Origin of the sequence: Cyanobium sp. ATX 6E8 (assembly GCF_024346335.1) — a bacterium.
In the GTDB taxonomy this organism is placed as follows: domain Bacteria; phylum Cyanobacteriota; class Cyanobacteriia; order PCC-6307; family Cyanobiaceae; genus Cyanobium_A.
Window position 1 is genome coordinate 1 of sequence record NZ_JAGQCT010000005.1, and the last position, 55502, is coordinate 55502.

Annotated in this window: 55 protein-coding genes and 2 pseudogenes (1 of these 57 running past the window's edge); 15 read left to right on the plus strand and 42 right to left on the minus strand. The window is 63.2% G+C overall.

The features are described 5' to 3' along the window. Nucleotides 1–138: 138 nt before the first annotated feature. A complete protein-coding gene (locus KBY70_RS05865; protein ID WP_254987759.1) occupies nt 139–534 on the minus strand; it encodes a DUF3368 domain-containing protein in 396 nt (131 codons plus the stop codon). 59 nt (nt 535–593) lie between these two features. Then, the gene (locus KBY70_RS05870) at nt 594–956 is read right to left on the minus strand and encodes a UPF0175 family protein (RefSeq protein ID WP_254987760.1); all 363 of its coding nucleotides are present in this window, start codon (nt 954–956) and stop codon (nt 594–596) included. A 103-nt stretch (nt 957–1059) separates the two neighbouring features. Between KBY70_RS05870 and KBY70_RS05875 the strand changes: the two genes are divergently transcribed. From KBY70_RS05875 to KBY70_RS05885, 3 genes and pseudogenes are all read left to right on the plus strand, one after another. Then, complete coding sequence (locus KBY70_RS05875) at nt 1060–2280, plus strand: HlyD family secretion protein (protein WP_254987761.1); 1221 nt, start codon at nt 1060–1062, stop codon at nt 2278–2280. Nucleotides 2281–2486: 206 nt separating this feature from the next. Continuing rightward, the gene (locus KBY70_RS05880; protein WP_254987762.1) at nt 2487–3245 is read left to right on the plus strand and encodes a hypothetical protein; all 759 of its coding nucleotides are present in this window, start codon (nt 2487–2489) and stop codon (nt 3243–3245) included. A gap of 68 nt (nt 3246–3313) precedes the next feature. After that, nucleotides 3314–3955 (plus strand): annotated as a pseudogene (locus KBY70_RS05885) (IS5 family transposase); the annotation flags it as partial. Nucleotides 3956–4208: 253 nt separating this feature from the next. Here the strand turns inward: KBY70_RS05885 and KBY70_RS05890 are convergent. The 14 genes from KBY70_RS05890 to KBY70_RS05955 all read right to left on the minus strand — a co-directional run bounded on the left by KBY70_RS05890 (nt 4209) and on the right by KBY70_RS05955 (nt 19115). Beyond that, on the minus strand, nt 4209–5267 hold the full coding sequence (locus KBY70_RS05890; RefSeq protein ID WP_254987763.1) for a nucleotidyltransferase family protein: 1059 nt from the start codon (nt 5265–5267) through the stop codon (nt 4209–4211). Then, nucleotides 5267–6718: an imidazole glycerol phosphate synthase subunit HisH gene (hisH, locus tag KBY70_RS05895; protein WP_254987764.1), complete on the minus strand. Its 1452-nt coding sequence runs from the start codon at nt 6716–6718 to the stop codon at nt 5267–5269. The genes KBY70_RS05890 and hisH overlap by 1 nt, the downstream gene beginning before the upstream one ends. A 1-nt stretch (nt 6719) precedes the next feature. Then, nucleotides 6720–8084: an N-acetyl sugar amidotransferase gene (locus KBY70_RS05900; RefSeq protein ID WP_254987765.1), complete on the minus strand. Its 1365-nt coding sequence runs from the start codon at nt 8082–8084 to the stop codon at nt 6720–6722. A 26-nt stretch (nt 8085–8110) separates the two neighbouring features. Next, nucleotides 8111–9235, minus strand: a complete 1125-nt coding sequence (gene neuC / locus KBY70_RS05905; protein WP_254987766.1) for a UDP-N-acetylglucosamine 2-epimerase — start codon at nt 9233–9235, stop codon at nt 8111–8113. Then, entirely contained in the window at nt 9228–10238 is a 1011-nt protein-coding gene (neuB, locus tag KBY70_RS05910; RefSeq protein ID WP_254987767.1) for an N-acetylneuraminate synthase, read from the minus strand. The genes neuC and neuB overlap by 8 nt, the downstream gene beginning before the upstream one ends. Further along, on the minus strand, nt 10223–10816 hold the full coding sequence (locus KBY70_RS05915; protein ID WP_254987768.1) for an acetyltransferase: 594 nt from the start codon (nt 10814–10816) through the stop codon (nt 10223–10225). The genes neuB and KBY70_RS05915 overlap by 16 nt, the downstream gene beginning before the upstream one ends. Nucleotides 10817–11285: 469 nt before the next feature. Continuing rightward, entirely contained in the window at nt 11286–12476 is a 1191-nt protein-coding gene (locus KBY70_RS05920; RefSeq protein WP_254987769.1) for a LegC family aminotransferase, read from the minus strand. Beyond that, nucleotides 12473–13471 carry an NAD-dependent 4,6-dehydratase LegB gene (locus KBY70_RS05925; protein WP_254987770.1) on the minus strand — a complete coding sequence of 333 codons (999 nt, stop codon included), beginning with the start codon at nt 13469–13471 and terminating at the stop codon, nt 12473–12475. Before KBY70_RS05925 ends, KBY70_RS05920 begins: the two co-directional genes overlap by 4 nt. Beyond that, entirely contained in the window at nt 13468–14151 is a 684-nt protein-coding gene (locus KBY70_RS05930) for a cytidylyltransferase domain-containing protein (protein ID WP_254987771.1), read from the minus strand. Before KBY70_RS05930 ends, KBY70_RS05925 begins: the two co-directional genes overlap by 4 nt. Continuing rightward, nucleotides 14148–15104, minus strand: a complete 957-nt coding sequence (locus KBY70_RS05935; RefSeq protein WP_254987772.1) for a Gfo/Idh/MocA family protein — start codon at nt 15102–15104, stop codon at nt 14148–14150. Before KBY70_RS05935 ends, KBY70_RS05930 begins: the two co-directional genes overlap by 4 nt. After that, the gene (locus KBY70_RS05940; protein WP_254987773.1) at nt 15104–15793 is read right to left on the minus strand and encodes a hypothetical protein; all 690 of its coding nucleotides are present in this window, start codon (nt 15791–15793) and stop codon (nt 15104–15106) included. Before KBY70_RS05940 ends, KBY70_RS05935 begins: the two co-directional genes overlap by 1 nt. 5 nt (nt 15794–15798) lie before the next feature. Then, nucleotides 15799–16860 carry a Gfo/Idh/MocA family protein gene (locus KBY70_RS05945; RefSeq protein ID WP_254987774.1) on the minus strand — a complete coding sequence of 354 codons (1062 nt, stop codon included), beginning with the start codon at nt 16858–16860 and terminating at the stop codon, nt 15799–15801. A 17-nt stretch (nt 16861–16877) separates the two neighbouring features. Then, on the minus strand, nt 16878–17594 hold the full coding sequence (locus KBY70_RS05950) for a TylF/MycF/NovP-related O-methyltransferase (RefSeq protein ID WP_254987775.1): 717 nt from the start codon (nt 17592–17594) through the stop codon (nt 16878–16880). Nucleotides 17595–17753: 159 nt separating this feature from the next. After that, the gene (locus KBY70_RS05955; RefSeq protein WP_254987776.1) at nt 17754–19115 is read right to left on the minus strand and encodes a hypothetical protein; all 1362 of its coding nucleotides are present in this window, start codon (nt 19113–19115) and stop codon (nt 17754–17756) included. A 515-nt stretch (nt 19116–19630) separates the two neighbouring features. Here KBY70_RS05955 and KBY70_RS05960 point away from each other — a divergent pair. Then, the gene (locus KBY70_RS05960; RefSeq protein WP_254987777.1) at nt 19631–21253 is read left to right on the plus strand and encodes a hypothetical protein; all 1623 of its coding nucleotides are present in this window, start codon (nt 19631–19633) and stop codon (nt 21251–21253) included. A 77-nt stretch (nt 21254–21330) separates the two neighbouring features. On the opposite strand, the gene pseI is transcribed toward KBY70_RS05960, so the two are convergent. The 16 genes and pseudogenes from pseI to KBY70_RS06035 all read right to left on the minus strand — a co-directional run bounded on the left by pseI (nt 21331) and on the right by KBY70_RS06035 (nt 34489). Continuing rightward, nucleotides 21331–22380 (minus strand): pseudaminic acid synthase, encoded by a 1050-nt coding sequence (pseI, locus tag KBY70_RS05965; protein ID WP_254987778.1) that lies wholly within the window; start codon nt 22378–22380, stop codon nt 21331–21333. A 16-nt stretch (nt 22381–22396) separates the two neighbouring features. Beyond that, entirely contained in the window at nt 22397–22840 is a 444-nt protein-coding gene (locus KBY70_RS05970; RefSeq protein ID WP_254987779.1) for a GNAT family N-acetyltransferase, read from the minus strand. Next, complete coding sequence (locus tag KBY70_RS05975; protein WP_254987780.1) at nt 22840–23658, minus strand: formyltransferase family protein; 819 nt, start codon at nt 23656–23658, stop codon at nt 22840–22842. Before KBY70_RS05975 ends, KBY70_RS05970 begins: the two co-directional genes overlap by 1 nt. 166 nt (nt 23659–23824) lie before the next feature. Next, on the minus strand, nt 23825–24151 hold the full coding sequence (locus KBY70_RS05980) for a hypothetical protein (RefSeq protein WP_254987781.1): 327 nt from the start codon (nt 24149–24151) through the stop codon (nt 23825–23827). Beyond that, entirely contained in the window at nt 24148–24840 is a 693-nt protein-coding gene (locus KBY70_RS05985; protein WP_254987782.1) for a formyltransferase family protein, read from the minus strand. Before KBY70_RS05985 ends, KBY70_RS05980 begins: the two co-directional genes overlap by 4 nt. Then, a complete protein-coding gene (gene pseG / locus KBY70_RS05990; RefSeq protein ID WP_254987783.1) occupies nt 24786–26435 on the minus strand; it encodes a UDP-2,4-diacetamido-2,4,6-trideoxy-beta-L-altropyranose hydrolase in 1650 nt (549 codons plus the stop codon). Before pseG ends, KBY70_RS05985 begins: the two co-directional genes overlap by 55 nt. After that, the gene (locus KBY70_RS05995; RefSeq protein ID WP_254987784.1) at nt 26432–27010 is read right to left on the minus strand and encodes an RES domain-containing protein; all 579 of its coding nucleotides are present in this window, start codon (nt 27008–27010) and stop codon (nt 26432–26434) included. Before KBY70_RS05995 ends, pseG begins: the two co-directional genes overlap by 4 nt. Nucleotides 27011–27022: 12 nt before the next feature. Further along, entirely contained in the window at nt 27023–27538 is a 516-nt protein-coding gene (locus KBY70_RS06000; RefSeq protein ID WP_254987785.1) for a hypothetical protein, read from the minus strand. Between the two features lie 117 nt (nt 27539–27655). Beyond that, nucleotides 27656–28345, minus strand: coding sequence for a PIG-L deacetylase family protein (locus tag KBY70_RS06005; RefSeq protein WP_254987786.1), 690 nt, complete (start codon nt 28343–28345; stop codon nt 27656–27658). Beyond that, on the minus strand, nt 28345–29817 hold the full coding sequence (locus tag KBY70_RS06010; RefSeq protein ID WP_254987787.1) for an aminotransferase class III-fold pyridoxal phosphate-dependent enzyme: 1473 nt from the start codon (nt 29815–29817) through the stop codon (nt 28345–28347). The genes KBY70_RS06005 and KBY70_RS06010 overlap by 1 nt, the downstream gene beginning before the upstream one ends. A 48-nt stretch (nt 29818–29865) precedes the next feature. Further along, a pseudogene (locus KBY70_RS14545) lies at nt 29866–30378 on the minus strand (cytidylyltransferase domain-containing protein); the annotation flags it as partial. A 3-nt stretch (nt 30379–30381) separates the two neighbouring features. Then, a complete protein-coding gene (locus tag KBY70_RS06015) occupies nt 30382–31041 on the minus strand; it encodes a class I SAM-dependent methyltransferase (protein ID WP_254987788.1) in 660 nt (219 codons plus the stop codon). After that, nucleotides 31038–31931 (minus strand): aldo/keto reductase, encoded by an 894-nt coding sequence (locus KBY70_RS06020; protein ID WP_254987789.1) that lies wholly within the window; start codon nt 31929–31931, stop codon nt 31038–31040. Before KBY70_RS06020 ends, KBY70_RS06015 begins: the two co-directional genes overlap by 4 nt. Then, entirely contained in the window at nt 31928–33106 is a 1179-nt protein-coding gene (pseC, locus tag KBY70_RS06025; RefSeq protein ID WP_254987790.1) for a UDP-4-amino-4,6-dideoxy-N-acetyl-beta-L-altrosamine transaminase, read from the minus strand. Before pseC ends, KBY70_RS06020 begins: the two co-directional genes overlap by 4 nt. Further along, nucleotides 33103–34122, minus strand: a complete 1020-nt coding sequence (gene pseB / locus KBY70_RS06030; protein ID WP_254987791.1) for a UDP-N-acetylglucosamine 4,6-dehydratase (inverting) — start codon at nt 34120–34122, stop codon at nt 33103–33105. The genes pseC and pseB overlap by 4 nt, the downstream gene beginning before the upstream one ends. A 64-nt stretch (nt 34123–34186) precedes the next feature. Beyond that, entirely contained in the window at nt 34187–34489 is a 303-nt protein-coding gene (locus tag KBY70_RS06035; RefSeq protein WP_254987792.1) for a hypothetical protein, read from the minus strand. A gap of 943 nt (nt 34490–35432) precedes the next feature. On the opposite strand from KBY70_RS06035, the gene KBY70_RS06040 reads away from it, so the two are divergent. After that, nucleotides 35433–35753, plus strand: a complete 321-nt coding sequence (locus KBY70_RS06040) for a DUF1778 domain-containing protein (RefSeq protein ID WP_254987793.1) — start codon at nt 35433–35435, stop codon at nt 35751–35753. Beyond that, a complete protein-coding gene (locus KBY70_RS06045; protein WP_254987794.1) occupies nt 35750–36229 on the plus strand; it encodes a GNAT family N-acetyltransferase in 480 nt (159 codons plus the stop codon). Before KBY70_RS06040 ends, KBY70_RS06045 begins: the two co-directional genes overlap by 4 nt. Before the next feature lie 73 nt (nt 36230–36302). On the opposite strand, the gene KBY70_RS06050 is transcribed toward KBY70_RS06045, so the two are convergent. From KBY70_RS06050 to KBY70_RS06070, 5 genes are all read right to left on the minus strand, one after another. Continuing rightward, complete coding sequence (locus KBY70_RS06050) at nt 36303–36644, minus strand: type II toxin-antitoxin system PemK/MazF family toxin (RefSeq protein WP_315859696.1); 342 nt, start codon at nt 36642–36644, stop codon at nt 36303–36305. Between the two features lie 209 nt (nt 36645–36853). Next, nucleotides 36854–37276 carry a type II toxin-antitoxin system VapC family toxin gene (locus KBY70_RS06055; RefSeq protein WP_254987796.1) on the minus strand — a complete coding sequence of 141 codons (423 nt, stop codon included), beginning with the start codon at nt 37274–37276 and terminating at the stop codon, nt 36854–36856. Between the two features lie 3 nt (nt 37277–37279). Next, on the minus strand, nt 37280–37543 hold the full coding sequence (locus KBY70_RS06060; protein ID WP_254987797.1) for a type II toxin-antitoxin system Phd/YefM family antitoxin: 264 nt from the start codon (nt 37541–37543) through the stop codon (nt 37280–37282). A 195-nt stretch (nt 37544–37738) separates the two neighbouring features. Next, complete coding sequence (locus tag KBY70_RS06065) at nt 37739–37990, minus strand: hypothetical protein (RefSeq protein WP_254987798.1); 252 nt, start codon at nt 37988–37990, stop codon at nt 37739–37741. Then, a complete protein-coding gene (locus KBY70_RS06070; RefSeq protein ID WP_254987799.1) occupies nt 37987–38124 on the minus strand; it encodes a hypothetical protein in 138 nt (45 codons plus the stop codon). The genes KBY70_RS06065 and KBY70_RS06070 overlap by 4 nt, the downstream gene beginning before the upstream one ends. Before the next feature lie 159 nt (nt 38125–38283). On the opposite strand from KBY70_RS06070, the gene KBY70_RS06075 reads away from it, so the two are divergent. Both KBY70_RS06075 and KBY70_RS06080 read left to right on the plus strand, forming a co-directional pair. Then, nucleotides 38284–38505 carry a hypothetical protein gene (locus KBY70_RS06075; RefSeq protein ID WP_254987800.1) on the plus strand — a complete coding sequence of 74 codons (222 nt, stop codon included), beginning with the start codon at nt 38284–38286 and terminating at the stop codon, nt 38503–38505. Further along, nucleotides 38505–38888 carry a type II toxin-antitoxin system VapC family toxin gene (locus KBY70_RS06080; RefSeq protein WP_254987801.1) on the plus strand — a complete coding sequence of 128 codons (384 nt, stop codon included), beginning with the start codon at nt 38505–38507 and terminating at the stop codon, nt 38886–38888. Before KBY70_RS06075 ends, KBY70_RS06080 begins: the two co-directional genes overlap by 1 nt. A gap of 323 nt (nt 38889–39211) precedes the next feature. Here KBY70_RS06080 and KBY70_RS06085 read toward each other — a convergent pair whose 3' ends face one another. Next, a complete protein-coding gene (locus KBY70_RS06085; protein WP_254987802.1) occupies nt 39212–40477 on the minus strand; it encodes a glycosyltransferase in 1266 nt (421 codons plus the stop codon). 4 nt (nt 40478–40481) lie between these two features. Next, nucleotides 40482–41174: a methyltransferase domain-containing protein gene (locus KBY70_RS06090; protein ID WP_254987803.1), complete on the minus strand. Its 693-nt coding sequence runs from the start codon at nt 41172–41174 to the stop codon at nt 40482–40484. 63 nt (nt 41175–41237) lie between these two features. On the opposite strand from KBY70_RS06090, the gene KBY70_RS06095 reads away from it, so the two are divergent. Together KBY70_RS06095 and KBY70_RS06105 are read left to right on the plus strand one after the other, a co-directional pair. After that, on the plus strand, nt 41238–42032 hold the full coding sequence (locus tag KBY70_RS06095) for a peptidylprolyl isomerase (RefSeq protein WP_254987804.1): 795 nt from the start codon (nt 41238–41240) through the stop codon (nt 42030–42032). Then, on the plus strand, nt 42029–45007 hold the full coding sequence (locus KBY70_RS06105) for a peptidase domain-containing ABC transporter (protein ID WP_261355985.1): 2979 nt from the start codon (nt 42029–42031) through the stop codon (nt 45005–45007). The genes KBY70_RS06095 and KBY70_RS06105 overlap by 4 nt, the downstream gene beginning before the upstream one ends. A gap of 539 nt (nt 45008–45546) precedes the next feature. Here the strand turns inward: KBY70_RS06105 and KBY70_RS06110 are convergent. Further along, entirely contained in the window at nt 45547–46986 is a 1440-nt protein-coding gene (locus KBY70_RS06110; RefSeq protein ID WP_254987805.1) for a beta strand repeat-containing protein, read from the minus strand. A gap of 74 nt (nt 46987–47060) precedes the next feature. Beyond that, nucleotides 47061–48248 carry a glycosyltransferase gene (locus KBY70_RS06115; protein ID WP_254987806.1) on the minus strand — a complete coding sequence of 396 codons (1188 nt, stop codon included), beginning with the start codon at nt 48246–48248 and terminating at the stop codon, nt 47061–47063. 35 nt (nt 48249–48283) lie between these two features. Here KBY70_RS06115 and KBY70_RS06120 point away from each other — a divergent pair, with 35 nt between their 5' ends. Beyond that, on the plus strand, nt 48284–50062 hold the full coding sequence (locus KBY70_RS06120) for a hypothetical protein (protein ID WP_254987807.1): 1779 nt from the start codon (nt 48284–48286) through the stop codon (nt 50060–50062). Nucleotides 50063–50090: 28 nt separating this feature from the next. Then, nucleotides 50091–51206, plus strand: a complete 1116-nt coding sequence (locus tag KBY70_RS06125) for a tetratricopeptide repeat protein (RefSeq protein WP_254987808.1) — start codon at nt 50091–50093, stop codon at nt 51204–51206. Here the strand turns inward: KBY70_RS06125 and KBY70_RS06130 are convergent. Next, nucleotides 51195–52619: a sulfatase-like hydrolase/transferase gene (locus KBY70_RS06130; RefSeq protein WP_254987809.1), complete on the minus strand. Its 1425-nt coding sequence runs from the start codon at nt 52617–52619 to the stop codon at nt 51195–51197. The genes KBY70_RS06125 and KBY70_RS06130 overlap by 12 nt on opposite strands. Before the next feature lie 63 nt (nt 52620–52682). Between KBY70_RS06130 and KBY70_RS06135 the strand changes: the two genes are divergently transcribed. The 3 genes in view from KBY70_RS06135 to KBY70_RS06145 are tightly spaced (at most 23 nt apart) and all read left to right on the plus strand, a layout consistent with a single transcriptional unit that may run on beyond the window. After that, nucleotides 52683–54377 carry a glycosyltransferase family 4 protein gene (locus KBY70_RS06135; protein ID WP_254987810.1) on the plus strand — a complete coding sequence of 565 codons (1695 nt, stop codon included), beginning with the start codon at nt 52683–52685 and terminating at the stop codon, nt 54375–54377. A 23-nt stretch (nt 54378–54400) separates the two neighbouring features. Continuing rightward, on the plus strand, nt 54401–54982 hold the full coding sequence (locus tag KBY70_RS06140) for a hypothetical protein (RefSeq protein WP_254987812.1): 582 nt from the start codon (nt 54401–54403) through the stop codon (nt 54980–54982). After that, nucleotides 54982–55502: the beginning of a glycosyltransferase gene (locus tag KBY70_RS06145; protein WP_254987813.1), read on the plus strand. It continues 559 nt past the right edge of the window; only the first 521 of its 1080 coding nucleotides appear in the window; the start codon lies at nt 54982–54984; its stop codon lies beyond the right edge, outside the window. The genes KBY70_RS06140 and KBY70_RS06145 overlap by 1 nt, the downstream gene beginning before the upstream one ends.

The window sequence follows — 55502 nt, forward strand, 5'->3', positions numbered from 1 at the left end:
CCCGGACAAAGCCCTCAGCGACGGACCCAACATGGTGCCGCTGCATCGCCTGGAGGCCCTGCTGAGCCAGCTGCTGGCCATCCGCGCAGCGGTGGCCGATGGCCTGGCGGTGAGCACGCTGTGAGCCTCTCCTCTTCGCTAGCCCTCACCGCACCGTGCCAGCACGGTCTGGATCACGGCTGGTGCAATGCGGAAATCGCTGGCATGGAGCTCTGCAAATACGGCCCGCGCCGATGGGATCAGCCCGCTCTTGCGGGCCATGCCGATCACGGCCGCCGTACCAGCAACCTCAACACCCAGCTCTCGCGCCACGCTGCGCCCGGCCCTTTCATCCATCAACACCAGTGATTTGGACGCGCAGATGAGCGCCAGGCGCAAGCTGGTGGCTTCGCCTTCATCGAGGTCGGGCAGAGCTGGCCCTTGGGCAGGGTTTTCAACCAGCTGCAGCCATCCAGCGCTGATCGCCTGCTGAATGGAGGCTTCTGTGCTGGGGAACTGGCCAGTGAGCACTTCGCCAGCCACAGCTTGGGTCACCAGCGCATGGCCGAATAGAGCTTGCAGCCAGATCAACCCATTCACACGTGCCAGCGCAATCAGTGGGCTGGCGTCGGCGATGACGATTCCAGCCATTGCTCCAGGGTGTCGAGGTCGGCTTCGGTTTCCTCCGCACTGAGGCGGATTGCGGGGATGCCCAGGCGGGACAGGTGGGTGATGAAGCTGGCCACATCCTGTTGGGCCACCCGTGCCGCCCGTACTAGGGACAGCTCGCCGTCACGGAACAGGGCTGTGGCAAGGGCCGCACGAACCCCAGGGGCCTGAAGAACCCCATTCTGATCGAGGCCCATCAAAACGGCATCGGGATGGTCGCGGTTGAGTACGACAACCAGACCCTGCTTGGAGTGGCGCAGGGCTTCAGCGGGGTTGTTCTTGAGGCCGCTAACGCTCACAGCGTGCATGGCCCATATCTCCTGGGATGAATGGATGGGATTATCTTAGGGGTCGTTCGGCGGCGCGTGAATCTCATAGGCCTGCGCCTCCAGCCCACGTAAGCTGACCTCCATGCCCACTCCGCCTGCGCCCCAGCTCAAGCCAGCCGAGCCCTGTGCCAACGGCACCGGGGCGCCTGAGCCCAGTGCGCTGACGCTGAAGCAGAAGCTGGGGGATGCCACCAACCGCTGGCTGGCCAAGAACCGCTCGCTGGTGTTGCGGCAAACGCCGGTGTGGGCCCAGAGCATGGCGGCGATCGTGATCGCCCTGGGCACGATCACGGTGGTGGGTGGCTTCCTGTTCAAGATCGATGAGGTGGTCACGGTGCAGGGGCAGCTGCAGTCGATCGGCGGCAGCGTGGAGCTCAAAACCCCGGTAGGCGGCAAGGTGGCCGAGGTGTTTTTCAAAGACGGCCAAACGGTGCGCAAGGGCGAACTGCTGATCCGCTTTGACACCCGCCAGGCCGCTGATGAACAGCGCACGCTTAAGCAGCTGATTGGCCTGGAGGAGCGGAGTTTGCAGTCGCGGCTGGGCACGATTGCCAGCCAGGTGGAAACCCAGGCGGCGCGGCGGCGGGTGCTGGAGCAGAAGCTGGCCACCAAAACCACGATCACCAGAGAGCTGGTGGGGCTGGTGAGCCAAGGCGGCTTCCAGCGGTTGCAGCTGCTGGAGCAGCAAGACCAGGCCTTTGAGCTGAAAAACCAGCTCACTGAGTTAACGGAGCAGCAAGGCCAGCTGCGGTTGCAGGCCGACCAGCTGAAACTGGAGGCCAGCAAGAGCATCAGCCAGATGCGCAACCGCCTGCATCAGGCGGAACTGCAGCTGCAGTATCAAAACGTGGTGGCGCCCACCGGTGGAGTGGTGTTTGACCCGAAGGTGCGTCGCGATGGGGTGGTGGGCGCGGGTGAAACGATGCTGAAGCTGGTGCCGCAGGGCGGGCTGTTTGCGGAGGTGTTTGTGCCCAACAAAGACATCGGCTTTGTGAAAACGGGCCAGCAGGCCAAGGTGCGGGTGGATGCCTTCCCCTTCACCCGCTATGGCGAGCTCAAGGGGCGCGTGACCCAGATTGGCGCGGATGCCCTGGAGCCGGACCAAGTGCAGAACTTTTATCGCTTCCCAGTGAAGCTGGAGCTAGACCGCCCCTACCTGGAGAGCCAGGGCACCAGGATTCCCCTGCGCAGTGGCATGGCGATCACCACGAATCTCAAGCTGCGGGAGAAGCGTGTGATCAGCCTGATCAGTGATTTGCTGGTGGATCAGACGGATAGCGTGAAGAGTTTGAGGCAGCAGTAATAACTAGTGATTTCGCTCCAAGTTAATGCTCTCGTAGTATGAGCAATAACATCTCTACTTTGACCTCCTTTGGTCAGGGCTTATCCAAGGCTAGTGAACGGCGTGACGCCCTATTCAGCACGGCTACGGCTCACTGGCGAGAAGCCTATCAAGGCAACGCTGAGCTAATTGAACGGCTTAGGGCTACCCTTCATGCTAAGCCGAATGTGCTGATCGCCGGTGCCGGCCGCCAGAGCGGCCTTGAGGTAATTGCGCGCCAAACCCAGGGGTGGCTGCGGACGGGGGTGCACTGGAGCAATTTCAACCCCGAGCTGCCGGTGGATGTGATCACCTCCACCCACACCGCTCCCCTGGAAGCGGCGCTGCATGCCCTCAAGCCACCGCTGCTGTTGATCCATGGTGTGTACAGCAAGGTGCCGCCCTGCTTGCAGCGCAGCTTCACGATCCGCTGGTCGGACCCGTTCATGCTCAAGGAATTGCAGGGCAGGCCCACAGCCGCTGGTATAGAGGCGCTGATCCAGGCCAAGGCGGTGGGTGTTGCGCCCTACCTGCCGGCGGTGCGCAACACCCTTTTTCTCAATGCCATGGTGATGCTCTGGCTGGGAGCACGCCAGATCGTGTTCACTGCGGTGGATCCCCACAAGCCTGAGTATTTCTTCAGTGGCAATCCTGAGCTCACCTTGGAGATCGTGCGCTGCTTGGCCGCCACCAACCCCTGGCTGGCGGAATGGGATGGCCGCAACGAGCGGTTGGGTCTGATCAAACGCCCCACCGCCCATCGGGTGCAGGAGTTCACCAAAAACATGCTGCGCCAGCGCTCCGCTGTGGGCGGCAGCGACTACCTGATGGAATTCGATCGGGGCTTCAAACTCTTGCGCCAGCTGGCCAAGGGCCGGGGCGTGCAGCTGGGCTACCTGGGCGAATCCAGCTATATGGCCACCACCGGCATCCCGCGGTTGGCCTAAGGAGACTCTGGAAAACCGAGGCCATTCGCGGGACAATGGTCCTGTAATCGCAGACCAGGACTGGGGTGATGGGTGGCAAGCAGCTCCGCTTCACCGACTATGAGCTCACCACCGCCAAGAAGCGCACCAAGCGCGAGAAGTTCCTGGCCGAGATGGAGGTGGTGGTGCCTTCGCGGGCACTGATTGATCTGATCGAGCCCCACTACCCCAAAACCAGCAAGAAGGGCGGCAGGCCTCCCTATCCGCTGGCCACCATGCTGCGCATCCACCTGTTGCAGTAGTGGTATTCGCTCAGCGACCCGGCGATGGAAGAGGCCCTTATCGAGGTGCCCACCGTGCGCCGCTTTGCCGGCATCGAGCTGATCAGTGATCGGATCCCCGATGAGACGACGATCCTGACCTTCCGCCACCTGCTGGAGAAGCACGAGCTGGGCAAACGGATCTTTGAGACGGTCAAAGCCCACCTCAGCTCACGGGGAATGACGATGCGGCAGGGCACGATCGCGGATGCCACCTTGATCGCGGCGCCCAGCTCCACCAAAAACAAAGCCGGGAAGCGCGATCCGGAGATGCACCAGACCAAGAAAGGCAACCAGTGGTATTTCGGCATGAAGGTCCACGCAGGCGTGGACAAGGACTCAGGCCTGATCCATTCGGTCGTCACCACGGCTGCCAACGTGCACGACCTCACCCCCGCTCTGCGTGGCCTGGCCAAGAACCGCTGCAAAATCAATGAGCTGGCAGCGCTGACGAACCTGTTCCTGGCCCGTCGACGTTTGCTTGCAACAGCATGACGAGGGGATTGGTGTGCCCCAAAGGGGCTGTTGAAAGGATCAAGACAGAGCTGTAAAGCCAAAAACCCACCCAAATGACCAGCGAGCCGAGCCAATCAGCTCAGAAATGTTGATTTCGGTGGGTTGGTCGGCTCAGCTGCTGCGAATACCCCTGTTGCCCAGAGCTTCCCTAAGTCAGGGTGCCGCCTGCGGCCTGATAGTCGTCTGGCCGACCGATGTCCAGCCAGGATTCATGCAGCGGAAACACCTGCAGGGCCAAGCCTCGCTCCAAGCCACGGGTGAACAGATCCGGCATGTCGCAATAGCTGTCGGGCTCCAGCAAATTCAGAAGCGCAGGGCCCAGAACATACATGCCGGCATTTACCTGGTAGCGCATCATCGGTTTCTCCTCCAAGCCCAGCAGCCGGTTGCCCTCGCTGCACACAACCCCGAACGGGTTTTGCCATTCCTGCAGACGCACCGCCATCAGTCCATCAGCTCCGTCGCGGCGGGCCTGGGCGAGCAGATCGCCGTAGGCCACATCGGTGATGACATCGGCGTTCGTGACCACCACCGGTTCAGCCCGCAGGCGGGCGGGTAAGGCAGCCAGGGCGCCGGCGGTGCCGAGGGGCTGATGCTCGTGCAGGTACTCGATCGCCACCCCGTGGGCCGATCCATCGCCGAAGTGGCTTGTGATGATCTCGGCCAGGTAATTCACCGAGATCACCACATGGCAGAAGCCCTCCAGTTTGGCCCGCTCGATGATGTGCTCGAGGATCGGCCGGCCCTGCAGCGGCAGCATTGGCTTGGGCAGGCTTGCTGAGAGCGGCATCAGCCGCTGGCCGCGGCCGCCGGCCATGATCACCAGCGTTTCGCTGCGCTGCTCGGGGGAGAGCAGCTGCTCGGCGACATGCAGCCCCACCAGCTGGCCACTGGCATCCACCACCGGGAGGTGGAAGAAGTGGTTGAGCAGCATCAGGTGATGGGCTTCCGTTTCCCCCAACTCCGGTGACACCACAAGGGGACTGACATTCATCACCGCCGCTACCGGTTGCTGGAGGCCGATCCCGCGCAACAGGGCCTTGCGGATGTCGCTGTCGGTCACCATCCCGGCCAGGCGTCCATCCGCGCGGAGCACCAGCGCCAGCTGGTAACCACCTCGATTCATCAACTCCAGCGCACTCGCGAAGGTATCACCCTCGCCGAGGCTGATCGCCGGCCAGTCGTGCACGCGGGTGCGGGGGGCCATCAGCGCAGCAGCTCCTGGCAGGTATCCGCCAACAGGGCCAGACCCGCAGGGCCGCTGCGCTCTGGATGGAACTGGAAGCCCGCCACAGGGCCCTGACGCACGGCCGCCACGAACGGCTGGTGGCCGTAGCGGCAGTGAAATAACACCGCCTCTGGATCCACCCCGGTGGCGGCATAGCTGTGAACGAAGTATTGATTGAGAGGCTCAGCCGAAGACGGCTGCGGGCCGGCCGCCGGACCGGGCAGCAGCCGGTTCCAGCCCATGTGGGGCAGGATCAGCGGCTCGCCCGCCGCATCGTGGTCGGGCAGCGCCGTGACCCGGCCCCGCAAAAGGCCCAAGCCCGCGCAGGCGCCGAATTCCTCGCCGGCCTCAAACATCATCTGCATGCCCAGGCAGATTCCCAGCAGTGGCTTGCCGCTCGCCACCCACTCCACGAGCCAGGCATCCAGGCCGCGACTCCGTAAGGCGGCCATGCCCTGGGGGAAGGCCCCCACCCCGGGTAGTGCCAGCACGTTGCAGGCTCTTAGTTGATCGGGTTGGTCGCTGAGCATGGCCTCGGCGCCCAACATTTCCAGTGCATTGATCAGGCTCTGCTGGTTGCCCATGCCGTAATCAATCACACTCATACGAACCCCCGCCAGGGGCTGGGCTTCGGTGGCCTGGGGGCTCTCGGAAGCGATTGCTGGCAGCCGCAGTGGCAGTGACGGGGCGTCGACTGCCAACTCGCGTTTGAGGGCCGCCAGCTCCAGGCGCTGGTGATGCAGGGCGGCCCCCAGACTCACGGCCGAGAGCTTGGGCTGCTCGAACGCCGCCAATACGTGATCGGCAGCAGCGAAACCGCCACCCAGCACCAGCGGCACCCGCACTCTGGAGGCCGCAGCCTCCAGCAAGGGCTGGTCCGGCCCGGCACAAGTGCCGTCCTGATCCACCGAGGTGAGCAATAACTCGCCAGCGCCTAGCTGCTGCGCGTGTTCGAGCCAGACCAGCACATTGCGGCCACTGCGCTCGCGGCCGGCCTCCGCCATCGCCTCCCAGGCCCCAGGCCCCGTGCGGCGCGCCTGGATCGAGGCCACCACACACTGACTTCCAAAGGCCTCCGCCAGCTCCGTAATCAGCTCCGGCCGCTGCAGGGCTGCGGTGTTCACGGCGATCTTGTCGGCACCGGCGGCTAGCAGGGCCGCCGCATCTGCCACCGAGCGCACGCCGCCACCGGCGGTGATCGGAATGAAGACTTCACGGCTGGTACTGCGCAGCAGTTCGGCCAGGCCGTTGCGGCCGTAGAGACTTGCCACCGCGTCGATGTAGAGCAATTCATCGGCGCCGGCCTGGGCGTAGCGCAGGGCTGACTCCCAGGGATCGCCCAGCACCCGAAGGCCTTCAAAGCGGATGCCCTTGATCAGGCGGCTGCCCTTGATGTCGAGCCGGGCAATCAGGCGCTTGCAGAGGGCCATCTCAGGCGGCGCGGTTGCCTTGCCAACCGGCGGCCAACGTTTCCTGGTGCTGCTGCTCCGCGTCGAAGACGCGATGGCGCAGTTGCCAACCTTCGGCATCGGAGAAGCGCCAGAGATGCGGCGAGCGAAAACGATCGCACAGCCGTTCGTAGTAGGAGCGATCGAAGTAAGGTTGCTCGAATGCCTTGGCAGCCTCGGGGAACTGATCAGCCGGCAGGCTCAGGTAGCGGAAGATCTCGTCGGCCCAGCGCTCGGGAAATTCACCGTCGTATTTGCGCACCAAAGCCACACCTTCCTCCCGGATCAAATCGCCAGAGCGGATTTCCTGGGCTGCATCGTAGGTGGCACGGCCGATGCCGAATTTGATCCAAGTGGTGTGGTAATGAAAATCGTCGATGCGGTCGTCGATCGAGTTGTAGGTGCTGTATGTGCCCGCCGTGCGCTCCGGAGCACTCTGGAAACCACCGTGCTCAATGGCGTAGTAGTAAGCGCTCTGGGGGTGCCATTTCTCGTAATAACCGAGATAATGCACTTCAATTTGCTTGTCGTCGATCTGCTGGGGATTGATCGGCATGTAGGGCTCCCAGTCCACCGCCTCCAGGCGAAGTTGGCGCAGTTGAGCGAGCGATGCACCACCAAGATAAATCTCATCTTCGCTAGCAGCCGTGAAGTAATCCCAACTGCGCTTGGCCGAACCCATGTCGGCCTTGGGGTTGCCGTATTCAGCCTCGTTCTCGCCGTAGAAGATCAGTGGAATATCGTAAAGCGCAGCGATCTTGGGGGCGAGGTTTTTTTGGCCCAGGATGAAGGGCTGGAAGGGATGGAAGAGGTTCTCCACGGCCAGGCGGGTGATCAGGCGATGCACCCGGCCATTGGGGGTGAAGAGAATGTTGTCGAAGCCGGCATGGATCCAGGCCTGGTGATTCTTCCAGCCCCAATCGGTGTAGATGTGCGGCGCCCAGGTGCAGGTGAGCGGATGCATGCCGTATTTGTACTTCAGCAGGTGGGCCTGCATGAAACTGTCCTTGCCGCCGCTACCGGGCACTAGGCAGTCATAACGGCCATCAGAGCGCCGGTAGCGATCACAGAGCTCACGCAATTCCTGCTCACGCGCCTGCCAATCGATGGCAGCCTTCTGTTCCTTCACCCGGCAGGCATCACATACACCCTGGGCATCGAAGTGAATGGCCTGCTTGGGAGCTTTGCCGTCGTTCTTGAATTCGGCCGTGCTGGAGGGCCGCTGGTTGCTGATCACACAGGAACGGCAGAACTTCACCTCCAGCGGCAAGCCATACAGGGCACGCTCGGGATGATCCGCACGAAACGGGGTGGTGTCGACAGGCTGGGGGTAGGGATAGAGCACCATGCCAGTGGACCACCGAAACAGGGATCCTATCGCCAGTGTTCAGAGGACAGCCAAGCGGTGATAGCGGCCGCCGGTGCCGATGCGGGCGGCGGACAGGGGCGAGGCCAATGCTGGCGTTGGCCAGCCTGGAGCACCTGCTCCAGGCCACGGGCGATGGCCTCAGGCTCAGCTGGTGCGTCGTGCACAGGGCCATGGCGCAGTCGCCCGGCCTGGCGACCGCCGAAGTTGAGCACCGGCATCGCCAGCAGCGGCGCCTCGATCACGCCGCTGGAGGAGTTGCCTGCCATGGCCTCAAACAGCTGCAGGGCCGCCAGATAGCGCTGCTGGCCGAGGGAGGGCAGGGCCCAACACCGCTGGGGATGGCGCCTCACGAATGCCTGCAACCGCTGCAGCAGCTGCTCGCTGCCGGCATCGGCGTTGGGATGGGTGAACAGCACATGGCAGGGGATTCGCTCCAATGCCTCCAGCAGGGCTTCGAAACCGGCCACACCCCGATCGGGCAGGAGCGTTTCCGGGTGATAGGTGATCAGCAGGTTGCGTTCGGCAAAGCGAAAGCCTGTGGACTGCTCAAAGGCGCTGCGGCTGGCAGGCGGTGCGGCCAGCAGGCCATCGAGCACCATCGGCCCCACGTTGAACACCCGCTCCGGTGGCTGGCCCATGGCGATCACGCGCTGGCGGTAGGGCTCGGCGGCGGTGAAATGCCAGCTGCTCAGCTGCGTGATCGCCTGGCGCAGGCGATCATCCACTGCACCCTCCGTGGTTTCGCCGCCATGGAGATGCACCACCGCGATGCCCTGAAGGTGGGCGGCGGCCGCCGCCGCAAAAGCCTCATAGCGATCGCCGAGCAGGATCAACAGCCCTGGCTGCAGCCGCTCCAGGGCTTTGCCCACGCCCGCCAGGGCCTCGGCCGTGAGGGTTGCCATCGATGGCACGGGGTTGGCATCGAGGCTGAGGGGCACGCGGGCGGCGATCGGAGTGCCATCGGCCTCGATCTCGGCCACGGTGCTTCCATGCCTTTGGCTGAGGTGGCTGCCACTCACGATCAGTTGCAGAGCCAGGCCCGGTTCGGCATCAATGGCCTTGATCAGATGCCGCAACAGCCCGTATTCGGCCCGGCTGCCGGTGAACACGGCAATGCGCCGCTCAGCCATCGATCGGCTCACCGGCGTGGTAGGCGCGGCTGGCGGGGCGGCCCAGCAGTTGTGGGACGCGCATCGGGCTGAGGCCATCAGCCGGGCGCTGACAGATCAGATCCGCAGCCGTGAGGATCTGGCCGGCCTGCAGCGCTCGTGCGGCGCGCACACTGCGGCGGGCCACCTGGCGCGTGTTCAGCTCCACCGGTTGAGCTTGCTTGATTCCATCGCCCAACATGCGCTCGCAACTGCGGATCGCGGCCACCATGGCGGCAAAGGGCTGAGGCTCCAGGCTGGCGCGGTGGTCGGGCCCGGGCAGGTTGGCATCGAGGGTGAGGTGCTTTTCGATCACCACGGCCCCCAGGGCTACGGCCGCCACCGGAGCGGTGAGGCCCAGGGTGTGGTCGGAATAGCCCACCGGGCAGCCGAAGGCGTTGGCCAGGGTGGTGAGGGCCCGCAGGTTGAGCTGGTCTTCCGGGGCCGGATAGGCGCTGAGGCAATGCAGCAGTGTGACCTGCGCGCGCGGCACGCCAGCATCCAGAAACACCTGCAGGGCGTCTTCCACATCGCCCAGGTTGCACATGCCGGTGGAGAGATACACCGGCAACCGACGAGCAGCGGCGGCGGCGGCCATGGCCTCCAGCAAGGGCCGATGGGTGACCTCCCCGGAAGGCACCTTGATGGCGCCGATGCCCAGCTCCAGCAGCAGCTCCAGCTCCCGCACGCCGAAGGCGGTGGAGAGGAAAGCGATGCCGCACTTGCGGCAGTGGTCCGCCAGGGCATGGTGTTGCTCGGAGCTGAGCTCCAGGCGCTCCAGCATCTGGCGCTGGCTGCCGGCACCGTCGTTCTCGGTTTGGTAGGCCGCCTTAGGGGCATCGGCACTGGCCAGATCGGCGGCGCTGAACGTCTGGAACTTCACCGCATCCGCCCCAGCAGCGGCGGCGGCCTCCACCAGCCGGCGAGCCAGGGCCAGATCGCCGTTGTGATTCACACCGGCTTCCGCGATTACAACAGTGGCCATCCCATCACCCGTTTGCCAGCGCTGATCACGGTGCCCGCAGGCAGCTGCAGGCCTTCACGCAGCATGGCACCGCTGCCGATGAAGCTGCCGCTCCCCAAACACACACCGCCATTCACCAGGGCGCCGGTGCTCACGTGGCAGTGGTCGCCGAGCTGCACATCGTGTTCGATCAGGGCACGGCTATTAAGGATGCAGTGGGCACCCACCAGGGCACCGGCGTTCACGATGGCGCCGTGGGCCACCACCGTGCCGGGGCCGAGCTGGGCGTGGCGGCTCACCACGGCATGGGGCGAGATCAGCACGGGGCAGTGAAAGCCGAGCTGCTCCAGCTGGGTCGCCAGCCGCTGGCGTGGCGCCGGATCCGGCACCTGGCCGATCGCCAGCACCGCAGCTTCACAGCTCAGCCGCAGCTCGGGGAGTTCGGCGTCGCTGGCGATCACTGGGTAGCCGAGCACACTGCCGCCCACCTGGGCCGGCAGGCCCACCAACCCATGGACGCGCCACTGGCCGCCGCTTTCAACCACATCAATCAGCGAACGGGCATGGCCACCACAACCGATCAGCAGCAGGGGCTTCATGGCTCCTGAGCTCCAGGTCCGCCATTCGGAACGGTGGCCGTTAGGCCTTCTCGTTCGAGCAGGGCGAGATAGCTTCGAGCGGTGGCAGCGGCTGCCAGGTCTGCGCTCGCAGCTTGCGCCTCAAGGCCACAAAGGCTCGATCGAAGCGCTCCAACTGCTGCCTCCTCAGCGCGTTCTGCTCTCTCAGGAACTCGGTCCGTTGTTTCATCGATGAGAGCTTCGAATCGATTCTCGAGATCTCTGCTGCGTGCCTCGCTCGCAGCTCGCTCCAGCTCGGAACGTCGGACTCCATACCACGTAGCACTGAGAACCAATACAAGCAGCGTAAGGCGTACAACCTGAACCGAGACCGGTTGGCGATCAAACGACAGCCCCAGCAGCACAGCAGCTCCCGTTGACACCACAGGACCAAACAGGGCTCTGCCTGCCCAACTGGTGAGCAAAAACCGATCGAGTCGCCGTAACACGCTCATGCACCCCACCCCTCGAGCAGCTGTGGGCTGCTGGGCAGGTTGAGCAGGCGGGGCGCTTGATCCTCCGCCACGGGCAGGGGGCCGCGGGGGGCCTGGGCGTAGATCGGCAGCTGATGGAGGAGGGTCCACACGGGGCGCAGTAGCAGGCCCTCGGCATGGGCGGCTTCCAGCACGACCAGCCGTTGGGCTTCGGCTTCGGTGGGATCGGGGGCCGTGAAGCGCAGGCTCACCAGCCAGTGGTTGCTGCGGCAATCGGGCGGTTCGGCCACCAGCTCCACGCCTGCCACGCCCGCGAAGGCAGCGGCATAGCGCTCCGCCAGCTGCCGCTTGGCCTCAAGGCGGCGGGGCAGGTCCTCCAGCTGGGCCACGCCCAGGGCAGCGTTGAGGTTGGGCAGGCGATCGTTCCAACCCACGGCATCGTGCTCGAAGGCCCAGGGATGGGGAAGCTTGGCGGTGGTGGAGAGATGGCGGGCGCGCTGGGCCAGCTCGGGGTTGTTGGTGAGCAGGGCGCCGCCACCGCCGGTGGTGATCAGCTTGTTGCCGTTGAAGCTCAACGTGCCCATCGCCCCAAACAGCCCGCAATGGGTGCCATCGCGCCAGCTGCCGAGGGCTTCGGCGGCATCTTCCAGCAGCGGCAGCCCCCAGGCCTGCGCCACCGCCAAGAGCTCCGGCATGGCGGCGGGATGGCCAAACACGTGCACGGGCAGCAGCGCGGCGATGCGCCGGCCAGTGTCGCGGTTGCGCAGCACCCCCTCGCGCCGCTCAGCCACCGCCTCCAGCCGCTGCTGCACAGCCCGTGGATCGAGCCCCAACGTGCCGGGCTCCACATCCACGAAGTGGGGCACTGCTCCCAGATGGGCCACCGCATTGGCCGTGGCCACAAAGCTGAGCGGCGGCAGCAGCACCTCATCACCAGCTCGAACCCCCAGGAGATGGAGGGCTAGGCGCAGGGCCACGGTGCCGTTGGACACGGCCACCGCATGGGCGGCACCGGTGGCAGTGCAAAGCTCCTGCTCAAAGCGGCTCACCCAGCGGCCGGCGGTGCTCACCCAGCCCGTGTCGAGGCAGTCGCGCACATAGGCCCAGGCCTCGGTGCCACGGAAATCAGGCTCATGCAGGGCCACCGGCTGGGCTGGATCGGCAGGGCCGCACACCTGCCGCAGGGCCTGGAGGATGGCGTCCGTCATACGGCGTAGCTGCCGGGCCGGTAGCGGGCCAGGTTGGCCGGATCGCGGAACCAGGCGGCCGTGCGCTCCAGGCCACGGCGGAAGCCCTCAAGGCCCCCATAGGAGGGCTGCCAGCCGGTGAGCTGGCGCAGGCGCGTGTTGTCGCCGTAGAGGCGATTCACTTCGGAGGCCTCAGGCCGCAGGCGCTGGTCATCGGTGAGGATCTCCACCTCGGCGCCCATCACCTCGGCGATCAGTGCAGCGCTGTCGCCAATGGAGATCTCGAAGTTGCTGGCCGCGTTGATCACCTGGCCGAGGGCGGCATCGCTGGCCGCCACCGCCAGGAAGGCGGCGCAGGTGTCGGCCACATAGTTGAAATCGCGTGTGGGAGAGAGCGCCCCGAGGCGGATCTGGCGCTGGCCGGCGGCGATCTGGCTGATGATCGTGGGAATCACGGCGCGGGCACTCTGGCGAGGCCCGTAGGTGTTGAAGGGCCGCAACACGGCTACGGGCGTTTCAAAGCTGCGCCAGTAGCTGAGGGCGATCTGATCGGCGCCGATCTTGCTGGCGGCATAGGGCGATTGCCCCACCAGCGGATGCTCCTCGGTGATCGGCACAAATTGGGCCGTGCCATAGGTTTCGGAGGTGGAGGTGTGCACCACTCGCTGCACGCCCAGATCCCGAGCAGCCTGCACCACATTGAGGGTGCCGTGGATATTGGTATCGATATAACTGGCCGGAGCGCTGTAGCTATAGGGGATCGCGATCAGGGCCGCCAGGTGGAACACCTGCTGGCAGCCGCGCATGGCTTCGCGCACGCAGAGGGGATCGCGAATGTCGCCCAGCACCACGTCCAGCTCGGCCTTTGTGGCCTCTGGCAGGCTGTCGAGCCAGCCCCAGCTGCCGTTGGAGTTGTAGAGGCAGAAGGCCCGCACCTGATGGCCGCTGGCCAGCAGGGCCTCCACCAGATGGGAACCGATGAAACCATCGGCGCCGGTGACCAACACACGGCTCATGCCAGCTCTCCAGCGCGCTGCAGCAGGGTTTCCGCCCAGAGCCAGTCGAGGGACGTGTCGATATCCACAGAGCGCTCCGGCGGCATTAGGTAGCCCAGGGTGCCCGGGCCCACAAAGCTGCGTTGATTCTGCAGCCAGGTGCGATCACAGAGATAGAGCGCGCCATTGAAGGCGTAGGCCGGCTCCAGCTGCTGGCGGGTATCGGCAGCAGCTGGCGGCAGAAAGGGCGTGAGCTCGTGGCCGGGGTTGAGGCGCACCATCCACTGGGGGTGCTTGGGGCTGGCCGTCACCGACACCACCGATGGGCAGCTGTGTTGCGCCTGAAAAGCAAGGATGCCTTCGATATCAGCCGCAGCGCGCAGGGGTGATGTTGGCTGCAGCAACAGCAGGCGGCTGGCCTCAGGAATCTGCTCCAGGGCGTGCAACACCGGATCGATGCCAGGGGTGGTGTCGGCCGCCAGCTCGGGCGGCCGCAGAAAAGGCACTTCAGCCCCCCACTGGCGGGCCACGGCGGCGATTTCTGGATCGTCGGTGCTCACCACCACACGCTCAATCCCGCTGACCTGGCGGGCGGCGCAGATGGTGTGGGCAATCAGAGGCTTGCCGGCCAGGGGGCGGATGTTCTTGCGGGGGATGCCCTTGGAGCCGCCTCGGGCGGGAATCAGCGCTAGCAGGCTCATCCCACGCCGTAGATCGAGGCCACCAGGGCCATGCTGCGGTTGGCCTCCGCTACGGTGAGTAGGGAATTGTCTTGGCCGCGGGCCGCCTGGATGGCCAACTGAGCCTGGCGCAACAGGCCCGGTTTGTACTGCTGATCCAGAGGATCAGCAGGCTGGGGCTGGGCCTGGCGCGAACCGGCGGGCTGGAGGCTGAGCTGCTCGATCGGGCGCAATTCAGCGCGCAGCGCTGGCGTGGACACGGCCACGCTCCAGGGGCCTGGGGCGTTCCACACGGCTTGATAGAGGCCGATGTCGCCTGAGCTGAAGCGCAGCTGGGCGATCACGGGGCCCGGCGCTGAAGGCTGCCAAGGGGTGAGCACCTGCGTATCGAGATGATCGCCGCGGCAGAGCTGGGAGAAGTAATCGATCAAGTGGATCGAATTGGCATACATCCAGTGGCACACCACCTCGGCGGGCTGGCCGGCGGCCAGGGCGGCAGCAGCATCCTCCTGATCGAGGATTGATACCACGCGGGGCGCCTCAATCGGCTGCAGCGCCTGTTGCAGCTGCAGGGTGGAGCCGTAAAAGCGACGGTTCAGGGCCACATAGGCCCGGGCCTGGCAACTGGCGGCCAACTGCTCGATCTGGCGCGCTTCTGTGAGGGTATGGCCCACTGGCTTTTCGATCAGCAGCGTCCAGCCATGGCGGAAGGCCTGCTCACACACGGGCCGGCAAGCCAACTCGGGCACTGCCACCACCACAAGATCGGCAGCGGTGCGGGCCTGCAATTCATCAATGCTGGCGGCCACCTCAAGGCCCGGATAGCCCGTGGCCAGCTCCTGGGCGCGGGCTGCGCTGCGGCTGTGGATGCCCACAAGCTGCACATCCGGGCAGGCGGCAAAGGCGCGCAGGTGCTCGCTGGCCATGTAGCCGGCCCCGATCACAGCAACGCGCAGCGGGGAAGAAGGGGGCATCAAAGGAACGCCAGCAGGGAAAGCTGCGCCTCAAGCTCATGGGCGGGCAGCCGGTCGCCGCTCATGGTGACACGGTTGCTCCGGTTGGCGTGCATCCAGGCAGTGGTGAGGCCTGCGCTGCTGGGAGCAGCCAGAAATGTCTGCAGGTTCATCGGCCAGAGCAGCGGACCTGTTTCCAACTGCCAACCCGTTGGATCAGCTCGATGATTCCAATGGCGCAGAGGCGCCTGCAGGCGCAAGTGGCCATGGCCATTGGCCAGCTCGAGCAGCAGGTTGAGGCTCGGTGGCGGAGAGCGCAGCAGGGCGAGGCCCTCGGGTTGCAGTGGCTCGGCGGGGCCAATACTGAGCTGCCAATCCAGGCTCTGAAACTGATGCTGGTGCTCGTGGCTGCTATCGGCCGGCACGGCTGGGCCGGAAGGCTCCACGGCACGGCGCAGGATCGTGTGGTCACTGGGGCCAGCAATCAGCTGAAAGCTGTAGGGGGGCTGCTGAAGGAGCGGCCCAGCGGGGGCATACATTCGTCCGGCCGGTACATGGGCCGCCAGCACGTAGGGCACGGCTTCATCCGCACCGGCCGGTGTGCACTCCAGTAGGGCGTCCAGCTGGAACCAGCCATGGCTGGCCTGGGCACGGGTGAGCCAATGCAGATGACTGGCAGCGAAGTGGATGGCCTGCTGATGCGGGGCCATGGCCATCAAGCCCAGGGGAACACCTCAGGATCGTCGTCGGCAACAGAGGCCAAAGACAGGGGTATACCGCCTTGGCGGTGGGAGTGATAGGCCGCCACCAGCGTTTTCACGGCCAGCGTGGCATCCGCCAGGGTGGGATAGTTCTCACCGGCGATCAACGCCTGCAGCACCGCCTTGGTGGATTCCACCAGTTCTACTGCCGGAATCTGTTGCTGTTGGATCTGCACCGGCATGCCGTAGCGGCTGGTGGGGGCATCGCGATGCTCGGCTTCGCGCACCACGGCGGCCATCGCGCCAGTGAGTTCGTCGATGGTGATGCGGCCGTTGCGCGCCATGTAGGTGACTTGAACCCCATGCCCCTGATCGGCTGAAGCATCGATGTAGAGGCGGTGCCCGGGGGCTGTAGTAACCCGAATGCAGCCGGACACGTCCTGGAATTGTGGACCACGCGGGTTGGGCAGGGATTCCGAATCGAACCAAGCAGACACCTGAGCCGGGGCTTCGCCTGCAAGAAAGCGAAAGGCCTCGAAATAGTGGGTGGCATTCATGGCCATGCCGAAATTGCCTGCAGCCACGTGCATGGAGTGGAAGCCACCAAAAGCGGCGGAGCCGAGCAGATCCTTGGGAATGCAGTATTGAGGCAAAAAGCGCATCTGGTGATTCACGGCGATGCGTGCCCCTGTGCGCTCACAGGCCTGTTGCAGTGCAACACACTGCGCCAAGGATGTGGCCACCGGCTTCTCCAGGAGAATCCAGCGAACACCGGCCTCAATCGCCTGCAAGGCCTGGGCAGCGTGGCCATCGGCGGTGGTGGCGATCACCAGCAGCTCTGGCACTTGCACCTGCAGCAGCTCCTCAAGGCTGGTGCAGACAGCGGGAGCGGTCTCGCCTTGCCAAGCCTGAACAATCTGGGCGCAAGCAGCTTCAACCGAATCGGCTACGCCCACCAGCGCCATGCCCAGCCCCTGAAGCGCCTCCGCATGGCGCTGTCCCATGCGCCCACAGCCGAGTATTGCGACCGCAGACTGCCGAGGACTGACTAAACTAGCAAGCAATTGGGTCTGCATTAGAGCAGGAAATAAGACTATGATTTTATTATTAAGCCTTGCCCTGTGGGCAAAGTAAATACAAACTGCTCCCTTGCGCGAGCAAAATCATCTACCGCAAGCCGTTGCCTTGGATTGCGGCCGTAATCGTCCAACAGAATATACCCCCCCCCCACGACTAATTTCCATAGCAGCTCCAGGCAAGAGACTTCGGGCTTGGCGCTATTTAGGTCAACGCTAAGTAGGGAGATTGGAAATCTTGGAAAATCACCATTCAAGGCTTCAGGCAGCCATCCACGTACTATGGTATAATTATTAGTATTACTAAACTTGCGAATGACTCGCCGATAGATTTCTGGGTCGGCATAGGTTGAGCCAACAACACACTTCTCGTCTTCGTGTGCCATATCAGATAGGCCCTCCCAGCTGTCATACAAGTAATGGTGAGCAACTGGCAGAGATCCGAAATACTCTCTTATACAAGCAGCATAATTGGCCTCATGAACGCCAAGATCTACAAAACAAGAGTCAGGATGCAAGCGGCTAGCAGCTGATGCAAGACCGACGAGTATATGCAGCCTCCATTCGTATTGAGGAGCTCCATACAACGCGGTATAGTCCGCACAAGCATGCTGATAAGCACGCTTGAATGTTGGATCGTGCATCCATTCAAGACTAATCCTGTCTACCCACAAGTTGTCCCGGCCATAGTTTTTTTCAAACTTTGGATCGCCAGCACACAACGGGTGTTTCATAGGAGCCACGTTCAGCATACTTAGAATGCTAGCAGAATACGCAGTAGCACAAAGTCGGCTGTGCAAGGCCTTGCTAGCAAGAACGCACTGTTCCAATAACTCCTAGTTTACCTATCCTGGGACAAAGGACGATGCGCATCGCGCTTACGATTATGTAACTCAGTATCCCAAGGGGCCACGGCGGAACCTAGCAAAAAGATTATAGTATGTGCCATCGAGAGACTTGATGATCTTAGGAGGAGTATCATTGATGGCACACTCGAAGATGTTCCTCCAGGAAAGAGGCGATATTAGCTCGCCAAGAATTAAATATTGCAGCCATTTAGGCCGGAAGAGTAATTTTGAGATTGAATCACGCGGCGACATAAACGGAACAAAAGCCAGAGACGTATTGACAAAGCTATGACCCATACCATATAGCGTATTAAGCTCAGCGCCACGGCGGATAGCAGGATGTAAGTATAGCGCTCTGTGAAGAAATCCAATTGCGCCCGCAAAATCGGTTTTTATCGTACTACAGTCTGAAAATGTCTTTACTACAGATAAGAAATAACGATGTTGCGCCTCAGAATTGAAACCATTGCGCAAATAACTGTAACTGGGCTTATATGATGTAAATCTGCCATCTGCGTGGCTACTGAGCATTATTGTAGCCAGAGATCGGGCACATGATTCTTGCCAGCCGCATCTAAATGAATACAGAAAAGCTATAGCCCTTGCTGATAATCGAGATTTCAGTAACCGCCTAAACGAACCGCGAAGCCGACCAAGTAAGAAAGGCCTATCACGCTGGAGGGTTCCATTAAAGGCCGAGAATATTCCGATAGTATCACCAGTTACAACAACAGGATCATGAAAACTGTCGGAGATATACTCTCGTGCGACAATATCAATAAAATACTTATGCAGAAATGCCCGCTCTCCAAGCAGTGAATATTCTTCGCAAGCCCGAATAGCATGCGAAGGCTCCTTTGGATACACTCCCCATTTTGGGTTAATCACTATCAGCTTATCCGAATAGCCAGTTAGCCTAAAAAAAGCTACTACTAAATAGGCTTGAAAGACTCCTAGAAGATGTTTTGTGGCGACAACATGAATAAAAGCCTTGGCATTACGACCTAGAAGTATGGCTGGAATAAAAGAATCGATTCCAGAAGCCAATACAACTATATCCCTATCAGCACACGACTTAACAAGGAGTTGAGCCTTATCCTGCAAAAGTGCTCTAAAAAGCTGACACCCTTGAATCCCTTTAGGAGGCTTAGCGCTGAATAAATATGCATACCTTGCATCAGGCTCTATGGAAGCTTTAAGAATAGGCCTTGGGATCGTCTCTTTGGTGTGGAAGCACAGGCTATGATAAGGAGGCATACTATAGATAAATCCACCATATCCAAGAGGAAGAAAGCAATCAGGGCCTGAAGACTTTTCGTTTTCAGAAGCTTGAACTCGAAGTTTTTTATTTAACTCATGCAGGCTGGAGCGTGTCTCAGCTATGAAAAAGGTAGTAGGGCCAGTCAATCTAGATTTATCTTGCGGATCTAATACAGATGGATATAAAGCATGCGTGGAGGCAAGGGTGGGCGAAGGGGGGGGGTAATATTACATATTTCTAAGGCCTCACAATAGTCGCTGATAGTACATTGATTTTGCGCGAGAAGGCAGAAAGGAACAGCTTCTATTGAAAGTGTTTGACATGAAGAGGAGCATATGGTTAGAAATATGCTGCCTTCTGTGATTTCCATGCATGCTTCTGCCGCCGCCCCTTCACATGGATCGCTAGTAGGATTATCAAAGGCTATCAAATAGCTGGCTTCTTTAGATAATGGCTTAGGCTTAGAGGCGACAATTGAATTATTTTTATAACGTATAACAGAACAGAGCACGAGGGGATCTGGACCTTCGGTTAAGCTGATGGCATGTGCCAGTGTAGTTGGCATCTCAGATAATGCGACTCTATGATTTGCTTGGTGGCCAAAAGGTTATCTGGCATCAAGCTATGATTCAATTCTACAGTAGGCATTACAGCTAAGGCAATGAGCACAACTCATCAATTAAGTTCGCGAAGGTTTATATTTCTTAACTACCACAGCTCGGCGGCCCAAAAGCTTCATTTACATCTAGCGGCTCAAGGACTCTGCCTAGAGGCGATAACATTTGACTCGAGTTTAGTCAAGAAATATGAGCTTATTGAGTCGGTCGGCCTAGATGGCATTGAGCTTGTAGATACAACAAGTGCATGGCAAAGTGAGATAGGGCTCCCTGGTCATAAAGTTGAGAGGAGCCCTTCTGCCTACAATTTAGATGACTTGGATAAGGCTATGGTTGACGCAAGGCTAAGACTGCTCACGTGGATTACTCATAGAGAGAACTATGGGAAAGGAATCACCGAGCTTCAGGTTAATACTATCATGAATTACTCATTAAATAATGCACTCGCTTTGTTAGAGACTATTCGGCCATGTCTGATTGTCAGTCTCCTCGCTCCATGCACGCCCTTTGATATCTGTATTGTTGCATTGGCAAAAGAGCTTGGCATAACAACCGCTTCATTGAATGAGGTTAATCTTTCTGGCTTCTATTATCTGACGTTTAACCAGTTTAACCATGCCCAAGATATTGCAGCTCTCGAGAACTGCAATATCAGAAGTTCAGAAAAAGAGACCATGGCTGTTGGCTACCTTAAGAGTTTTCTCGAGGAAACGCCCTACTATATTAGCAAAGACCTTCAGAAGGTTGATTCCAGTCTCGAGCAGGACCAAAAAGATCTCGGAATCTTTGCGGAAAAATCGAAAAAAAAAGCCGAAAAGCTAGTTGCTTCAAGTGGTGGACAGATTCTTCGTTACACCTCATCGGAACTTCAGCGAATTGGTTTTATTTCAGGCAGGGATCTAAAGCATCACGTGTATAGCCAGGCCCAGAAAGAGAGGATGCGTGCAGACTATATTCAATTTATGAAGAGTAGCATGCGAGAAGCGGAGGACAAGCCAGCTATCTTGATATTATTGGATTACTATCCAGAAATAACGCGCTATCCCATAGGAGGGGATGACTATTTCTATTCAAACTACTTTGCCTTGGCGAAAATACTTAAAAACAGTGCTTTATTCAATCTTTGCAGTACAAGCATGGTATATGTCAAGGAACATCCCGCTATGCTTGAGGTTTCAAATCATTCGCATCCTCGCTTCGGCTTGAGTGGCCTCATGAAAAGCCATGGGGCTACCTTCGTTAGCCCACTTCGAAAAACAACTAGCCTTCTCTTGGATAATCCGATGTTAGTTGTGATTACTGGAGTTTCCAATGCCGGTGTTGAGGCATCGCTTTTAGGGCATACAACTGTCACGACTTCAAAGCCATGGTGGCTATGCATGCCTAATACTTATCATTGCAATGTTTATTCGCGCAAGGTCAGTAGCTTTAAGCATTCATGGAGGCAGCAATGCACAGAATCGACCAGTGACAGTCCAATCCATGAATATGCATGCGGAGAGGCCGAACGCGCTTACTCTTCATTTATATTGAATTACTGTGTTAACCTCGGTGTATCCATGTCGGCAATTGATACACTCTTTTTCTCGCAAGCGGATGCGTATTGCTCAGAGTTCAAGACTATTGCCAAGGCGATAGCAGCTAGATTGGCACGCAAGTCTGATTAGATTGTATTTGAGGGGTGAGCGAAGTTTGCGTGGGCCCGATCAGAGCCCGATGCCAAATAGGCTAAATATGGTGCCACTCAAAAGAGGCTGTCAATTGTAACTGGTGCTCCTTTTTTGTACCTCTGACGAGCTTTTTGGCTCAAAAGCTGCCGATAGAGATGGGGTGGTGCGCCATGACCTGGCCTCACTATTCGAATGTTGCCAGCCGTGAAGGGCTCTCCTTCGGCGATGTCAGCAGCGGCATAGATGGACCGGCGAAACACCAAGCTCGTATTCTCGGCTTCAGTCGGCCCATAGCGGACCCCCCCTAACGCCTTCCATGCTCTTTCCACTTCACTCACTAAAAGAGTCATCTCCGATGGCTCCAGAGAAAAGGCAGAATCCACGCCTCCATCGGCACGGGCTAGTGTGAAATGTTTCTCAATCACGCTGGCGCCGAGAGCTACGGCGGCCACGGCCGCTCCCACTCCCATGGTGTGATCACTCAGGCCCACCTCGCACCCGAACAGCTCGCGCAGGTGGGGGATGGTGCGCAGGTTGGTGTTCTCAGGAGTGGCCGGATAAGTGCTGGTGCACTTCAGCAATACCAGCTCGCTGCAGCCGGCGACACGGGCGGTGCGCACCGCATCGTCCAGTTCGCCCAGTGACGCCATGCCGGTGGAGATGATGAGCGGCTTACCGGTTGATGCAGCCTTCTCGATCAGCGGCAGGTGGTTGTTCTCGAAGCTGGCGATCTTGAAGGCTGGCACATCCAGCTCCATCAGGAAGTCGACCGCCGTTTCGTCAAACGGTGAACTGAAGCAGATCAGGCCCAGCTCACGGGCCCGCTCCATGATCGGGGCGTGCCACTCCCAGGGGGTGTAGGCCTTTGCATAAAGGTCGTGCAGGTTCTGGCCGGCCCAGAGGGAATCGGGATCGTTGATCTCGAAGCTGCCGCCGCGCACGTCGAGCGTCATCGTGTCGGCGGTGTAGGTCTGCAGCTTGATAGCGTGCGCTCCCGCCTGGGCTGCGGCCTCCACGATCGCCAGGGCCCGCTCGAGGCTCTGGTTGTGGTTGCCGCTCATCTCTGCGATCACAAACGGTGGGTGCTCCGGGCCGATCGGGCGGCCGGCGATGTGGATGGTCATGGTGTGATGGAGCTCATCAATGGGCAATGCGTGAGGGGGCCTGTGGCAGGAGCGTCAGCATGGCAGTTGAGCCATCGGCCAGTTGGCCGCAACTCTGGAAGCCCAGGGGCGCAAAGAACTCCGGGATGCGGGTGGTGAGACTCACCATCGCCGGCCCCGTGGCGGCGTTGTCGGTCAGCAGGCGTTGCACCAGGGCCTGCCCCAAGCCCTGTCCGCGTGCCTGAGGCGCCACAGCCAGGTTGTCGAGGTGGCCGCCCTTGCTGTGGGGGCTGAGCATCACTATGCCGAGTAGTTCGCCGCTCTCGCCCGCTGCGATCCAGAGGCGCTGGCGGCGGTGGCTGGCGCCCACCAACCGCTCGAACACATCGCGGGGAGGCCGCGAGAAGCAGGCATTGAGCAGCTGCTGCAGCTGCTGCCAGGGGGCGGCCTCGAGGGGCTGTTCGCGGAGCGCGTAGGCCATCAGCCAGCTCTCCAGGCCGTAGCCCGAGCAGCCAGATCAGGGCTGGGTGCTGCATGGCGATCAGGCCAGCCCCGGCTTGCCTTCAGTAGTCGCCGCTGGCGGGGGGGGGGGGAGGAGAGATTGCTGTTAAGTCTGGTGATTCTCACGTCGGCGTAGAGGCCATCGCTGCGGCGGCTCACGCGGCGGAACTCCAATCGCAGGCCATGGGCTTCCAGGAAGGCGTGGGGGTAGCCCTCGGCATCCAGCATGCGGATCTGGTCGTAACAGGCGAGCAGATCCCCCCTTGGACAGACCTCGAGGTTGCTCTGCTCGGGCTTGCGCCGGCTGAACAGCACCGGCTCGCCTTGCTGGGGCTGCGGCTCAGGCTGCTCCCGCACGATCCCGGCGATCATCGCCTCGATCAGGGCGTCAGCCCGCAGAAAGATCTCCTCAGCGCTCCCCTGAAGGCTGAGCGGTTCTTTGAGGTAAATCGGGCCGGCATCCAGCTCAGCTGAGCAACGCAATGCGGTGAGCATGGTGCTGCTATGGCCCCGCTGGATCAGATTTTGCATTGGGCTGCCGCCTCGGCCGAAGGGCAGGTCGGTCATGTGGAAGATCACGGTGGGCCAGCGGCTCCAGATCGCCTCCGGGATCAGATGGCTCCAGTGCGGCACGAAAATCCACTCTGGATCAAGAGCCGCCACGGCTTCCAGCTGAAGGGCAGCCGGCTTGCCGATGGTGTGAACGGGGCGCTCCAGGGCAACACAGAGCCGATCAGGCAGCCCCACGTTCCAGGGTCGGCTGGAGAGCAGCAGCAGGGGTTGCGGTGGGGCGGGCATCAGCTGCGGGTCATGCCGAGGGCGAGGGTGATGAAGTCAAGTTGTTCATCCCTTGGAGCGCCACGCAGGCCGGCCAAAGCGACTTCAGCATCGTTCACGGCACTGAGCACCTCACCGTGTTTGTGGCGAGCGTTTGGGTCGTCATCAGCTGGATGACGCGCCATCCTTACCAGTGCTCCGTTCCGATCATGCGCTGGTCGTCGTGAAAGTCGTAGCGGAGGTGTGGAAAACGCCGTTCCCCGATGGCCCAGAGTGCACGGCGTACAGCCAGGGTGCTCTGGCTGAGCGTATTGAGATCAATGCCGGGCTCCACAAGCCGGAACTTGAGGTGCACGAAGAGCACCGGGTCGCCGTCGTGGTCGAGCCCAGGATTCACCAGTACACCCTCGAGGCCCTGGCTGGTCAGGTGCCCTTCCAAAACATCGCGGATGGTCTGCTCCACCTCCGCAGCCACGGGGTGGTCGAGATCACGCTCGTAGGTGAAGGCCGTCATGGCAATGGAGAGCCAGGGGGCTGAGGGGATCGTAGGGGGGCTGGCTGGATTTGCAGCCCATAGCGCCGCCCCCGCAGCTCCACAAAAGCGGGATAGCGCTGGTTGTCCACCACCCGCAGCACGTTCAGCTGCTCTGCCAGGGAACGCTGGGGATCCAGCTCGGAATCGGCCGGGCGGCGGCGGCGGTAGTGGCTGGCCTCTCCTTGCTGGGGCAGGGCGTGCGCAAGTACTTCGGCGTAGCGATCCAGCCACTCCAGGCAGAGGGCGATTGTGGCTTCGGCCTGCAGGGCTCGCCACTCCTCCACCAGCTCCGTTCCCTGCAGGTCGATCGTGTGCTGCAGATAGATCGGCCCAGCGTCCAGTGCGGCGGTGGCTTCAAAGAGAGTGATGGGGATCTGGCTGGCGCCTTCGAGGATCTGCCAGGTCATCGGGCTCCAGCCCTGGCCCTGGGGCAGGGCGCTCTCGTGCACCACCAAGATGTGGCGGTGCAGGGCTAACTGATCGGGGCTGAGCAGGCGGCCGCAACTCAGCAGCAAACACACATCGCCTGGGGCCAAATCGGTGGGGTGGTGGATCCAGCGCACGGCATGGCCCCGCCTCCAGAGGGCCTCGATCAGCTGGGGGAGATCGTCGTTCAGCCAGCTGGAGGCATCGCTGAGCAGGGTGAGGCGGCTGGGCGCCAGCGCCAACGTGTCGCAGTGCGAGACGGGGGGGGGACTAACGGGATGACCTCGACCGCAAAGCCAGCTCTAACGAAGGTGGCCTGGCTGGCGGTGTTACCGGCCAGCACCTCAGCCACCGCTTCCGTCCCGGGGCCCCAGTGCTGCTCCATGGCCTGCAAGCCCAGGCGCACCAGTTCTGTGGCCAGCCCCTGGCCGCGGGCGCAGCGATCCAGCGATAGATCAATCATCGCCTCGCGGGGCGCCTCAACCGCAGGCTGCGGCTGGCGATCAAAGCGGATCTGGCCCAGCGGGCAGCCCTGGGCGTCGCTGGCGATCAGCAGCAGGAGGTTGGCATCAGCCAGGCCGGCCCGAAACCAGCGCTGGTGATCGGCCGGGGAGATCGGAGCGGGCGAGAAGCTGTTGGCGCGTACATCCGGGTTATTGGCCCAGCGCAGCAGCAGTGCTTCATCCGCAGCAGTGGCCGGCCGCAGCTGGAGCGGGGGTTCCAGGCCCAGCAGCGCTGTGACCACCCGCGCTGCTCCCCAGCCATCGGTGAGGCCGTGGCCGCAGGCCCGGGGCCAGGGGCCTTGCAGAGCCGGCAGCAACGCCTGGACGATCTGCTCAGCGAACACGCTCGCGACATCGCCGAGCAGCTGGATTGCACCCACCTGATCCAGGGCCACCGCAAAGGGCAGCTGGTTGTCAGCAATCGCCACCACCAGCGAGGGCAGCCCAAGGCAGGCCCGCTCCCAGGTGGTGGCGCCGCCGGCGCCAATCGCCAGATCGGCTCGGGCGATCAGGCCCGCCAGGCTGGGCAGGGGGTCGTACAGCGTGGTGTGGGGCCGGCGGGCCACCAGCTCCGCCACCGCCTGGCGATGGGGCGACTGCAAACCCAGCACCACATCCACCGCCAGGTGGGCGAGCTCGGGCGCCAGCAGAGCCCCCAGAGCCTGGACCGTGAGGTTGGACGGATCCACGCCACCGAAGAACACCAGCACCCGCCGCAGCTCCGTGCGCGGCGGCACCAGCGGATGCAGCTGGGCGTAGTGGGGCCCCAGCAGCGCGTAGTGGGGCCCCAGCAGCTGGCGGCACTGCTCCGGCACCAGGCCCGCATAGCGGCCCTCGGTGGCCTCAGCGAAGAAGTTCTGGTCGAGCAGCAGATCCGCCTGGTGCGGCCGATCGGCCAAGTCGTCGATCACCAGCAACCGGGGCGGGGCAGCTGCGGCCAGGCCTGCCAGCAGGTGGATTTCCCAGGTGGCATCCAAACCGTAGTGGTCCATCACCAGCCAGCTGGCGCTGCGGATGCCGGCCTTGGCCAGGGCCTGTAGGCAGTCGGCTGCGTCCTGGTCCTGGCTGCAGCCCAGCCAGGCGCTATGGAGCTGACGGCCATGCAGCGGCTCACCCTCCGGCGATGGCGTCGCCGACAGCGGCAATTCCGGCAGGGCCAACACCGAAAACTCCTGCTCCAGCAGGCTGATCAGATCGCAGGGCTGGCGCCGGCAGAGAAAGGTGACGTACGCCCCGCGGCGGCGCAGCTCCCGCGCCAGGGTGCGGCAGCGCATCACATGGCCGCTGCCGATCGAGAGGGAGGCGTCGGCGCGGATGAGGATGGTAGGCGTCATGGAGGCAGCATCCCCTCCCTTCGCACCAAGGGCAGCAGCTCAGGTCCGGGGCGACCCTCGCGCACACAGCACCATCCCGGCAGCTGCTCTGCCGCACACCACAGCAGGATCACCTGTGCCGGGATCGGCAGGTCATCGGCCTGTTCGCCACCCTCGAACAGACGCATGCAGGGGAGGGCTATATCGCTGTGATGGAGCGCTGCGCTGGGGGCCAGCAACCCCTGGGCACCTTGTGCCTTCAGCTGATCCACCAGGGCAAGCCTGGCGTCTTTGGCAGCCGGTGTAGTTCCCAGCACCAATTCTATGGATAGGTTCACAGGCTGAAGATCCGGATCAGTCCAGTGATCAGGAATCAGCACGGCCCAGAGCGCTGCTGCTACGCCCTCCAGATCCGCCGGATCCTCGATTTCCTGATGGCGGATCCATTCGGCCCAGGCCACCGTGGGGGTGTTGGCCAGATAGTGCACGGGCTCATCGCAGGCACGGTTCCAGCGGCCGGCCTGTTGCCCGGGCGATTGCCAGAGGAAGGGGTAGCGGCGATCGCAGACGCGAAAACCAAGACGAAGCGGGCTCAAAGCGCGATCCGCTCAGGTTGCCAGCAAACCAAGGCTGGCTGATTGAGCCAGAGCAACGAGAGGCTGAATGGCGTCATCGTCGGGATCCCAATCGCCTTTGAGCCGATCCTGCGGCGCTTGACCATCCAGCGCGGCGCGAGGGCGCTGGAACCAGCGGCGGATTCCATAGGCGTTGTAGGTGCCCTCCAGCTGATCGATCAGCAGGGCCAGCCAGTGCAGCCGGGCCGCAACCGCATCGGGGCAGTGGCGCTCGCCCTTGGCATAGCGCCGCACAGAGACAGGCCCAATCCCCAGCAAGGCAGCGAGCAGGGCGTCGTCGTCGAGGACCTTGCGGACACCCTGCCATTCGGTGCCAGGCGTCGGGCACTCCTCGAGCCGCTCGTAGACCTGCGCCAGCAGCTGATCACGAGATTCTGAGGCCTCCGGCTTCTGATCCAGCCACTGCCGGGCAGCCTGGGTGCAGATCCCCTGGCGCAGCAGGCCCTCCATGGCCGCAGCCGTGGTGGCTGGCTGCCCAACCACGCCCATGCGCACCACCCGGTCACGAAACCGGGCTTCGCTGATACGGGACTGCCTGGCGGGCACAGACCTGGGTCGTAATTGGATCTTGGCCATGATCCAATCCTAATCCGGGCGACAAGTGGATCAGCGCAGCTCTCGAAGCAGACAGAAGGCCTCAGCGGCCTCCACCCCCGCCTGGGCGCCGCGCCAGCGGGCCAGGTGTTCCAGGGCCTCAATCGAGCGGGCATGGGGCCAGGGCCGCATCTCGGCGGCGTAGGCATCCAGGGCCTGCCGTTTGCGGGCCCACTGGGCCGTGATGTCCACAAACCAGTTGGGCTGGAAGGCCGGCGCTGAGCCAGGCGGCTGCCACTCCGTGCTGCTGGCCACCTCGTAGCTCAAGAGCCGCCGCACCGGCTGGCCTGGCGTGGGCCGGCAGGCGGTGACCACCGACTCATGCAGACGGCGATGGTCGATGTTCACATCACCGGCGTGGTGCACATACACCACCTGGGGCTGGTGCCGGGCAATGCGCTCTTCGATCTGTTTGATCAGATCCAACCGATCGAGGGAGTCGAGACGGTTGTCGGGCAGATCTAGAAGCTCCACGCCCGCCGCGCCCAGGATGGCGCCGGCCGTCTGTGCAGCGTGCGCAAGGCTGGAGAGTTCCTCAGCTGCTTCGCCCCGGTCGCGCTGCACTTGCCTTGATGTGGCCCCTTCCGCCACGATCAACACCTGCACCGTATCGCCAGCGTCGGCATGGCGGGCGATGGTGCCGCCGCAGCCGAGCACTTCGTCGTCGGGGTGGGCGGCGACGACCAAGACGGAATCAGCCATTAATTCAGCCGCTTAAAGCCGCCATGGCAAACCGGCCCTTCCAGAAGATCAGCTACTGGACGACCTTGCTCACATTCTGCAATCAAGGCAAACACCCCATCCAGCCCTAGCAAGTAAGCCTCCACTAATTCTCGAGTATGGGCCAGCGACAAATAGCAGCTGGTGGCGGCCAGATAGCCCTTCTTCAGCATCTCCTGGCTGATCAGCGTCTTGTATTCCAGAGCTTTCGGGCTTTGGAAGGCAAAACCCGTGAGTGCGGCCAGGCCGTTGTGGCTGATAGCCAGCCCATGCCGATCGGCCAGCTCCTGCCAGCTCCGGCGCAGCTGCAGGCCCGTGGCAGTGACCTGCTCCCAGCTGCGTTCCCGCTCCATCACCTCAAGCGTCTTCAGAGCAGCACTGGGCCCGATGCGCTCGGTCCAGAACGTGCTGCTGATGAACGTGCTTTGGGCCGCCTCCATCACGGCACGGCGGCCGATGGTGGCGGTGATGGCGTAGCCATTGCCGAGGGCCTTACCGAACATCGCCATATCGGGCTCCACGCCGTATTTCAGATGCAGGCCACCGAATGTTTCGCGGAAGCCGGAGGTGCATTCATCAAAGATCAGCACGATGCCGCGGCGGGTGCACAGCTCACGTACGCCCTCTAGGAAACCGGGATCCGGTGGGTTGGTGCGCTGCACCTCCATCTTCACGGCGGCCAGCTCATGGGTGGCAGCAATGCTTTCCAGCTGATCCAGGCGGTTGAAACTGAAGGGCTGCACGCTTCCCGCCAGGGCCCTCGGCACGCCGTTGGGCTCCAGACCCGGGAGCAGGTGCTCCTCGAGGCCTGAATCGTTCTGGAGGTTGGTGGCGAGATACCAGTCGTGCCAGCCGTGGTAGCCGCAGATGGCCACCGTGTCACGCCCGGTAGCGGCACGGGCGATACGGATGGCAATGGCATTGGCCTCGCCGCCGCTGCGGGCGAAGCGGGCCATCTCAGCCCAGGGATGCAGGGCCACCAAACGTTCAGCCAGCCACACCTCCTCCGGGCAGTTGAGGGTGCTCATGTTGCCGCCAGCCACGGTGGCCGCCACGGAAGCATCCACCTCGGGATGGCCGTAGCCGAGCAGGTTGGTGCCAATCCCCATGATGCTCATGTCGATGAGCTCGCGGCCGTCGAGATCCCAAACCCGGCAGCCTTTAGCCCGGGAGAAGTAGGCCGGCCACTGCTCCGGCAGGAACATCTCGGCCCGCTTGGAGAGCAGCATGTTGCCGCCGGGAATCACCCGCTTGGCACGGCGCCAGAGCTTCTGGCCTTCGCCCATCCGTGCCCCTTCGTTGCGCGCGAAACTGGAATTGGCGGCAAACAAGTGCGGTTGCCGCTGGTGCAGCTCAAGAACATCAAGCCAGGAAAAGTCGGACTGCTGTCCGAAATGGTGGACCACAGCGCGGATCACCTCAAGGTCTTCTGGCTCATCCACGGTCCAGCGCATTGCAGACAAATCTGAGCTGTGATGCAGAGATCCGACTCGAAGAGCACCGCTTTCTCGCATCCAAGGGGTGACATGTTCCCGCTGAGTTGCGGAATGACACTCGGCTTGGGCACGTAGCAATGCATCGCGAGTGAAGACCTCAAGGTCGAGGCCATCGGGATACGAGGGAGGCACGCAATTAGTCAGATAATCCACCCCCTGGCGATGGAAATCCGATATCACCTTGGCCAGCAGATCTGGATCGACAAGCGGACAATCTCCAGTCACCCGAACGAGAGTTGAAGCTGTGGTGGATGCAGCCGCAAGCGCAAATCGTGCTAGCACGTCGTGCTCAGAGCCACGAACCACGCTGACCCCAAGCGATTGAGCTAAATCAACCAGCTCATCATCTGCAGGCTGATTAGTGGTCGCCAGCAAAATGGTGTCAACCACATCACAGCGACGCAAGCGCTCCAGAAGAAAGGCGATTAGGGGCCGTCCACCCAGATCAGCCAATACCTTCCTTGGAAGGCGACTGGAGCTTGTGCGCGCCTGAACGATAGCTGCAGTCTGAGCGGTCACAGGCTAAAGAGGCGATATTGCAGATCGACGAATAACCGTGGCTGCCACCCAGTCATCGGCAGAGTCGGTATGGCAGTAGGGGGGGGTGTGATGCCTGAGCTTATGGTCTGTGATCACATACTCAGGATGCCAAAGAAACATGGCTGGAAGGTTAGATTTGAAACTCAATATACCGATCTTATGGTGATAGGGATTACTGCGTTGATAGGGCGACCAGAAATCAAGGATGGCCAACCAACTTTCGGGTTTTAGAACTCGATGAGCTTCAGCAGCAATTTGAAAGAGATGATCTCGATCACAGAGATAGAGGCAAAAACCAAACACCAGCAGATCAACACTCCGGTCGGAGTAGGGAAGAGAGTCCGCTGTGCCAACCCGAGCGTCAACACCAAGCTGCTCTGCTGCGGCGACAGCCTGGGCGCTGGGATCTACGCCTGAGATCGCCCAGTCTCTCTGATTCGCCAAGCTCTGGAGACGCAAACCCTGTCCACAGCCGACTTCAACCACCGATGTGCCAGATCCAGCCTCAAGGGGCAGTTCCAGCAACAAAGGCAGTAGCGGATCTTCAGCGGTATCGGCAAGCGGCTGATTGCGTCGATTGCGCTGGAACCAGGCGTCTCCCTCCCCTGAAAGAAACACATCACGCTGGAGAGGATTAGTCATAAGTTCGGCCACCGTCGTGGATCAAGGAAAATTTGGTCATTAAGAGCCCAAGATCTCCACTCAATCTTTTGCAGCGGTGAGGATAGTGACCAAGCGGTACTCAGTTCCGCCAGTTCTTGCCTGCTGCAAACTCCTATCACCACCGCTTCCAAATCCTCTTTGTCACGAGCAAATCCGAGGGCCAGATCGATCAACCGACAACCTCTCTCCTGCGCTAGAGCCTCTAGAGCATGCTGATTGGCACGCACTTCCGGGCTCACCCAAGGCGGCCACTTCTCGGCAGGGGTAAGCAGCAAGCCCTGCAGGTAAAGGCTGCGGGCATGAATACCAGTACCAGAGGCACGCAGGCGGGCCAAGGTGCCGTCTTGCAGCAACCGCTGATCCAAAAGAGATAAAGGCAACTGTACTAGATCGAGCAAGCCTGGATTCACCCCTTCGAGATCCTCAGCGGCATAGATCGACACGCCAAGCCGCTGCACTAGGCCTCGCTCCCGCAAGCTCAGCAACCAAGTCTCTAGATGTTCGCCACCTGGTTTGCGCAGGTCCGCTGGGGCATGCAGCAGCAACGCATCTAGGCCCTGCACATCAAGGCGCTGGCAGCTTGCTAAAAAGGTTTGCTCCCAGGCGTCTGAGTCTCGGGCACAGAACACAGGCTGCGGCTGGGCCGGGAGCTTGCTGATTATTTTGAAGCAATGGGAAGCTGGCAACTGGCGGCCAAGCACCATCTCTGCGTTGCCATAGGCCTGAGCGGTATCCAAATAGAGGATGCCGGCATCCTGCGCCTGGGACAGAAGCTGCGCCACCTCATCTTCTGACACCTGCCCAGCCGAATTGGTAATGCCGTAGGCCAAGCCGAACTGCGCGGTGCCCAGGCAGAGCTGTGGTGTCATGGCAGCAGCAAAGCAGTGAGAGCATCCACAACACGCTGCTGATCAGGCTCCTGCATGCCTGGGTAGAGAGGAAGGCTGATGGCAGTGCTCGCATAGGCCTCCGCTACGGGGAAATCTCCCTCCTTGAACCCCGACTGCCTGTAATACGGCTGCAGATGCACCGGGCTGTAGTGCAGCTGCACGCCGATCCCAGCGGCACGCAGCCGCTCAAACACCTGCCGATGCTGCTCGGCAGTGGCCTGCTGCAGGCGGATCACGGCCAAGTGCACGGAACTCAGTACATGCTTTGGCACCTCCAGTAGCTTCACCGGCAATCCAGCCAGCAGCTCCCGGTAGCGCTGCAGTTGCCGGTTTCGCTCTGCCACGATTTCATCGAGCCGTTGCAGCTGACTCAGCCCCAGCGCCGCCTGGATATCTGTGATCCGGTAGTTGAAGCCTAGCTGCTGTTGCTCATACACCCAGGGACCCGCCGCTGGCCGCTCAAAGCGCTCGGCGTCACGCACGATGCCGTGGCTGCGCAGTTCCGCCATGCGCTGGGCCAGCAGCGGCTCGTTGGTGTTGGCCAGGCCGCCTTCACCGGTGGTGATGATCTTCACCGGGTGGAAGCTGAACACCGTGATGGCGCTGTGGCGGCAGTTGCCCACTGGCTCGCCCCGGTAGCGGCCGCCTATCGCATGGCTGGCATCCTCCAGCACCGCAAAGCCATAGCGCTCGGCCAACGCACCAATCGCCGCCATGTCGCAGCTGCTGCCCGTGAGATGCACCGGAACCACCACCTTTGGCAGGGTGCCATCTCGTTCGGCCTGCTCCAGCTTGGCTTTTAGCGACGCCACGCTCATCAGCCCGGTGGCGGGCTCAATATCGACAAAGTCGACCGTGGCGCCGCAGTAGCGGCCGCAGTTGGCCGAGGCTACAAACGTGATCGGAGAGGTCCAGAGGTGATCACCCGGCCCTAGCCCCAGGGCTAGGCAGGCGATGTGCAGGGCGCTGGTGGCACTGTTCACCGCCACCCCATGGGTGGCACCCACCCTCGCAGCCACTGCCTGCTCGAAAGCGGGCACCGCAGGCCCCTGGGTGAGGAAGGGGCTGCGCAACACCGCCTCCACCGCGGCGATATCCGCTTCGGTGATGGTTTGGCGGCCGTAAGGGAGGAAGGGCCTCGGGTCGCTGCTCATGCGGGCTGGAAAGCAGGGTGCACATGCTCGCGGATCAGCTCACGCAGCTGCTCCACGCTGAGGAACTCAGGATTGGAGCCGGAGTTGTAGGCAAACCCCGTGGGCACGGCAGTGCTGCTGATGCCGGCCTCCTGGTAGCGCTGCAGCACGCGGCCGTCGCTGGGCAGGATTGCGTAGTAGGCGCCTAAGTCGACCGTGGTGAAACTGTCTGAGGCGGTGATCATCTCCTCGTGGATCTTCTCGCCAGGACGAATGCCGGTGATCGGCTTCTCGCAGCTCGGCCCGATCGCCTCGGCTACATCGGTGATCCGGTAGCTGGGGATCTTGGGCACAAACAGCTCCCCGCCCAGGGAGTTCTCCAGGGCCCAGAGCACCATGGCCACCCCCTCGCTCAGCGAGATGTTGAAGCGTGTCATCTCCGGATCGGTGATCGGCAGCACGCCTGTTTTCGCCTTTTCCAGGAAGAAAGGGATCACCGATCCGCGCGAGCCCATTACATTGCCGTAACGCACCACCGAAAAGGCCAGATCGCGCTTTCCCTTGATGTTGTTGGCGGCGATGAACAGCTTGTCGGAGCAGAGCTTGGTGGCGCCATAGAGGTTGATTGGGGCGGCCGCCTTGTCGGTGCTCAGAGCCACCACCCGCCGCACGTCGGTATCCAGGCAGGCCTGCACCACGTTCTCGGCGCCCATCACATTGGTGTTGATGAATTCGATCGGGTTGTATTCCGCCGCCGGCACCTGCTTGAGCGCTGCGGCGTGCACCACCGTGTCGATGCCCGCCAAGGCCCGCCTGAGTCGCTCCTGGTTGCGCACGTCGCCGATGAAGAAGCGCAGCTGGGGAAAGTCGCGCTCGGGATAGTGCTGTTGAAGTTCCCACTGCTTAAGTTCGTCGCGGCTGTACACCACCAGCCGCTCGATCTTGGGGTAGCACTTCAGCGTTTCGGCGATGAACGCTTTCCCGAAGCTGCCTGTGCCGCCGGTGATCAGGATGCGGGAACTGGAATCGAAGGGCATGGGCTGAGGGTTGGCCGTGAGCTGAAAAGGGAGATCGACGGGTTTGCGGGCAGACGGGATTGGCTCAGGGCTCTCGATAGCGGCGTTGGCTGTTGGCCCTTCCCGCCGCCCGCCGGCTGAATTCACTGATGCTGGGGTTGGCATGCAGTGGATCCACATGGGCCACCTGCTCCCACAGCTCCCGCGCCGCCCAGCGCACCGTGTGCTCCACCCGGTTATGGCGCACCACGTGGCACCAGCGGGCCATGCCGCATTGCGGGCAAAACAGCTCTTCCAGCCACTCGTCGCTGAGGGTGAGCACGGGGTAGGCACCGATCACCAGCCGGGCGGTTTTGCTGTCCATGCCCCGCTGGGTGAGCTCTTCCACTGTGAGCAGATGGAGGAAATAGCGTTTACCGCCCCCCGCGAGCTGCTGCTCGGGATGGGCCGGGCAGCACAGCTGGCGCTTCCGAGATCGCTGTCTGGGCCTGGTTCTGCGGGGCTGGGGGGTGTTGGAGGCAGACACAACAATCCTGGCGAAATAGCCCGGCGAGCGCGTGAAAGGCCACGGCGCCACAACTGGACCAACCCCCATCTTTGCAGTTCACCGCCGGTGGGGATGGCCGATGCGCACCTCCAGGATCACTGGCGCCCGCGCATCGCGTTGAGATGCTGCATGCCTCCCTACCGGCCAGGCTTGGCCAAGAGAAGCCCACCATGACCCTGGGCCATCAGCCGCTCAGCAACGCCTACTGCTCCCAAACAGGTTGACCTGCTCTGCAGGGGGTCAGCTGAATTCGGTTGCCATGCGCAGGGCACCAGGTCACGCCTGCTTCCCTCACCGCTCAACAGAGTGCGCTGACCAAGTCCAAACGACGAGCAGGCAGCCGCCAGCAGGTGGCTGCCGCTGCTGGAACACCTGCAGGAGCCAAAGCCAGATCAGCACTGGAAGGCCCTCCATGGCCCAACGCCGGAGCTGATGGCCCCGCTGGCCAACCAGCCCAGAGAGATCGGCTTCTGAGACTTCGCCAAGGTCAAAGGGGTGGAGATCACCATGCAGGGCGAACCGTTTCCGCATCTGCTGGCACCATGACCGGCTGATCGTGGTTCTGGGCAGCGACTGGGCCTGCCATGGCCGCTGCCACCGCCACCTCGTCCCGGATCAGCGCCGTTGGGACTACACAGCCTGCGTTCGAGCAGGACAGCGAGATCAGTCGGAGCGTGGGTTAGGAAACTGGATCTACCTTGTTCCACCATCCTTCCCTCACAGAGATGCCCGATCGAGACCCAGGCGCCGTACAGTGTCCGTACGCTTTTGGGGGCTTCTTGTCGTGACCAGCACCAAGCCGTCCGGCCACCGGCCGGTCAAGACGAGTCGGATCGAACTGCGGGCCACAGAGGACGACCGCGTCCTGCTGGATCGGGCCGCGACAGCCCTCGGCACCGACCGTAGTTCCTTCCTGCTCGCCCAGGGGCGCCTGGCCGCCCAGCGTGTGCTGGCTGATCGGCAGCACTTTCTGCTCGATGCAGGCGCCCAGCAGGAATGGGAGCGGATCAACAGCCGTCCGGCCCGCAGCCTGCCGGGCCTGACGCGCTTGCTGGAGCGCCCCTCGCCCTTTGCCCAGCCTGCGGCGGATCAACCCCAGCCGTGAGCCGCTACTGCCCGCCGGAGCTGCTGGCGGGACGTCACCAGCTTGCTGGTTTCCGCTGCCGCTCCAAGGAGCAAACCACCTGGCTGATGGAGTTCGCCAAGCACGCTCATGGAACCGGCACCACGCGTGTGTTTGTGGTCACCGAGATCAATCAGCCAGCAGTTGTGGCCTACTACGCCTGGTGCATGGCGAGCGTGGGTATCCAGCCCGTCGCCCTGCTGGCCCGGCTGGGGGTGGATGAACGCCATGAAAGCCAGGGCCTCGGAGCGGCCCTGCTGCTGGATGTGATTAGCCGGGTCGCCAGCCTCAGCGACGCCATCGGCTGCCGCGGCTTGCTGGTGCATGCCGAATCCGAGCAGGCCCGAGCCTTCTACGAACACCTCATTCCGGAGTTCGAGCGCTCACCCACCGATCCGCTGCACCTGCTGCTGCTGCTTAAAGACATCCGCCGCACACTGGCCGAGCGGGCACTGTGATGTTGTGTTGATCCCCCATGGAGCAGTGAACCAGCGGTGGCGGCTCAGGTGCATGGCCATGTTGGCCAGGCTTCTATACAGCGAACATCGCCTGAAGAACACCCAGTAGCTCATTCAGCGTCGTCTCCAGCAGACTCCCCAATCGCTTGACGAGAGGGTCTCTGTTTACAGCCCTCAGCTGATCAGGCACAACATGACCGGCCTTGCCATCAAACCTGCAATGCACACGAAAAGGGTATGGATGTCCGCCAGTTGTAAGCGGCGCAACAACGAAGGTGCGAAGGTGCGCATTCAGCTCGTCCGGCGATACGACGACACAAGGCCTCGTTTTCCTGATTTCAGATCCTCGCGTAGGATTGAATGCGACAAGGAAGATATCGCCTCTAGATACGTATTCTTCAGTCACCACGACCACTCATCATCATCAAACCGAGTAGCGCTCATCTCATCGAGAAGTCCTTCCGGTTGGAAAGACGATGTCGCCTCCGCCCAGCCAGCCCGAGGATGAGCCGATGGCCTGATGGTCAGAATCCCTGGAGCCGCCTCGATCTCGACTTCGTCTCGGCGGTGTCGACAGCTCTGCGCATCTGATTCCAGAGCTCGGCCAGCTGGCCGAAGCTGAGATCAAGGGTTGGCAGGGCTCTGCTGCCACGGGTTGACGGTCGCCACACCGGTGGACTGGAAGTGCCTGAGGTTGCGGGTCACCACGGTGAGCCCATGTTCGAGAGCGGTAGCGGCGATCAGCAGATCAGCGCCGTCATGGCCAACAGAGGCCGACAACTGCCCCCAACGCCGTGCCACGCCCACATCCACCGGCAACAGACGATCGCCGTACAGCCGCAGCAGCTGGTCCAGCCAGCCCGCCAGTTGCGCCGCAAACGCTGGGTCGTTCACGCGCTTGCGGGCAATGCCGCGCTCAATCTCGCCAATGCTCACAACACTGAGAAAACAATCCTCCTGCCGCTGCTCACGAACCCAGGCCACCACGCCGGCATCGCGCTGACGCCTGCGCAACTCCGACAGCACCATGGTGTCGATCAGAAACATGGCTCACACACCCTCGAGATCACGCGGTGCAACCGGTAACCGCGTGAACACCCCGTCGTCCTGAGGCATCTCGAGCAGCAGCTGACCCAGGGAAGGGGCACTGGCCTGATCGAGCTGCTTGAGCCGTTCGTATTCCTCGGCCGAGAGCACCACACTCACCCACTTGCCGCGCCTGGTGACCTTCTGCGGCTCGCCCCTGACCGCCGCCTCCACCACCGCGCTGAAGCAGTTTTTCGCGTCTTGCAACGTCCAGACCGGGTTCGCCATGGGACTGGTTCAATGATCTGGCTAGATGATCTGGCTAGCCTAAATGGCTACTGATTCATGATGCCTCCCCTTCTGTTGTTGCGCCTGGAGCCAGAGGAGCGGCCGCAGAGCGAGGCAGACGAGGACGGTCTGATGCCCGGGCTGTTCCTTGATTTCCTCAGGTGCAACGCGGCGAGCTGGCGGACTTGCTGACGTCTATGCCACCTCCAGCCCCAGGTGATTCACGTAGGGCAGGAAATCACGATCGCTGAACAGCAGCGGCAACTTGGCCTCCAAGCAGGCCGTGGCCACGTCGCGCTCGTGGCGAAAGCCCTGAACCACGTCCACCAGGATCAGATCACCGACCACTAGCGGCGTCACCCCCAGGAGACGATCGAGCCGTTCCACTTCAGGGGTGCTGACACCATTGAAAAAGTCGATCCACACCGAGGAATCAACAACGATCACGCCGGCTGTCCAGATCCCGGGGTGGTTGGGCCATCCAACCGTTGGTTGTCGAGGCTGCCTTCCCAGCGCAGCTTGCCGCGGAAGGCGCGAAACTCGGCTTGCTGGCCGAGCTGCACCAGGGCGCGCAGGCCCATTTCCACTGTGTATGCCTTGCGCGAAGCCTACACATTGGGCCGGCTTCCAGCACAATCACCCCGGACCGATGTCCGGGGGCGACGTCACGAATGCTGCAGTGTTTGACGCTCATCAGCGCCCTTGCGCCCTAGCCTGCTAGCAGCCAGCAAGCAGGCGCCATGCGCACCCTCTACATCCGGCATGTCCCCGAGGAGGTGGCCGCTCGCCTGGAGAGGCTCGCCGCTCAGGCAGGGTTGCCCCTGAGCACCTTTGCGCTGCAGGAGCTCACGCAATGCGCCCGTCGCGCCGACAACGCCGAGCTGTTGAGCTCCCTGCCGTCCGTGCCGATCGCTCGCGACACCATCTTGGAAGCCCTCAGCGAAAGCCGGGCCGAGCGCTGATGGTGGTGATCGATGCATCAGCGCTGGTGGACGCACTGCTGGTGAACGGCGCGGCTCGTTCCCGCCTCGGAGTCGAGAGCCTGCAGGCTCCTGAACTGATCGATGCAGAGCTGCTCTCGGTGCTGCGGCGATTGGTGCTGGCTGGCAAGCTGCAGGACAGTGCTGCCCTGCAGGCCCTCACCATCGCCCATCAACTGGGGCTGCGCCGCCATGCCAGCCGCGCCCTGTGGCGTCGTGCCTGGGAGCTGCGCTTCAATCTCTCGGCCTACGACGCCCTTTATGTCGCGCTGGCTGAGCAGCTTCAGGTGCCCTTGCTCACGGCCGATGCTCGCCTTGCGCGGGCCCCTGGGCTGCGCTGTTGCGTCGAGCTGATCGAGCCATGAACCCGTGCTGCAGTAACGGCCGCTCCACCCAGCGCCTGCCAGCCAGGCACCACGCCCCCCGATCCAGCGGCCAGTGTGGCCGGATTGAGGTCCTTCAGCAGTGCAACAGCCCAGCTGGTCGCCAATGATCAGGCCGATGCCCAGCATGTGATGCACACCGCAGCGTAGATCTGGTGACGTAGACCCCGGACCGATTTCCAGGGTCCACGTCACTCCGCTGTGGAGAAGCTCGCAGCCCAGCCCACGGCAGGCCGTCGAGCTGTTCCTTATCCGAATCTGTACAGCTTGTACAGAATTCCGCACACCCGCCGTCAGGCACCCATTTACGGGCCTGCTACCGCATCCACCAGCTGCAACTGGCGCTTGAGGCAGGCACGCAGCGCATAGCCCTCTTGGATGTGCTGCCGCGCCCGCTGCCGCACCGGCACCAGGGCCGCCGGCTGCTGCAGCGCGGCGAGCAACGTGTTGGCCAGGGCCTCGGCATCACCAAACGGCACCAGCAGCCCCGTTTCCCCGTGCTGGATTAGCTCCTGCACCGGCGCGGTGGCGCTGCCCACCACCAGGGCGCCGCAGCTCATCGCTTCCAGCAGGCTCCAGCTGAGCACAAACGGGTAGCTCAGATACACGTGGGCGGCGCTCACCCGATACACATCCCGCAGCACCCCATGGGGCACCTGGCCCAGGGGGTGGATGCGGTGCCAGTCGAGCCGCTCGCCCCGCTGCTCGCGCAGCACCGTGAGCCAGCCGCGACCATCGCTGCGCCGGGCCCCATAGCTCACCTTGGGCGTGTCGGCCCCCACCAGCACCGCCTGAGCTGTGGGGTGGCGGGCCTGCAGCTGGGCCAGGGCTTCGAGAAACACATGCACCCCCCGATAGGGCTCAAAGGTGCGGTTCACAAACGTGATCACCGGATCGCCGGGCCGCAGCACCAGCCCAGCGGGCAGCTCCGGGCGCGGCGGGATCGCCAGCTGGGCGGCGGGATCGGGGCACAGCCACTCCGCATCGATGCCGTCGTGGATCACGCTGGTGCGTGCCTGGGCCCAGGCTGGCAGCAGGCTGTGCTGGAAGCGGGTGGGGGTGAGGCCGGCCTGCATCTGGTTGAGATTGACCAGCAGGTGGGTGTTTTTGATGCGGGCGCGTGCTTTCTCCTGCCAGGTCTGCGGCGTGGCGTAGGCATCGGCAATGTCGTTGTCGGTGCCCGGCACGCCATGGAAAAACTCCACGTAGTGCAGCTGGGGCACCTCGGGCCACACATCCCCTAAAAACACCATCTCTCCCCAGCCCGGGTGGCCCAGGATCAGATCCGGCTGCCAGGCCGCGCCCGTCACGCCCCCCTCCGCCAGCTGGGCCGCCACGCGGGCCGCCGCCTCGCCGCGAATCACTTTGGTTTCCAGCTCCGAAGCCAGGGGAAAGGTGTCGCGGCCGTTGCCGCGCTCCAGCTTGTAGGGCAGGTAGCGCACCCCGGCCGGAATCTGCTGCTCAGGTCGGGGCCCGCTGATCGCCCAGAGTTCGTCGCCTCGGGCCTGCAGGGCGCCGATCAGATGCTTGAACTGCCCTGGAAATCCCTGGTGGATCAGCAGGATCCGCATCAATTCAGCGCTTGGCTTTGGCGGCCTGCTGCTTCTGCAGCTTGGCCATGCCCTCCAGCACCCCGCCGCTCATGGCGAAATCAAACAGCTTCAGCTTGATCAGAAAGCCATACAGCAACGGCAGCACCTGGGGGCGGTGGCAGGCGGCGATCACCAGCTTCTGGGGCACGCCGGCCTTATGCATCACCGGGAAACTGGCCTGGCACGCGAACAGCTGGGCGACACGGCCCACCCACCACTCCGGCGGCGCCAGCAGGATGTGGGCATTGCGGCCATCGGCCAGGGTTTTCACCGCCGGCTGCAGGTCGATCACCAGATAACAAAACTGGCGGGTGAGGGCGTGGATGTCGCGCAGCACCGCATCGATGCTGGCCATCTCGATGTGCTCCAGCACATCCAGGCACACCAGGATGTCGGCCGGCTGCTCTGGCTTGGTGGCGAAGGCCGGCATGGCGGGGTCGTAACCCTGCACGTGCACGTCAGGTGGCAGCTCCGCCCGCAGCCGCTGCACCAGGGCGCCCTTGCCGGTGCCGTAGTCGAGCAGCGAAGCACACGCCCCCAGCTCGTGCATGCGCCCAAGCGCGGCGGGCAGATGGGTGGCCAGGCCCGCGCCATCGGCGCGGTTGCCGAAGTTGTCGTCGTGCTCGTGCAGGGCCGCGTTGAGCTGGCGTTGCACGTCGCTGATCACCTCAGCCATGGGGATCTGTCATCGGGCGTCACGCTGCTGCAGGGGTGATCTCAAGATGCCATTCTTTCACCCATGGATCAGTCTGCAGCCCAGGCCGCAAAAGCCCCTCTGGATCCCGATCCCGCCAGCTGGCTGACTGCCGAGCGGCTGCAGCAGCTGGAGGCTGACCTGTTGGCGGCCCGATCCACCCTCGCCGTGGCGGGCCTACTGCCCCGCGCCGTGGATCTCTGGCTGCGCCAGCAGCTGGCGGCGGAGGCGCCCTGGAGCTCGGAAGATTGCCAGCAGGCGATTGCCGCCCGAGAGCCGGAATGGCGCGCCAAGGCCGATCCCGAGGCCCTCGGCCTGCTGGAGAGCGAGGTGGCCACCAAGTTGGCCGTGGCGCCCGGCTGTCAGAGCTGGGCCGAGGCCCGCTGGGGCCACCGGCTGGAAACCCTATTTCTGCAGCGCAAACACCAGCTGGATCGTGCCAGTTGCCGGCTGCTGCGGGTGGCCGATAAAGGCCTGGCCCTGGAGCTTTACCACCGCATCAAGGCCGGCGAGGAGAGCTTTGCGGCGCTGTCGCGGCGCTATGGCGAGGGGCCGGAGCGCGCCCAGGGCGGGCTGATCCCCTTGCAGCCCCTGGCGGCGATGCCGCTGGGGCTGGGCAAGGTGCTGCCGCGGTTGGAGCCCGGCGAGCTGCTGCCACCCACGCGCTTGGGCGAGCAGGTGGCGATCGTGCAATTGGAGCTGTTCAAGCCAGCCCGCTTCGATGCCGCCAGTCGCCAGCAGCTGCTGGCCGCCGAGCTCGACCAGTGGCTGCGCGCCACTGGAGCCCTGGCGCTGGCCCATCTAAGGTGCCCCCATCGAATTGAAGCGGTGATTCCTTGAGCGCCACTCCAGCCGGGCTCCAGGAGAGTCTGCGCCAGCAACTGGCAAGCCAGCCCCCCTTCGCGCTGTTGAGTGAGGCCGGCGCTGAGGCCCTGCTCGATGCCGCCCTGCTGCGCCGCTTCCCCGTGGGCGCCCGGCTGCTGCGCTCCGATGAGTTGCCCGCCGAGGTGCTGCTGGTGCTGAGCGGCGAGGTGCGGCTGCTGGTGAGCCAGGCCAGTGACCAGATCACCCTGTGCAAGCGGGGTCCGGGTCAGTTGCTGGGTTGGAGCAGTGTGCTGCGCGCCGAGCCGTGCGAGCTGGTGCAGGCCAGCAGCGATGTCACCCTGATCGCCTTTCCGGCGGCGGCGTTTGTGGGGCTGATCCGCCAGGAAGCTGCCTTTGCGGCGTATTTCGGCCAGCTGGCGGGCCTGCAGGAGGCCCATGCCGTGGCGCTGGCGGCCGCTGGGCTCCATCCTCGTTTGGTGGCGGGCTGGGATTCGGATCTGCTTGAGCGCAGCCAGGCAGCACGCGCCTTGAACCTGGCGGCGGATGCACCGTTCACCCCGCCCCAACAGGCCGGTGCCCATTTGGATTGGTTTCTCAGCAGCTCGGGTGTGCCCGATCACCCTGCGGGGCGCTTGCTTGAGCCCGGCCAGGCGTTGCCGGCGCGGCCTGGGTTTGTGTTGCCCTACCGGCTGATCGGCCTGCCGCGCACGCCGGCGCTGCCGGCCAGCGAGCAGGTGGTGCCGGTGGCCGCTGAAGCGCTGCCCAGCACCGAAACCCGCAGCACCAACCTGGAGGTCCTGGGCATCCTGGAAGACGATCACTTGGCGGATGGCGACCGCTTTCCCAGCGTGCGCGGCCGCGGCCAGCTGGCGGAATCCCTGGCGGTGGCGGAAATGGTGGCCCTGCAGCAACGGGTGCCCTTCCGCCGCGATGCGATCGCCAAGGTGCTGGAAGCCCAGTTTCGGCGGGATAAGAGTTTGTCGGTGGAGCTGTTGGGCGGCCTGTGCGAGCTGATGGGGCTGCGCAGCCAGCTGGCCGAAACCGACAGCGCCCACCTGGCGGCGGTTGAGGCCCCGGCGGTGTGGCTGCTGGAGGGGATTCCGGTGGTGTTTTACGGGGTGCGAGGGGGCCAGGCGGTGCTGGGCCATCCCCACCACGGTCTGCAGCGACTCAAGCTGGAGCCGCTCAAGGCCCAGCTGGGGGAGCGTTTCCGCTTCCTGATCCCCCGCCGGGTGGGCGCTACACCCACCAGCCGCTTTGGCTGGGGTTGGTTTACGCCGCTGCTGGGCAAATACAAAACGGCCCTGGCGATTGTGTTTGTGGCCTCGTTGTTGGCCCAGTTGTTTGGCCTGGCGATTCCGCTTCTGATCCAGCAGATCATCGACAAAGTGCTGAGCCAGGGCAACCTCAGCAGCCTCAATGTGTTGGGGGCGGCGATGGTGGTGTTGGCCCTGTTTCAGGGCTTGCTCACGGTGTTGCGCAGCTACATTTTTGTGGACACCACCGATCGGATGGATCTCACCCTCGGCAGTGCGGTGATTGATCGGCTGCTGTCTCTGCCGCTCACCTACTTCGAGAAGCGCCCGGTGGGGGAGCTGAGCCAGCGCCTGGGTGAACTCAACACGATTCGGGGTTTTCTCACCGGCACGGCCTTGGTGAGCTTGCTCAACATCATCTTTGCCACCTTGTATCTGGCAGTGATGTTGGTGTATTCGCCGCTGCTCACTGCCGTGGCGTTGAGCACCTTGCCGGTGTATCTGCTGCTGGTGTTTGTGGTGGCACCGATTTATAAAAACCTGATCCGCAAACGCGCTGTGGCTTCGGCGCGCACCCAGAGCCACCTGATTGAAGTGCTCAGCGGCATCCAAACGGTGAAAGCCCAACACTTTGAGCTCACCGCCCGCTGGAAATGGCAAGACCGCTACCGCCACTTTGTGGATGAGGGCTTTAAAAGTGTGGCGCTGGGCTCGGCCGCCGGCGAAATCGGTGGGTTTCTCAACCAGCTTTCGGGGCTGCTGATTCTGTGGGTGGGGATGTGGATGGTGCTGGAGGGCAACTTCACCCTGGGCCAGCTGATCGCCTTCCGCATCATCGCCGGCAACGTGACCGGCCCCTTGCTGCAGCTTTCCGGGCTGTATCAGGGTTTCCAGGGCGTGCAGCTCTCAATGGAGCGCCTCAGCGACATCCTCGATCAAAATCCTGAGCTCGGTAAAGAAGACGACATCGGCCAGATCGCCATGCCGCCGATTCAGGGGGCTGTGCGCTTTGAAGACGTGCGTTTCCGCTTTGAAGCCTCAGGCCCCTATCAAGTGGATGGCGTGAGCATCGCCATTCCCGCTGGCAGTTTTGTGGGTGTGGTGGGCCAGAGCGGCAGCGGCAAGAGCACGCTGATGAAATTGTTGCCGCGGCTCTATGACCCCCAGCAGGGCCGGATTTTCATCGACGATTACGACATCGCCAAGGTGGATCTCAGCAGCCTGCGCCGCCAGATCGGCATCGTGCCCCAGGATTCGCTCCTGTTTGAGGGCACGATTGCTGAAAATATTGCCCTGAATGATCCCCAGGCCAGCACCGAAGCGATCCTGGAGGCGGCGCGAATTGCCTGCGCCCACGATTTCATCATGGGCTTGGGCCAGGGCTACGCCACCCCGATTGCGGAGCGGGGCAGCAACTTGAGCGGCGGCCAACGCCAGCGGATTGCGATTGCCCGCACAATTTTGGCCAACCCACAGCTGCTTGTGATGGACGAAGCCACCAGCGCGCTCGATTTCGACACCGAACGCCAGCTCTGCCTCAACCTGCAGGAGTGGGCCGAGGGCCGTACCGTGTTTTTCATCACCCACCGGCTCAGCACGATTCGCTCCAGCGATCTGATCCTGGTGATGCACCAGGGCCGGCTGGTGGAGAACGGAACCCATGCCGAGTTGGAAACACTTGCTGGGCGCTATGCGGCTTTGTATCGCCAGCAGGAAGCGGGTGGCGAGGGCTAATTCTTCCAGGCAATAGCCTGTTTAGCACCTACTGCACGGGATGGCTGGCCCTGTGCTTTGTTGTTGATTGGGCTCGTGGTTAGGAGGGTAGCAATCTTCTGCGCGATAATAGGGTTTTAGTCTCCAGCGGTGGCGTGTGAGCGCTGGTGAGATGCGCCAGAAGCTTCTATTGGGGAAGGTTGTTGACTGACCAAGGGCTAGCACCTAATTGGGTTTGGCCATGTGTGCCATGTACCTCTTCTCGGCACCGTAGCACTGGTCGCATAATCACATTCATATTTGTAGTTTCAAATACGAAAGTGGTTGCCATGCCCTGCGCTCCTCCTCTCCGTCGCGCTGGTCTGGCAGTGTCGCCAATTTCGGTGATTTTATTGCCTGACCACTAGATTTTGAGAAGCGGATCAATGTCTAGGGGAGAAGCCGGCGATCAGGCTTGTGGCGCTTCATTTTGATACGAGCTGGTGATGTCAAGGCTTTCAACCAATAAAAAACCCCTTCCCAAACGGGAAGGGGTGGCTTTCTGAATTCGAGAATCGAAATCAGAAGAGGGCGCGAGTGGTTCGAACAGCGATGGAGGTGCCACCCGCCACGTCGAGTACATCAGCACTATTGACGCGAACTAGTAGATCGCCGTCTGTGCCACTGCCTGCAGCGCCACCTTGCACGAACAAGTAGCGAGAGCCTGCCCCGTCAGAGAAGGCAACGCTTTGGCCAGAAGCCAATATCCTATCCAGCTCAGCAACCCGAGCTGTGAGCGTGCCGTCGAAGGAGGCCGTCCAGGTCACCGAACCGCCCGTATTGGTTGTGAAATTAGCCACAGCAAGGTTGGCACCTACCGAGGCAGTCACCACATCTTGAGTGATAGTGAACAGGTTGGCGGCGACGTTGGCATCTACATTGCGAGAACCTGTTGTAATGGTCAGTCCAGCACTCACATGGTCGAAGCCAGCGAGGTTGGATTGATCGAAGCTGGCGTAACCAAGGCGGCTGCCTCCAGCGGCACTGATGATTGCTTTGCCGGTAGCTGCAGCGAAAGTTCCAATGCCAAGACTAATCCTGTCTGCCCCGGCATCGCCGAAGATGATCCCGCCATTCGAGCCACTTGCAGCGTAAGTGCCCAGGGTGATGGAGTCAGCACCATCACCGCCATTCAGGGTGCCTGCGTTGAACGCACCGCTGATGTAGACCGAATCCAGGCCATCACCTGCGTTGATGTAGCCCTGGTTCAGGCTGACGCCGGCCGAGAATTGGATGGTGTCAGCACCAGCCCCGCCTCCAATGGTGGCAGAGCCTTGGGTTGTGGTGACTTGACCTCTGAACTGCAGCAAGTCGTTCAGAGCATCACCGTTGATATCGAAGGAGCCGGTAAGGTTCGCGGCCGCTTGTGCTTCAAAGATGATGGTGTCAAAGCCATCTCCACCAGCAACGAAGAAGCTACTGAGGCTGCCTGCACGAGTAGCAGAGAAGACGATAGAATCGTGACCGGCTCCGCCGTTGACGGTGAAGCGGTCAGCGTTACCTGAAAACAGTAAATTGATTGTGTCACGGCCATTTCCGCCGGCGATCAGCGAGCGTGTGGAGCCTGTTCCGACTCGAGCGCTAATGATGTCACTGCCGTCATTTGCATTGACAGTAGTACGATCAAGTATGCCTTCAATAATGTTTAAGGTGTCGTTTCCAGATCCCCCACGAATGATCGTGCTGGTGCCGAAGTCCCTGCCGAGAGTCAGCAAGTCATTTCCGGAGCCTGCGAATACAGAACCTTGAAAGATTGCACCGCCGGTGAGTACAAAACTGTCGTTGCCGGCACCACCGTTGAGTAGGACTGCCGAGCCATCCACTGATGCTGCGGTGATTGTGTCGTTGCCCTCAAGGCCAAAAACCGTGTTGCCCTGAATTTGTTGTAAAACAAAAAGATCGTTCGAATTGGTCCCAACAACCGGTTCCGAGCTGGGAGAGTTGATTAGAAAATTCGCCATGGGTGAATTTGAATGGATTCTGGGTTGAGACCAGCCATACATACCTTACACAGGTGCAGGTGGTTTGACAATGGTCAGGTTGTCAATCCGGCACAAAGCAAGCTGTGCCAGGCGTCGATGGCTTTGTGCTCATCGAAAGCCTTGGCTGTGGATGTTGCCCGTTTCGCTAGCTTGCCACATAGTGCTGAATCTGCCAAGAGCTTTGCCACCACTGGCATTAGCCACCCTTCTTTACGAAAATCCACCAGTGTTGCGCTGCTTGGGTCAAGAAACTCCCGTACTGGCTCGGTGTTGCTGGCGATCAAGCAGCAGCCCGAGGCCATCGCCTCCAGCAGGCTCCAGCTGGCCACAAACGGGCGGGTGAGGTGCACGTGCAACCAGCTTCGCTGAAGCCACTGCGTGTAGGCATGCGGCTTGAGGCGCCCTAAGAAGCTCACGCGCTTCTCAGCTATCCAGGGCGCCAGCTGCTGCTGGGCCCAGCGCCCGAAGCTGCCCTCCTGGGGTGGTGAGCCCCCGTAGCAGATCCGGTCGTCGCCGGCGATTTCCACCTCCAACTGGGGATGGGCCTCCAGCACCCCGGGCAGCTCGCTGATCAGCTCCGGGAAGCCCCGCATCGGCTCCATGCCGCGCGTGCCGTAGGTGAGCAACGGCGTGGGGGCTTTGCGCTGGTGGTCGGGGCGGAAGCGGTTCAGATCGACTCCGTCGGTGATCACTGCGCAGCGCTGACGCAGGGCTTCCGGCAGCTGCTGGCGTTGCCAGTGGGTAGGGGCTACCAGCGCATGCGCCTCGCTGAGTTCGAGTGCCAACGACAGGTTGCGCTCGCGCATGCCCCGCCCGTTGCCGGGGCTGGGCCACCACAGGTTGGTGGGATCAAAGCTGTAGAGGGGGGCGTCCACCGCAAACCACCACTCCACATAGGCCACCCGCCGGACCTGGGGCCACACCAGCGCAGTGTGCAGCCCGCAGCCCCAGCCGCTGTGGCTCACCACCACATCCGGCTGCCAGCCTGCTGCCGCCAGCTGCTCCATCGCCTTAAGGTATTGCTCGGCCAGTGCCTGGGTGTGGGCCAGTCCCTTGAGCTGGCGCGCCTCAAGGGCCTTGTGGCCCAGGCCGCCTTTGAGGGTGATCCGCTCCACGCCAGCCAGGCTACGGCCGTAGTGCGTGTGGCAGAGGAACTTCACCTCATGGCCGGCCTGGGCGGACACCGCCGCGGGCCGCACGAACTGTCCGGGGAAATTGGGATGGAGAAACAACAGGCGCATGGGAGCATGATCTCATTGCTTGGTTCTTGCGGACGATGGGTCTGCCCCGTGCCATTCAGGCCCATCAGCAGGGAGACCTGGCAGAGGCGATGCGCCACTACCAGCGCGCCATCGACCAGGGCGACCATCGCCCGCCGCTATTTCAAAATTACGGCGCCCTACTTCGCCAACAGGGCAAGCAGGAGCATGCCCTGCAGGTGTATGACCTGGGGCTCCAATGCAATCCCCGCGACGCGGGGGTGCTCACCAACAGGGCCAACCTGATCCGCGACAACCGTCCCGCCTCGGCCCTGGCTGATCTGCTGGCCGCTCTGCGGCTGCGGATGGCCCAGGGTGAACAGCCCTCTGCCTGCAGTGAGCTGCTGCGTTCGCTGATCAGCCTTTGCCGGGAGCTGGGCCTGCAGGCCTGGGCCCAGGCCTTGGCCCAGGTGGCTTTGCGTTTGGTGGGTCCGGAGCCCTTGCTCTTGGGCCAGCTGCTGGTGTTGCTCGATGGCCTGGCGGCTGCCGCTGAGGTTTCCCCCGATGAGCCGGGAGAGGGGGTGCGCGAGAAGCTGGTGGCGCTGCTGGAGCAGCGCATTCGCCGCTGTGCGCCCAGGCAACAGGCCGAATTGCGACTGGCCTTGGCCGGTCACGACATGGCCCGCGGCCATCTCGAGCAGGCGCTGCAGCTCTACGAGCAGGGCCTGGCTGCCTTGCGGGAGCCGGGCGAGCTCGACCCTCAGGAAACGCAGGAGCGCCAGAAACTGCTGGATCTCAACAGCTGGAATTTTGGCTGCGGTTTGCTGCAGGCCCAGGAGCTGGGCCGCGGTTGGCAGCTCTACGAGCACGGCCTGCGCACCCCGGCCGAAGGCCCCCAGCGCTGGCAGCGGGCCCTGCGCAAACCCTTTGCCGCCTCCGAATTGCCGATCTGGCGCGGGGAGCCGCTGGTGGGCAAGCGCTTGCTGCTGCTGGAAGAGCAGGCCATCGGCGACGTGATGATGTTCCTCACCCTGCTGCCTGCCCTCCAGCAGGAAGCCGCGGCAGTGGATCTGATGCTGGGCGAGCGCCTGGTGCCGATCTACCGGCGCTGCCTGGCTGAGCCCGTGAAGATCTGGACCCATGCCGACGCGCTCCAGGGCCGCTTCATCGCAGCCGATTACGACGTCCAGTGCCCGATCGGCTCCATCTGCCAGCACCGCTTCACCCGCCTGGATACCTACGCCCAGCGGGTGCCGATGTTGGTGGCGCAGGCCGCGCGCCGTGATGAATTGCGCCAGGCCTATGCCACGGCCGGTGGCAGCCCCGCTCAGCGCCTGATTGGAATCAGCTGGAAGGGGGGCGGTACAGCCGGACGCATCCGGGCCAAATCGATTAGCCCGGAGCAGTTCGCACAGTTGCTCCAGCCCCTGCCCGGCGCGCGCTTTGTGAGTCTGCAGTACGGCAAAGCCGCCCCCCAGGTGGAGCAGTGGCGCCAGGCCGGCCTGGATGTAATCCACGATCCACGGGTCGATGCCCTGCGCGACATGGATCTCTGGCTGGATCAGGTGGCCGCCTGCGACGCGGTGATCAGCGTGGCCAACACCACTATTCATGGCGCCGGCGGCCTCAACCTGCCCACCCAATGCCTGCTCAGCCGCAACTGTGATTGGCGTTGGTTCACCGATCCCGCGGTGCAGCGCAGCTACTGGTATCCCAGCGTGGGCATCCTGCGGGAAGACCCCCAAGCAGGCTGGGCCCAGGCGCTGCAGCGGGCTCGCCACTGGCTGGAGCAGGGCTGCCCGATGCCTGCCGGCCCGACCGCAACCCGGGCGCTACAGCCGGTTAGGGCAAGATAAGCACCAACCAATTTCGCCTGGATCGCTGATGGCCGGCTTTGCAGACCCACCCCAACACCAGCTGCTCGGTCTGTTTCAGGCGGGGCAGTATCGGGAGGTGTTGCAGCGGGCCCAGGCCCTCAATCTGCGTCTCGAGCAGGACCCCATCGCCGCCCAGATCGTGGCTGGCGCGTTGTTTCAGTTGGGTGAATTCGCCAAGGCGGCCCGCTTGCTCGAGCCCCACCAGGCTGCCCTGGGTGCTGATGGTTCCTATCTCTCGTTGTACGGAGCCACCTGCCGCCGCCTCGGCCAACTCAATTCAGCCAAAGATTTACTCAGCCGCGCCCTGGCCCTCGATCCCCAGGCCCCCCAGATCCGCAACAACTACGCCAATCTGCTGATCGACCTGGGCGAGCTCGCCGAGGCCCGGCGCCTGCTGGAGGGCTTGCTGGCGGAGGATCCCAGCTACGCCGATGCCCGCGCCAACCTCAACCGGCTGCAGTTTCGCGAGCAGCAGAGCGCCCCGGCCCTGGCGCCAAATGCCTCCACTACTGCCGCCGCGCCCGCCACGGCCCTGGCCAGTGCCCAGAGCTGGATGCCGCAAGATCCGCTGATGCTCGCCTTTGCGGAAGACGAAGTGCGACAGGCTGGAGCGGTGGCCTTCAGTAAGCCCGCCCCCAATTCAGCCGCAGCCCTGGCCCGCCAGCTGCCCGACCCCGACAAGGCTGCCGTGGCCGCCGATCAGCTCAAGCTGGCCGCCCAGGCGATCCAGGAAAACAACCCGGCCTTTGCCCTGCAGCTGGTGAGCCAGGCGGGCCTGGCGCTGGGCGCCCAGGCGGCGGTGTACGTGAATGCCGCCGATGCCTACATCCGTCTGCAGCGTTTCCACGAGGCCGAGATCTGCCTTCTGCATGCTCTGCAGCTCGGCGGCCCAGCCCTGCCCCACTACATCAACTTGATCACCCTGGCCAGCATGCGCGGCGACTGCGCCCTGGCCCGCCACTACATCGATGCCGCAGCAGCCATCGATCCCAAGCATCCCCAGCTGGCCCAGGTGCGCGAGCAGGTGCAGCGTCAAGAGGCGGGCCAGGGGTCTCGCTACAGCTTCGTTGCCCAGTGGGCGTTGCCCAACCTCACTCCTGCCCCGCCGGTTTCAGCGCCCTAGATCCCTCCACAGCCAGTGAGTGGCGGTTTGTTGGGCGCTCAGCCTGCTGCCCCAGCGCCGTAGCCGCCGCCAGGCGGGGCTGAAGCTCCAGCGGCTGGGTTGGCTGCTGATCACGTTGGTCTGTTCCTGCGGGTCGCGGCCGAGGTGCACGGCCCAGAGGGGCTGGCCGCGGCCATCCAGCGCCAGTTTGCGGGGCCCGCGCAGCAGCAGCAGCTCGCTGCCGAATTCCACCACCGCTCCCCGCTGGGTGGCGGCCCAGCGCTGCAGGGGCTGCATCGCGCCGCTCCCCGCCAGGCCCCGCAGGGCTTGAGCCAGCAGGCCGGTGAGCGCCAGGGGCGCGTTGCAAGCCTGGGGTTGGGCGGTGCCCCCGGGCGGGCGGTAGATCCACGGCACCCGCACCGCCCCCTCCAAAAAAGCGCCCTTGTAGAGCATGCCGGCGTCGCCCAGCAGCTCGCCGTGGTCGGCCGTCACCGCCACCGCCGTGCGCGTGGCGTCGCCGCGCTGGGCCAGGCCCTCCAGCAGCAGCGCCAGCTGGGCATCGAGCAGCTGCAGGTGATCGGCATAGTCGGCCCGGCAGGCCGAGATTTGATCGCCCGTGATTTGGCCGGCCCAGCTCGCCTGGCTCTGGCGCAGTTCACAGCCCGCCGGCAGCTGCCCGATCCAGCCGGGGGTGGGGGTGGGCGCTGGCAGGCCGTCCGCCCGGTTGCGCCCGTGCCAGGGCGCCGGCGTGTCGAAGGGTTCATGGGGGCCCACAAAGCTCACCCACAGCAACCAGGGCCGATCGCTGGGCATGGCCGCCAGCTGCTCCAGGCCCCGCTGGGCGATCCAGATGTCGGGATAGAGCGCCAGCGGCAGCACACTCGGCCGCACCGCCCAGGCCGCCGGGCTTCTGCCGGCCCCGTAGCGCGCCTCCAGGTCCGCCCGTTGCTGCTCCAGCACGCCGGCCGCCTGCCAGGCCTCGGTGAGGGCGCAGCTGAGCCGCCGCAGGGCCCGCGGGCCCGCCACTTCGGTCATCTGGTCAAACCCCAGCGCCGCCATCAGGGGCTGGTCGTCGCGCAGATCCCGGGGGCTGCCGTGGCTGGTCCAGTGGGTTTTGCCCACCAGGGTCGTGTGCCAGCCCTGCTGCTGCAGCTCGCGCACCAGCGAGGGGGCGTCGGCCGGCAGGGTCACGGAGGTGTTGCGGGTCACCCCCAGCTGGCTGGGCATCAGCCCCGTGAGCCAGCTCAGCCGCGCCGGCACGCAGTGGGGGCTGCTGGTGTAGCAGCGCCGGGCCGTGAACCCCTGTTGCGCCAGGCCCTCCAGGGCCGGCAGCTCCAGCACCGGCGCCCAGGGATCGCCCCAGTCGCCGCGCCACTGGTCAAACGTGACCAGCAGCAGGTTGGCGGGGCTGGCGGCGGGGGCGGGGCGGGCCATGGCTGCTGGCGGATGCTCTGGGAAGCTTGACCGGTGCAGGCCCCCCGTGCTCAACCCGATTCCATGCAGCCCGCGGCGCAGCTGGGGGTGCTCTATGCCGCAGACGCCTACGCCAATGCCCAGCGCAAGATGGGCCGCCAGCAGGCCGAGGTGGGGCTGCTGGGCGCCCTGATCGATGCCTGTTCCGGCCCCGCCTTCACCATCGCTGCCACCCGAAAGGAGGATCTCAGCGGCCTCCAGCAGGAGCTGCGCCGCCGCCGCCCCCCGTTGCCACTGCACCTCTGGCCGCTCGACAAGCTCGATCGCCTCACCGGCGTGGATGGCCTGTTTGTGGCCGACCCCAACCTGGCTCGTTGGGCCGAGCTGCGCCAGTGGCATGCAGGCGGCTCGGCGGCATGGAGCCTGATCGGCCTCACCCACACCCTCTCCAGCCTGGGCGCCTTGGAGGCCCTGCGGCGCTTTCCAGCCGCCCCCCTCCAGCCCTGGGATGCCCTGATCTGCACCAGTCGCTGTGCCCGCGAAGCGGTGCACCAGGTGCTCCAGCAGGAAGCCGAAACCCTGGCCCGTCGCTTTGGTGGTCAGCTCCATGCCTGGCGCGGACCCCAGCTGCCGGTGATTCCCCTGGGCTGCGATGTGGAGCATTTGGCGTCGCTGCGCCGGCAGCGCCCCGCTGCACGGGCCGCCCTGCAGATTCCGGCGGAGCAGCCTGTGCTCCTGTTTGTTGGACGTTTGGACTTTCACGTCAAAGCTCACCCTGGTGTGTTGCTGCAGGCCCTGGCCCGGGTGGCCCAGCGGCGGGCGGCCCAGCAACCCACCGGCTGGCCGCCCTGCTTGCTCGTGCTCGGCACGGCCCGGAGCAAGGCCACCCAACGGGCCTGGCAGCAGGCCCAGGCCCACTTCAAGCCGTGGTTTGAGCTGCGGCTCCTGGATGGTGGCGATGCGGTGTTGAGCGATCAGGCCTGGGCGGCAGCCGATGTGTTTGTGTCGCTGGCCGACAGCCTCCAGGAAACCTTCGGGCTCACGCCCGTGGAGGCCATGGCCTGTGGCTTGCCGGTGATTGCCTCCGATTGGAATGGCTATCGCGACACGGTGGTGCACGGCTCCACGGGGATGCTGATTCCAACCAGCCAGCCAGGCCCCGATGCCGCCCATCACCTCGCCGATCTCAGCTTGAGGCGGCTCAGCTACGACGTAGCCATGGCTACAGCGATGCGGCAGGTGGTGGTGGCAGAAGAGCCGTTGGTGGCGGCGCTCGAGCAGCTGCTGGCCGATGGCGCGCTGCGCCGCCGCATGGGTGAAGCGGGCCAAACCCGGGCCCGTGCGCTCTACAGCTGGGAGCAGGTGGTGGGCCAGATCCATGCTCTGGTTGCCGAGCTCAGCGCCCTGCGCCGAGCGGCCCCGGCTGCTGCTGAGCGGCTGCCGCCTTCGCCTTGGCGTCAGTTCGCCAGTTGGTCCACCCAGTGGCACCAGTGGCACGGTGCGTTGCGAATTGACCCCCAGCGCTTGCTGCAGCGGCTCGATGCGATGGAAACGCTGCGGATTTACAGCAGCCTCTCGGCTGCGGCGGAGCCCGCGCTGCAGCTGCCGGCCCTCGGCCCGTTGAGCCTGCACCTGCGCCAGCTGTGTCAGGGGCGCAGCGATCCCTTCAGCCTCGCCCCATCAGCGTTGGCGCAACGCTTACCTGCACATTCAGCGGCCGATCTGCAGCACGCCCTCGCCTGGCTTGCCAAGATCGGCGCATTGGAGTTGCCGGTGTGATCATCACTCCGCACCTAGCATGGGTGCACCTGCCCAAAACCGCCGGCACCACCACCGATCAGCTGTTTGTGGCCAGCGGGGTGCCGTTGCTCTGGCACGACGACCAAGCCAGCCCGGTGAAGCATCTCCCCCCGGCCGATCACCCCGCCCGGGCCGCGTTGCCCCTGGCGGGCCGCCAGCCCGTGGCCAATTTCCGGCGCCTGCCGAGTTGGTTGCTGAGCAACGTCCAGCACAAGCGCAAACTCATGGGTTTGGAGGTGGATCTGGCCCCGATGCGCCGTGGCTTGTTTTGGCGTGAGCGCCAGCAGGAGTGGTTGCCGGCCGATTGGTGGCTGGAGCGCTTCGGCATCAACGACCGCTGGACTCTGTTGCGGGTGGAGCAGCTCAAGGCCGATTTCCTGGCCTGCCTGGCCCGCCATGAGCCGATTGGCCGCCGGGCCCGCTGGCGCGTGAGGCTGGTTGCGGCGCGCAATCGCAACCGCTACACCCGGGATCTGGCGCAGTGGTTCAGCCCGTCCGATCTCCAGGCCGCCTATGCCGACAATCCCCGCTGGGCTGCCTTGGAGCGGCAGCTCTACGGCTCCTTGCTGCAGGTTGAGCCGTGATGGTGGCGCCGTTGCCCCGCTATTGGCTGGCCCTCCATCCCGATCTGGAGCGGCCGATCGGTGGCGTCAAGCAGATGCACCGCTTCGCCGAGGCCCTCACCGCCTGCGGGCGTCAAGCCACCGTGATCCAGGAGCAGGCCGGCTTTCATCCCGGCTGGTTCCGCAGCGCGGTGGCCACCATCGGCCTCAAGCAGTGGCGCCAGCAGGCGTGGCGCAGCGCGGTGGAGCTCTCGCCCGAGCGCGATGTGGTGGTGCTGCCGGAAACCTTCCTCAATGTGTTTGAGCGCTACGCCCCCGGCCTGCCCAAGCTGATCTTCAACCAAAACGGCGCCTACAGCTTCGGTACAGGCAAACCCAAAGACGCCCCCGATCCCGCTGAGGTGCTGCGCCTCTACCGCCATCCCGAGCTGCTGCATGTGCTGTGCGTGTCGGAGCACGACGAGCGGCTGCTGGCCCAGGGCTTTGGCCTGGGCCGGGAGCGGGTGAGTCGCCTGGTGAATGCCATCGAACCCGAGTTGTT

Excerpts from the sequence above, each read along its gene's own strand:
- KBY70_RS05870 (WP_254987760.1), bottom strand. The coding sequence starts at position 956 with ATGCACGCTGTGAGCGTTAGCGGCCTCAAGAACAACCCCGCTGAAGCC.
- KBY70_RS05875 (WP_254987761.1), top strand. The coding sequence starts at position 1,060 with ATGCCCACTCCGCCTGCGCCCCAGCTCAAGCCAGCCGAGCCCTGTGCC.
- KBY70_RS05890 (WP_254987763.1), bottom strand. The coding sequence starts at position 5,267 with ATGGCCCCCCGCACCCGCGTGCACGACTGGCCGGCGATCAGCCTCGGC.
- hisH (WP_254987764.1), bottom strand. The coding sequence starts at position 6,718 with ATGGCCCTCTGCAAGCGCCTGATTGCCCGGCTCGACATCAAGGGCAGC.
- KBY70_RS05900 (WP_254987765.1), bottom strand. The coding sequence starts at position 8,084 with ATGGTGCTCTATCCCTACCCCCAGCCTGTCGACACCACCCCGTTTCGT.
- neuC (WP_254987766.1), bottom strand. The coding sequence starts at position 9,235 with ATGGCTGAGCGGCGCATTGCCGTGTTCACCGGCAGCCGGGCCGAATAC.
- neuB (WP_254987767.1), bottom strand. The coding sequence starts at position 10,238 with ATGGCCACTGTTGTAATCGCGGAAGCCGGTGTGAATCACAACGGCGAT.
- KBY70_RS05915 (WP_254987768.1), bottom strand. The coding sequence starts at position 10,816 with ATGAAGCCCCTGCTGCTGATCGGTTGTGGTGGCCATGCCCGTTCGCTG.
- KBY70_RS05920 (WP_254987769.1), bottom strand. The coding sequence starts at position 12,476 with ATGACGGACGCCATCCTCCAGGCCCTGCGGCAGGTGTGCGGCCCTGCC.
- KBY70_RS05925 (WP_254987770.1), bottom strand. The coding sequence starts at position 13,471 with ATGAGCCGTGTGTTGGTCACCGGCGCCGATGGTTTCATCGGTTCCCAT.
- KBY70_RS05930 (WP_254987771.1), bottom strand. The coding sequence starts at position 14,151 with ATGAGCCTGCTAGCGCTGATTCCCGCCCGAGGCGGCTCCAAGGGCATC.
- KBY70_RS05935 (WP_254987772.1), bottom strand. The coding sequence starts at position 15,104 with ATGCCCCCTTCTTCCCCGCTGCGCGTTGCTGTGATCGGGGCCGGCTAC.
- KBY70_RS05940 (WP_254987773.1), bottom strand. The coding sequence starts at position 15,793 with ATGGCCCCGCATCAGCAGGCCATCCACTTCGCTGCCAGTCATCTGCAT.
- KBY70_RS05945 (WP_254987774.1), bottom strand. The coding sequence starts at position 16,860 with ATGCAGACCCAATTGCTTGCTAGTTTAGTCAGTCCTCGGCAGTCTGCG.
- KBY70_RS05950 (WP_254987775.1), bottom strand. The coding sequence starts at position 17,594 with ATGAAACACCCGTTGTGTGCTGGCGATCCAAAGTTTGAAAAAAACTAT.
- KBY70_RS05960 (WP_254987777.1), top strand. The coding sequence starts at position 19,631 with ATGAGCACAACTCATCAATTAAGTTCGCGAAGGTTTATATTTCTTAAC.
- pseI (WP_254987778.1), bottom strand. The coding sequence starts at position 22,380 with ATGACCATCCACATCGCCGGCCGCCCGATCGGCCCGGAGCACCCACCG.
- KBY70_RS05970 (WP_254987779.1), bottom strand. The coding sequence starts at position 22,840 with ATGGCCTACGCGCTCCGCGAACAGCCCCTCGAGGCCGCCCCCTGGCAG.
- KBY70_RS05975 (WP_254987780.1), bottom strand. The coding sequence starts at position 23,658 with ATGCCCGCCCCACCGCAACCCCTGCTGCTGCTCTCCAGCCGACCCTGG.
- KBY70_RS05980 (WP_254987781.1), bottom strand. The coding sequence starts at position 24,151 with ATGACGGCCTTCACCTACGAGCGTGATCTCGACCACCCCGTGGCTGCG.
- pseG (WP_254987783.1), bottom strand. The coding sequence starts at position 26,435 with ATGACGCCTACCATCCTCATCCGCGCCGACGCCTCCCTCTCGATCGGC.
- KBY70_RS06000 (WP_254987785.1), bottom strand. The coding sequence starts at position 27,538 with ATGGGCGTGGTTGGGCAGCCAGCCACCACGGCTGCGGCCATGGAGGGC.
- KBY70_RS06005 (WP_254987786.1), bottom strand. The coding sequence starts at position 28,345 with ATGGCTGATTCCGTCTTGGTCGTCGCCGCCCACCCCGACGACGAAGTG.
- KBY70_RS06010 (WP_254987787.1), bottom strand. The coding sequence starts at position 29,817 with ATGCGCTGGACCGTGGATGAGCCAGAAGACCTTGAGGTGATCCGCGCT.
- KBY70_RS06015 (WP_254987788.1), bottom strand. The coding sequence starts at position 31,041 with ATGACTAATCCTCTCCAGCGTGATGTGTTTCTTTCAGGGGAGGGAGAC.
- KBY70_RS06020 (WP_254987789.1), bottom strand. The coding sequence starts at position 31,931 with ATGACACCACAGCTCTGCCTGGGCACCGCGCAGTTCGGCTTGGCCTAC.
- pseC (WP_254987790.1), bottom strand. The coding sequence starts at position 33,106 with ATGAGCAGCGACCCGAGGCCCTTCCTCCCTTACGGCCGCCAAACCATC.
- pseB (WP_254987791.1), bottom strand. The coding sequence starts at position 34,122 with ATGCCCTTCGATTCCAGTTCCCGCATCCTGATCACCGGCGGCACAGGC.
- KBY70_RS06055 (WP_254987796.1), bottom strand. The coding sequence starts at position 37,276 with ATGTTTCTGATCGACACCATGGTGCTGTCGGAGTTGCGCAGGCGTCAG.
- KBY70_RS06060 (WP_254987797.1), bottom strand. The coding sequence starts at position 37,543 with ATGGCGAACCCGGTCTGGACGTTGCAAGACGCGAAAAACTGCTTCAGC.
- KBY70_RS06070 (WP_254987799.1), bottom strand. The coding sequence starts at position 38,124 with ATGGGCCTGCGCGCCCTGGTGCAGCTCGGCCAGCAAGCCGAGTTTCGC.
- KBY70_RS06075 (WP_254987800.1), top strand. The coding sequence starts at position 38,284 with ATGCGCACCCTCTACATCCGGCATGTCCCCGAGGAGGTGGCCGCTCGC.
- KBY70_RS06080 (WP_254987801.1), top strand. The coding sequence starts at position 38,505 with ATGGTGGTGATCGATGCATCAGCGCTGGTGGACGCACTGCTGGTGAAC.
- KBY70_RS06085 (WP_254987802.1), bottom strand. The coding sequence starts at position 40,477 with ATGCGGATCCTGCTGATCCACCAGGGATTTCCAGGGCAGTTCAAGCAT.
- KBY70_RS06090 (WP_254987803.1), bottom strand. The coding sequence starts at position 41,174 with ATGGCTGAGGTGATCAGCGACGTGCAACGCCAGCTCAACGCGGCCCTG.
- KBY70_RS06095 (WP_254987804.1), top strand. The coding sequence starts at position 41,238 with ATGGATCAGTCTGCAGCCCAGGCCGCAAAAGCCCCTCTGGATCCCGAT.
- KBY70_RS06110 (WP_254987805.1), bottom strand. The coding sequence starts at position 46,986 with ATGGCGAATTTTCTAATCAACTCTCCCAGCTCGGAACCGGTTGTTGGG.
- KBY70_RS06115 (WP_254987806.1), bottom strand. The coding sequence starts at position 48,248 with ATGCGCCTGTTGTTTCTCCATCCCAATTTCCCCGGACAGTTCGTGCGG.
- KBY70_RS06120 (WP_254987807.1), top strand. The coding sequence starts at position 48,284 with ATGGGTCTGCCCCGTGCCATTCAGGCCCATCAGCAGGGAGACCTGGCA.
- KBY70_RS06125 (WP_254987808.1), top strand. The coding sequence starts at position 50,091 with ATGGCCGGCTTTGCAGACCCACCCCAACACCAGCTGCTCGGTCTGTTT.
- KBY70_RS06130 (WP_254987809.1), bottom strand. The coding sequence starts at position 52,619 with ATGGCCCGCCCCGCCCCCGCCGCCAGCCCCGCCAACCTGCTGCTGGTC.
- KBY70_RS06135 (WP_254987810.1), top strand. The coding sequence starts at position 52,683 with ATGCAGCCCGCGGCGCAGCTGGGGGTGCTCTATGCCGCAGACGCCTAC.